We start from the raw sequence: 57,671 nt of genomic DNA on the forward strand, positions 1-57,671 counted from the left end.
CTTGGTGGTTAAAAATATCGCTTTTCCAGAGCAAACTAAGCACCCGCGTGGATGGAATACTGCTCGTTCTCACCAACGTAAAGTTCATTCTTATCAAGTTGAACTAGCTTGGTATCAGCAGTTTGCCCAAGATTGTGACCAGCACTGTTATGTGCCTCAGCTCATCGACTCAAGCCAGCTCAATGGACAGCAAAGCATTGTATTGGAAGACCTACAAACCCTGGGTTATAGCGAAGTAAAACATGAAATAGACATAGAGCAAGCTTTTGTTTGTATTCGTTGGTTAGCCTATTTTCATGCCCGTTTTTTACAACGCTCAGCCTCTTCACTGTGGGCACAAGGGGGCTACTGGCATCTAGCCACCCGCCCCGACGAGCTAGCCGCCATGGCCGAGTCACCATTAAAACAAGCCGCTTTAGCGATTGACCAAAGCTTGCAATCAAGTGACTACTCTTGCCTTATTCATGGAGATGCCAAGCTGGCTAACTTTTGCTTTAATCAAGCACTAAGCCGAGTAGCCGCGGTCGATTTTCAATACGTAGGTAAGGGTTGTGGCATCCAAGACTTGGCCTTGTTCATAGGCAGCTGCCTCAGTGAACAACAGTGTTTTGAGCAAGAAAAAAGCATTATTGACTACTACTTTAAAATGCTGCAACAAGCCCTTGAACACTATGCTATTCCTGATGTTAACGTCGCAAAACTAGAGCAACAATGGCGTGACTTATATCCGTTTTCTTGGGCTGACTTTGAACGCTTTTTGCAAGGCTGGAGCCCCGGCCACTGGAAACTAAACAGCTACAGCCACCAACAAACCCAGTTAGCACTCAAGGTTTTGGCAGGAAGTGACAATGACTAAGCACAAGATACACTGCCCTTTTAGCTCTGCTCAAATGCAACAGTTTGTTAGCGTAGCCATAAACGCCGCCAAGCAAGCTGGTGAATACATTGCAGCTTACCCAAGAGAGCAGCTAAAGGTAGAACACAAATCTCAAGACTTAAGTTTAAGTGCACAGGTGGTTACCGAGGTAGACAGACACTGTGAAAGGATGATTCTCAACACGCTTAAGCCAATCTCTCAGCTGCATCAACTAGCAACTCTCGCCGAAGAAAATACCGAGGGCTTCGATTTAGAACAACATCCGCGCTTTCATTGTGAAGCCTTTTGGGCAATCGACCCCTTAGATGGCACTCTGCCCTTTATCGAAGGCAGCGATGGTTATGCGATATCAATAGCTTTGGTCAACAAAGCCGGCCAAGCCCTTCTGGGCTTATGCTACCTCCCCTTTAGTGACACCCTTTACCATAGCTACTTTAATCCCGACTCTCAGCAATATACCAGTTTTAAACAGCAGCTTACTTTTAAGCAGAAAAAACCAAGCAAGCTAAAAGATATAGACTCCACCTTGCTAAACTTTTATTGCGATAGAAGCAGCCTTAAACTCCCTTATTTTGAACAACTTAAGCAGCAGTTAGAGCAACTTGCCAAACGCCTTGGCTATTCTAAATTGCAAGTTTTAAGTAGTGCTGGAGCCGTAGTAAACGCTTGCTCTGTAATCAGCGAGCCTGACGCCCTTTATTTAAAACTGGCGAAACGCACCCAAGGTGGCGGTAGTATTTGGGACTTTGCCGCCAGCGCGAGCATCGCCCAAGGATGCGACGTTTGGGTAAGTGACAGCAACGGCCACGCCTTAGAACTTAACAACCCAAGCAGCTTTATGAACCTAAAAGGCATACTCTTTGCCAGTAATTCAAGCTTAGCGAAACAAGTACTGGCCTTAGAGTTAAACCAACAGTTTAGTGATGTTTAGGTAAGTGACGAAAACAGCAGATTTAGCGGCATAGCGCAAAGCTTTCATACTCAAAGGAAGAGTCAGATTGATCGAATTTAAAGGAAACAACACCCTCGTTGTTAAAGGGAAAGATGAATATAAACTATCGCGAATACATTCTGTATCAGCCAAGCCCTTAAGTATTAAGGATCAGTGCTTACACTTTATGTCTTGTGCGCTGTCTTTTTCCACTATAGGCTGGATTGGTGCGTATTCAGCTCCCGTGCTAGCGTCTTATTTTGCATCTTTTCTGTTTGGCCTTGGGCTTTTATGGGCACTTTTTACTTTTAGACGATATGAGCTGCGAGCCGGATTTAAAGCAGTGGACGAAACCGGTGATTTTGAAGTGCCGATTTGTCGTTGTATTAAGCAACGAGACTTTAGCCGGTTAAAACAAGCTGCAGAAGACATATCGCAGCGCTTAAACTCACCATCCTCTAAACCATACAAGCCTCTATAAGACAAAATAAGATGCCAGATCCCAATTTGAGTAAAGTAGTCGCCTTTGCTACGTCACAAGAACTTAGTAAGTGGCTTGAAGACAATCACGCAAACCAAAGTGAATTGTGGATAAAGATATTCAAGAAGCACACTGCTACGCCAAGTGTTACTTGGGATGATGTTGTGATTGAAGCGCTGTGCTGGGGATGGATTGACGGCATCAAAAAGTCTGTTGATGAGCAAAGCTATCTGCAAAGGATCTCCCCTAGAAAACCTCGTAGCAACTGGTCGAAAAGAAACCGCCAACATGTAGAGCGTTTAATCCAAGATGGCCGAATGACCTCCTTTGGCTTATCACATGTAGATGCCGCTAAAGCTGATGGAAGATGGGAGAACGCCTACTCGGTGAGTGAAATGGAAGTCCCCGAAGACTTCTTAACAGCACTACAACTTGAGCCTAGTGCGCAACAGTTTTATGCAACACTCACTAAATCAAATCGCTATGTAATTGCCCACGGCTTGCTTAGCGCCAAAAAGCCCGAAACCAGACAAAAGCGCTTTGCCAAATACTTAGATTTACTCGCTCGTAACCAAAAGCCGACTTAGCTTTTAGTGTCTGGTTTAACCGAGCTGCATAATTGAGGAGCTTCTCTTGGAACTAGATAAAACCATATCGAAGTTATTCTTAGCTAACGATGACAGCTGGTTGAAACATGCCAACCCTTGGTCGGTGTGGAGCAGATTTGCAACCCTGCCATTTGTTGTATTAAGCATTTGGTCTCGAGTTTGGATAGGCTGGTACTGTTTGATTCCAATATCCATGCTTGTGGTTTGGCTGTGGCTCAATCCAACCTTGTTTGCCAAACCCAAGAATTACGACAACTGGACAGCCAAAGCAGTTTTAGGCGAGCGGATATTAATGAAACGCAAAGAGCAGCCTATTCCCCGCTCTCACGCCAAGGCCGTTATTATCCTAAATACCTTACAGTGTTTAAGTGGTTTAGTATTGATTTATGGATTGTGGAGCTTAAACCTAAACCTTACATTTCAAGGCGTCATCTACATCTATCTAACTAAAATGTGGTTTTTAGATCGGATGGTTTGGCTTTATGAATCAAGTAGTTCAACTCAGTAAGCTTTGGCAAATCGCCTTGCTCTAGGCTAAAGCCCAAATCCACTCACAAGAAAGCCAGGACTAGCCTGGCTTTTTATCAACGAGTTAAAGCAACTACACAGAGGTGTGTAAACAGCTTACCGAGTGCTCATCACTCCCCAATAAAGCAGGTTTAGTGCTAGCGCATTGCTCTGTGGCAATAGGGCAACGGGTGCGGAATACACAACCCGATGGCGGATTGATGGGAGAAGGTAAATCCCCTTCTAACAACTCGATGGTTTTATTGCGTTCCAAGTCTGGATCTGGAATGGGTACCGCCGACATCAAGGCTTTGGTATAAGGGTGAGTAGGTTTATCAAACAAGGCTTTAGCCGTGCCTAATTCAACCGAATTACCCAAGTACATTACCAATACTCTGTCTGAGATGTGTTTAACTACCGAAAGATCGTGAGCAATGAAAATAAGGCTTAAGCCCATTTCTGCCTGTAGCTCTTTAAGTAGGTTAACCACCTGCGCCTGAATCGATACATCCAGTGCAGATACTGGCTCATCACAGATAATCATCTTAGGCTTTAGAATCAAAGCGCGCGCAATACCGATACGCTGACACTGACCACCAGAGAACTCATGCGGATAACGGTTAATTACGTTAGGCAATAATCCTACTTTGGTCATCATCTCTTTTACTTGCTGCTTTACTTCTGCTTTGCTCAGCTTGGGGTAAAAGGTTTGTAAGGGCTCAGCGATAATATCGCCTACCGTCATGCGCGGGTTTAAAGACGCTAGCGGATCCTGGAAGATCATCTGAATTTCTTTACGTTTTTCACGCAGTTCTTTGTGTGGCAAACTAGTTAAGTCTTGACCTAACCACACTACTTTACCTGCCTCGGCTGGCACTAAGCCAATCACCGCGCGAGCGAAAGTAGATTTACCACAACCAGACTCACCAACAACGCCTAAGGTTTCACCTTGATAGAGTTTTAGTGATACGCCGTCTACTGCTTTTAAAGTAGCTGCTGGCGCCCAAGGTAAACCTTTGTTGTTCTTAATTTTGAAGTAGACTTTTAAATCCACCACATCAAGCAATAAGGCTTTATCACTCATCTTATTGGCCTCCGCTTAAGTGGAAATCATTGTGGCAAGCACGCTGACGCTGATTAGCAAAAGTACTTAATTCAGGTGTTTGCTGGCGACAGTGATCGCTTACTCTGTGGCAACGTTCTTGGAATGGACAGCCCTGCGGAAGCTTAAGCAAGTTTGGTGGATTACCCGGAATAGTAGGTAATATTTCGCCTTCGGTATCTAAACGCGGAATCGCTTTTAACAGACCTTCGGTATAAGGGTGACTCGGTTGGTAAAATACATCTTTAGCGCTGCCGTATTCCATGGTGCGGCCTGCGTACATCACCAATACTTTGTCACAAATACCTGCTACTACACCCAAATCGTGGGTAATCATAATAATAGCGGTATTAAACTCACTTTTAAGCTCGTTAAGCAAAGTCATGATTTGCGCTTGCACGGTTACGTCTAAAGCGGTGGTTGGCTCGTCAGCAATTAATAGCTGTGGCTTACACAACAAGGCCATGGCAATCATTACTCGCTGACGCATGCCACCAGAAAATTCGTGCGGATACATCGCCATTCGCTTTTCAGCTTCAGGCATTTTAACCGCATCTAGCATACGCACGGCTTCAACATGGGCTTCGCGATTGCTCATGCCTTTGTGTAAACGCAATACTTCTTTTAACTGCTCGCCGACTTTCATGTAGGGATTTAGCGAGGTCATGGGATCTTGGAAAATCATCGAGATTTTCTCGGCACGAATCGCATTTAGCTGTTGCTCTGGCAAGTTAAGTACCTGCTGGCCATTAAACAAGGCCTCGCCGGAAATAGTACCATTTTTCGCTAGCAGCCCCATTAAGGCAAAGGCTGTTTGACTTTTACCTGAGCCAGATTCACCCACAATGCCTAAGGTTTGGCCTGCTTCCAGTGAAAAGGTTAAATCGTTCACTGCGGTTACGCTGCCTTCTGGGGTAGAAAACTCTACGCGAAGGTCTTTCACATCTAATAAACTCATTACTCTGCCCCTACCTTAGCGATCTTTAGGATCTAAGGCATCACGTAAACCGTCGCCTACATAGTTAAAACTAAACAGCGTGACTACCATAAATGCGGCTGGATATAACAGCTGCCATATTGCGATTTCCATGGTTTGCGAACCGTCTTGCAACAAAGCTCCCCATGAAGTCATTGGCTCTTGCACACCTAAACCTAAGAAGCTTAGAAAGGATTCGGTAAGAATCATTTGTGGTACCAGCAAGGTGGCGTATACCGCAACAATACCTAGTACGTTAGGCACAATGTGGCGAGTAATAATTTTCCACTTTGAAACCCCACACACTTCTGCGGCTTCAATAAACTCTTTATTTTTAAGGCTAAGGGTTTGGCCACGAACAATACGTGCCATGTCTAACCAAGATACTGCGCCAATGGCAACAAACACTAAAAAGATGTTACGGCCAAAAAAGGTCACCAATAAAATCACAAAGAACATGAATGGAATGCCGTAAAGAATCTCTAGCAAGCGCATCATTACTCTGTCTACTGTGCCGCCTAAAAAGCCCGAGGTAGCGCCGTACAGCGTTCCAATTAGCACCGCAACAAAGGCACCCATCACACCTACCAGCAAAGAAATTTGCCCACCTAATAAGGTGCGTACAAACATATCCCGGCCTAAGGAATCGGTGCCAAAGTAGTGACCACTTTCAATAGATGGCCCATTGTGCATTGCGCCCCAGTCGGTGTCGTCAAAGGCAAACTCACTAAGGTGAGAGCCAAACATAACCAACAGAGTAATAAATACCAATATGCCTAAACTTACCATCGCGGCGCGGTTACGCATGAAACGCATTCGCGCATCTTGCCACAAGCTGCGACCTTCAATTTCTAACTTATCTGCGAATTCGCTAATAGCGTCGCTGTTCTGTTTATTGTCTAACATGGCAGCCTCCTAATAGCGTATTTTAGGGTCGATGAAGGCATACAAGATGTCTACAATCGCGTTGAAAACGATAGTAAAAGTACCAATCAAAATGGTCAGTCCTAATACTAGGGAATAGTCACGGTTCAGTGCGCCATTCACAAACAACTTACCAAAGCCTGGTAAGCCAAAAATGGTCTCAATCACCACCGAGCCGGTAATAATGCCTACAAAGGCCGGCCCCATGAAAGACACGACCGGCAGCAAGGCTGGGCGCAGTGCATGGCGAACAATAATGTGGCGATATGGCAAACCTTTGGCTTTGGCGGTGCGGATGAAATTGGAGCTTAATACTTCAATCATGCTACCGCGCATAATCCGCGCAAACGAAGCCACATAGAGCAAGGACATACCCAACATCGGTAGAATGATGTATTGCCACTGCCCTCCGTTCCAGCCACCTGCAGGCAACCATTGCAACTTGATCGCGAAGATGTAAACCAAGGTGGGCGCTAATACAAAGGAAGGCATCACCACCCCGGCCATGGCCGTGGACATAATGCTAAAGTCCATCCAAGTATTTTGCTTAAGCGCTGCTAGCGTGCCAACCGACACCCCCATCAACACGGTAAAAATGAAGGCGATAGAGCCAATTTTTGCTGACACCGGCAAGGCTTGCGCCACCAATTCGTTCACGGTGTAGTCTTTGTATTTAAATGATGGCCCAAGATCGCCCTGTGCCAAGTTGCCTAAGTAGGAGAAGTATTGCTCCAGTACCGGTTTGTCTAAACCGTATTTAGCCTCAATGTTGGCTAATACTTCAGGCGGGAGTGAGCGCTCACCAGAGAAGGGACTTCCCGGGGCAAAACGCATCATAAAGAAGGTGATAGTAATCAATACCAACAGTGTCGGTATTGCTTCTAGCATTCGTTTTAAGATGAACTTAATCATTCGATTTTCCAGCTTATGTTTATTGCTGTGATTTAACTAACTTAGCTAACAACAAAATAAGGCACCTTAAGCATAAGGTGCCTTATAAAAAACCATCAACTATTTGGCGATGATGTATAGATCTTTAGTGTAAATTTTATCTTCAGCGTTATTCATTGGGTAGCCACCAACAGTTGGCTTAACCAAACGCGCATTTACGTAGTGGTAGATAGGAGCAAGCGGCATATCTTGAGCAAGTTGTGCCTCTGCTTGGCGGTAGTTATCACCACGAACAGCATCATCAACCGCTGTCATAGCAGCATTCATAAAGCCATCATAAGCTGGGCTGTTGTAGAACTGGTCGTTGTTACCATTGTTGCTTTGCATTAACGATAGGAAAGTTGAGGCTTCGTTGTAATCGCCACACCAGCCGGCACGGGTTACATCGTAGTTACCGTTACGGCGGTTATCTAGGAAGGTTTTCCATTCTTGGTTTTCTAGGTTTACTTTAACACCCAGGGTTTTCTTCCACATAGAGGCTACCGCAATGGCAATTTTCTTGTGGTTTTCGCTGGTGTTGTATAACAAGGTAAATTCTAGAGGCTTGTCTTTACCGTAACCCACTTCGGCTAGCAGCTCAGCAGCTTTAGCATTACGTTCTTTTTGCGACCAAGTTGCGTAATCTGGCGTATCTACTTGTAGGCCGGCCACTTTTTGGTGTGCGAAGTTGTAAGCAGGTAGCTCACCCTTACCCACAATAAACTTAGCTACTGCGTCACGGTCAATGGCGTAAGACAAGGCTTTACGCACGCGAACATCATCAAATGGTGCTTTTTTGTTATTAAAGCCGTAGTAGTAAGAACATAAGTAAGGCGTTACTTTTAACGAATCTGGCTGCTCTTTTTGCATGCGCTTAAAGTGCTCATTGGCCATTTCGTAAGTCATGTCGATCTCACCCGCTAGGAAGCGGTTCATATCGGTAACTTGGTTTTCAATCGGTAAGTAAGTCACTTTGTTGATAACAGTGCTGTCGTTATCCCAGTAGTTCTCGTTACGCTCCATAACGATTTTTTCGTTCACTACCCATTCAGCTACTTTGTAAGCGCCGTTACCAACAAAGTTGGCTGGTAAAGTCCACTTATCGCCAAATTTTTCAACGGTAGCACGGTGTACTGGTTTTAAGGTGGTATGTGAGGTCATCGCTACAAAGTAAGGTAGCGCCTGCTCTAGTTTAATTTCTAGGGTGTAGTCATCAAGCGCTTTAACCGCTAATTCAGAAGCGTCTTTCTCGCCGTTAATAATGGCTGCCGCGTTCACCATGGTGGTCATTTCTAGGTACCATGAATAAGGCGCTGCAGTTTTAGGATCAACTGCACGTTTGAAACTATATTCAAAATCGTGGGCTGTTAAGGCATCGCCATTTGACCACTTAGCGTCTTTACGAAGGTGAAATACGAAGGTTAAATTGTCTTCAGTTTCCCAAGACTCAGCCACACCAGGGACCAAATTGCCGTCGCCATCTTGGTTTACTAAACCTTCTAGAAGCTCTCGAATCACGTTTGATTCTGGCACGCCTTCGGTTTTGTGAGGGTCTAAAGAAGCAGGCTCGGTGCCGTTACCACGTACTAATTCCTGTACCGGGGCAAGTTTAACGCCAGCTGGAACATCAGCAGCAAAAGAGGCAGTGGTGAAAGAACTTAGGATTGCGGCGCTAACTAGGCTAGCCGCGAGGGTTTTAGCAGTTTTCATTTTCATCTCCATATTGACACAGCGAACTGTAATTTTAGTCTTCTGTGATATTTCCATTCACTTTACATGAATATTAAATCAGTACAATATTCTAATAAAAAGCACATACACGCAAGATGCTACACTCGAATTACAAAAACGACAAATAATAAGTTACCTTTCACAGCGCGCTCAGCGCGATTATTCTCGAAAACAAATAGATTTTTATTGTTAAACCACTAGGTTAAGCTAACCTCTAATAAATTGTTAATAATGATCAGTATTCGTCAGTTTACCTTTAGCTTCAATCCTTTTGTATTACAAAAGAATATGGTAAAAATTACAATAACTGTTCAAAAATTACACTAATTACTAAATAAAGCTGTAATTATTTAGTGATTTTTTTACATTTGTAACTTAGCAACACATGATCTGGATCAAGTGGTACCACTAAAGGGCTATTATAATCGCTAGTGAAAGTTAATTACTAAACCACTAAAGCGGCTGTAACGGCCCTCGATTTACGGATAAATTAAACAGTATCGGTTTACTAATTAGTTTTAGTTTAAATGAGGAGAACAGGATGCCTGTAGGTAATATTGATGAGTTAAACGCAATGGTTGCTCGAGTAAAGGCAGCGCAAGCTGAATTTGCATCTTACGACCAAGAACAAGTGGACAAAATTTTCCGCGCTGCGTCACTCGCTGCTTCTACAGCACGTATTGAACTAGCTCGTATGGCGGCTGAAGAGTCTGGCATGGGCATAATGGAAGATAAAGTGATCAAAAACCACTTCGCTTCTGAGTTCATTTACAACAAATATAAAGACGAACTTACTTGTGGCGTTATCGAACGCAACGACGAAGGCGGTACTATTACTATCGCTGAGCCAGTCGGTATTGTTTGTGCAATCGTACCAACCACTAACCCAACTTCTACCGCTATCTTTAAAGCGCTAATCAGCCTTAAAACGCGTAACGGTTGTATTTTCTCTCCGCACCCACGTGCTAAAAACTCAACCAACTTTGCTGCACAACTAGTATTAGACGCTGCAATTAAAGCTGGTGCACCTAAAGACATCATTGGTTGGATTGATACTCCTTCTGTTGAATTGTCTAACGCATTAATGAAGCACGACGACATTTCTCTTATCCTTGCAACTGGTGGTCCAGGCATGGTTAAAGCTGCTTACTCTTCTGGTAAGCCTGCAATTGGTGTTGGTGCTGGTAACACGCCGGTAGTTATCGACGAAACAGCTGACGTTAAACGTGCTGTATCTTCTATCTTAATGTCTAAGACTTTTGATAACGGCGTAATTTGTGCTTCTGAGCAAGCAGCTATTATCGTTGAATCTAAGTACGACGAAGTAATGGCACGTTTCGCTAAATACGGCGCAGCAGTACTAAGCAAAGCAGACGCTGATAAGGTACGTAAAGTACTACTTATCAATGGCGCGCTTAACGCTAAAATTGTTGGCCAACCAGCATACAAAATTGCTGAGCTAGCTGGCGTAACTGTTCCAGTATCAACTAAAATTCTAATCGGTGAAGGCTTAGAAGCGTCTTACGATGATGAATTCGCTCACGAGAAACTATCTCCTACGCTAGGTGTGTTCAAAGCGAAAGACTTTGAAGATGCTGTTCGCCAAGCTGGTATCGTGTTAGACATCGGTGGTGTTGGTCACACGTCTGTACTTTACACAGACCAAGACGCTAACGCTGACCGTATAGCTTACTTTGGCGACAAAATGAAGACTGCACGTATTCTTGTGAATACCCCTTCTTCACACGGTGGTATTGGTGACCTTTACAACTTCGAACTAGCACCTTCATTAACGCTAGGTTGTGGTTCTTGGGGTGGTAACGCGATTTCTGAAAACGTGGGTCCAAAACACCTTATCAATAAGAAAATTGTTGCGAAGCGAGCTGAGAACATGTTGTGGCATAAACTACCTAAGTCAATCTACTTCCGTCGTGGTTCATTACCAATCGCAATGGACGACCTAGACGGCAAGAAACGTGCAATGGTTGTTACAGATAACTTCTTGTTCAACAACGGTTACATCGACGACCTACGTGCCATCCTTAAAGACAAAGGCATGGAAGTGGAAGTATTCCACGATGTAGAAGCTGATCCTACTCTGTCTATTGTTGAGAAAGGCGCACAAGCTTGTCACAACTACCAGCCAGACGTAATTCTTGCTGTTGGTGGTGGTTCACCAATGGATGCTGCGAAAATCATGTGGGTAATGTACGAGCACCCAGAAACTGATTTCGAAGACCTATCAATGCGCTTTATGGACATTCGTAAACGTATTTACAAGTTCCCTAAAATGGGTTCAAAAGCTGAGTTAGTATGTATTACTACTACTTCAGGTACTGGTTCAGAAGTAACGCCGTTTGCGGTTGTAACTGACGACAAAACTGGTCAAAAATACCCATTAGCTGATTACGAACTAACGCCTAACATGGCTGTTGTTGATGCTAACCTAGTAATGGATATGCCTAAGTCACTATGTGCCTTTGGTGGTTACGATGCGGTTACTCACGCTATGGAAGCTTACGTTTCTGTACTAGCGAACGAATACTCAGACGGTCAAGCTCTGCAAGCGCTTAAGATGCTTAAAGAATACTTACCAAGCTCTTACCAAAACGGTAAAGCTGACCCTGTAGCTCGTGAGAAAGTACACAATGCTGCTACTATCGCTGGTATCGCGTTTGCTAACTCTTTCTTAGGTGTGTGTCACTCAATGGCTCACAAACTAGGTGCAGAGTTCCACGTACCACACGGTTTAGCTAACGCATTGTTGCTAACTAACACAATTCGTTTCAACGCGACTAACACGCCAACTAAACAAACTGCGTTCTCACAGTACGACCGTCCTAAGGCACGTGCTCGTTACGCAGAAGTTGCTGAGCACTTAGGCTTCCGTGAAGGTAACACTGAAACTAAGCTTAATGCCCTACTAACTTGGTTAGACGAATTGAAAGTTGAATTGAACATTCCTCTATCTATTAAAGATGCAGGCGTGAACGAAGCTGACTTCCTAGCTAAAGTTGATGAGCTAGCAGTAGACGCGTTTGATGACCAATGTACTGGTGCAAACCCACGTTACCCACTAATTGCTGAATTGAAACAAGTTCTAATTGATTCTTACTACGGTCGTCCATACACCGAAGCAGCAGATAGTGCAGACGCTGAGTCTCAAAAAGCTAAAAAACCAGCTGCTAAAAAAGCGACTAAAGCAAAAGCTTAATCACTAAACAGCACTGAATACTAAGGCTCCGTTTACGGGGCCTTTTTTTTGTTTTCAATTTCGCCGCAAGCTTTGTCATACTAGGCGACTATACTGTAATAAAGAATTTCTAGGGTTATTGTCATGTCGTTATCAAAAGCTATAGCACTTTCGGCTTTGCTAGTCAGTACCGCTAGCCTTGCAGAGGTTCTGCCCTTTGAGGCGGAATACCGGGCTGATTTCAAAGGCATACCCATTGCTAAAGGTTACCGCCAGCTAATTGATTTGGGTAATGATACCTTTCAGATTAAAAGCATCGGCACGGCCTTAGCGGGCGGCTTAAAGTACGATGATACTTCCCGTTTCACCTATCACCAGCAAGATGTAAAAACCTTAGGCTTTGTGCTTAAACAAAGTAGCCTTTTCTCCACCACTAACGTGACAGGACATCCTGATCGCAAAGGTGGCCTAATTGTCGACGTAGATGGCGAGAGACACCATTTTGAAGCGCCAGACAACGTGCACCAGTTAATGGATGCGGCAGGCTTCTCGGTACAATTACAAAACGACTTGAAGAAAGGCCTAACGGATTTAGACTACCACTACAATGTGATTGATGAAGTGGACAATTACCGCTTCACCGTGGTCGCAGAAGAAACCGTAGAAACCATACTAGGTACCTTTGAAGCGTTAAAAGTGGAGCAGAAAAAACGCGAAGGCCGCAGCACTTGGCTGTGGTTAGCACCTGAACTAGATTATCACCTAGTAAAAGCAGAAATTATCCGCAATGGTAAAAGCTGGGCCACTTTAGAAGCGACTCGAATAGACATTGTTGAGCCAGAAAAGCCAATGCTTGTTAAACAAACAGCGACAAACGAGGCTGAACTAAGCAACTAAGTGACTCAGAACTCCAAAAGCCCTTGTTTCCCAACAGGGCTTTTTGCTTTCAGCACTTAAGTTCAAGCTTTGTTAGTGGCGCTTCAACGATTGTACTTGCGCTGCGCTGTGACTCACTTTCTTGCCAAAACTGCTGCGCTTGCTGGTTTATCCACTCACTAAACTGGGTTATTTTCTGCCGTTTAAAGTATGGCTTAGGCGCAACTAAGTAGTAGCGATAACGCGGCTTCACTTCCACATCGCCTAACTTAACCAACAAACCTTGCTGAATGTACTTCCAGGCTAAGCTGTGCCTCACCAATGCTATCCCCTGCACTGCTAAGGCTCCTTCAATCACTACATGAGCCCCTTGATACAATAAGTTAGCTTTAGGCACGCTAGAGTTAAAACCAGCCAACTCTAACCAATATTGCCAGTTCATGTCGGGCCTCGCGTCGTCAATGAGAGTGTGCTTACTTAAATCGTTTAAACATATCTCTGGGTGCTGCTTTAAGTACAAGGGATGACAAACCGGATATAAATGATCGTCCATCAGTTTATTGGCCTGCAAGTCTGAGTAATCACCTAATCCATAACGAACACACAAATCCACCCGGTCTTGGCGAAAATCTATTAAGCTATTTTTTGGCATAAGCATTACCGAGAGATTAGGGTGTAGCTGACTAAACTCGCCTAAGCGCGGAACTAACCAATGCTGGGCAAAAGACGGCAGTACTGATAAAGACATGCTGCTGGGATCAGGGTCTAGGCTTACTTGGCGCACCCCATCCTGCAGACTTCTAAATGCTTGTTTAGCATAGTGATGCAAAGTTTCTCCCTCTGGCGTTAGCACCACCCTGCGATGCTGGCGCTCAAACAGCTGCACATCAATCCGTTCTTCTAACTGGCGAATTTGCTGGCTCATTGCTGCTGCGCTTACAAATAGCTTTTCTGCGGCAGCTTTAAAGCTGCCCATTTCAGCAGCCAAGTAGAAGTAATAAAGCCCTTGCAAGGGCGGCATCCGCTCACTCACTTAAGTTTTCCTTAACTAAGAGTCAATTTAAGTCGTTTGTCAGTGAAACCCAATATAGCGTATTTTTTAATCATCAGCAGCAAAGGAGTTACGTGATGAACACAATCAGCCACACTAGATCAAAGCCACAACGCCAAGGTTTAACATCAATTAAACTAAACCTAAGGTTTATCATTCGCAAACTAGATTCACTGCTATTACGCCGTAAAAGCCGTCGCGAGTTAGCCAAGCTTCCTGACTACTTGTTAAAGGACATAGGCGTAACTAGAGCTGAAGCCTTACGTGAGTCGGATAAATCATTTTGGCAGTCTTAGAGGTGTTTAAAACCTATCAACAGGGGTCTATTGCAAAGGTTCACTCGTCGCCACTCAAAAGAGCTGACGCTAGTTGAAGCCAGTGATAGCCCCTTCTATTCCCCTTAGCACTTAGCTTTTAGTCGATAAAGTGGTTTTGTTTTTCAAGTGAGCTAAGAGGCCTTTCGAGCAACGCCCAATATAATGTGTTGATGTAACGACGCTTTATTTACCCCCCATCTACTATTGAGTTTTAAACCAATAAAACTTGTACCGTCGAATGTGTTTTCGAGATGTTTTTTTGATAGTTAATCCGCTAGAATCTGCCCAACTGACCACATTTTCAAGTGGTCGAACGGAATCACTGCATAAACGGATTTAAAGTTTTACCTTTATGGATCAAGTACAGTTTCACAAGGTACCGCCAAACTGCGGATTAAGCCTAAATATTACCACTCGCTTTAAAAAAGCTGCCGACTACAAAGGCTATTGGATTGGCGTAGACAAAAAGAGCTACATTATTTGCCGCCTTAATGGCGCAGATGCCAGCACCGGGATCAACTTAATTAGCGAAGGCTGCGAAGTAAATGCACGCTTTCATTGGGATGGAAAGCTTATCGCTTTTCGCTCTGAGATTGTGGCGCTAATTAACGAGCCTGCGCGCTGGATGATTTTGCAATACCCACAAAACGTTATGTCTATGCCGCTGCGCAAACATGATCGCTATGAATGCTATCAGCCAGCTACTTTGCACCTAGATTCCAAACATGTATTACGCGGTGTATTAAAAGACATCTCTGAACGTGGTTGTAAATTTGTGCCAAGCGCAGCTAACAAGTTCAACATCAACGTATTAAAAGACAAGAACTTACAGCTACAAACCCGCTTTCCTAAGCTGGAAGAGCCAGTGATTCTTACCTGCCAAGTTAAAAACACCCCCAACGAGCGAAATGAATTTGCACTGGGCTGTCAATTTGTTCAAGAATATGACCTTGTTAATCAACAAATTGAATACCAGCTTGTTGATAAGGCCTACGAAAAGAAAATACAGGGCATTGCTTGAGCAAACCAATCAACAGCATTTTAATCACAGGGTGTAGTAGCGGCATTGGCCTTTATTGCGCTCAAGAGTTACAACAGCGCGGCTACAATGTTATCGCCTCTTGCCGTAAAGCCGAGGATGTGAACACGCTACAAGAAAGTGGTTTGCAATGTGTAGTACTTGATCTAAATAGTGAAAGCTCTATCGAGCAAGGTTGGCAACAAGCGCTAGCCTTGGCCAATGGAAAAATTGATGCTTTGTTTAACAATGGTGCCTACGGCCAACCCGGCGCGCTAGAAGATTTACCTACTCAAGCGCTACGCCAACAGTTTGAAACCAATCTATTTGGCTGGCATCACTTAAGCCGTTTAGCTATCGCTCATATGTTACAGCAGCAACACGGGCGAATTATCCAAAACAGTTCGGTACTTGGCTTGGTCGCTATGAAATATCGCGGCGCCTACAACGCCAGTAAGTTCGCTTTAGAAGGCTACACCGATACCCTGCGTTTAGAATTAGCCGGCACACCAATTCAAGTCTCACTAATCGAGCCTGGCCCAATTACTAGCTTGTTTCGAAAAAATGCCAAAGCTGCATTTGAGCAACACATTGATGCCAACAACACACGCCATCAGCACGCTTACCAACAAACCCTGCAACGCCTGGAACAAGAAGGCCCAAGCAGTAAGTTCACTCTGCCGGCTAGCGCGGTGTATAAAGCGCTACTTCACGCCCTTGAGAAGCCTAAGCCAAAGGCTCGATATTACGTAACCTTCCCTACCCATTTGTTTGCTTGGCTTCGTCGAATACTGCCAGTATCGCAACTCGATAAGGTCCTTAAAAAAGGCTAAAACCACACGCTACTTAAGCGACTCATGTTAAGGTAGTTTTCTGTTCGTAAGCATGGATAAACTATGAAACCTTGGCTTAATCGCTTAAGCACTTTATTGCTGCTGTTTTCTAGCAGCCAAATAGCTGCAGAACCCTCTCTTTGGCTAGCCAGTAAAGACCAGCAACAAATCTACTTATTTGGCTCTATTCATTTAGGTAGCGACGAACTCTACCCGCTCCCCAAACCCTTCATTGATGCCTTTGAGCATAGTGAGCGTTTAGTGATAGAAATGGACGTATCGGCCATTTCAAGCAGCGACCAACAGCTGTTACAGCGCGCTAGTCAGCTGCCTAGTGGTGAAAACCTTGCAGATAAAATAAGCCCAGACTATTTAGAGCAACTTGAACTGCGTAGCCAACAGCTTGGGATCTCACCTGCTATTTTCGACAACATGCAGCCTTGGTATGTAGCGGTGGTACTGAGCCAATTACAAATGCAGGCGTTAGGTTTTGAGCCTGAGTTGGGACTTGATTTGCACTTTATTCAACGCGCCCAACAAAGCCAGCTAGCCATACATCAATTAGAGAGCTTTGCCGATCAAATCGAAGCCTTAAGTAGCTTAGCCAGCATTCAAGTTCCCTTATTAGAGCAAACCTTAGATGACTTTGAGCAAGTACCAAGTTTGTTCAACCAACTAGTGAGCCACTGGAATAACGGAGAAAATCAAAAACTACTGGCGCTACTTAACGATGACCCTATGTTCCAACACGATGCCGAATATGTACTAGATAAACTATTATTCGAACGCAATCGCAAATGGATGCAACAACTTGCCACCCTAAGTGATACCAGTTTTGTAGTAGTAGGTGCCATGCACCTGTATGGAGAACAAGGTTTGCTCGATGAACTAAAAAAACTGGGTTACTCAATCCGTGAAGTTGATCCGGCGACAAATTGACCAACATCAATTTGACTTTTACTTGAGCAAATTATGCTAATTACTCCTACTTAAAAGGAGGTTTAGCAATGGAACTTTGGTTAGATTTACTCTTTGGCAATAGCATTGGATTAATGTCGGTTACGGTGATTGCCACCACCATTGCTTTGATGGGCTTTTATACGTTTTATTTCTTGAAAAAAATCCGCCAAAGCGACCCACAGCAAAAATAAGCTTACGCAGCGGTTGCACCGCTGCCTGCTCTCATCTATAAAGAAGGAACTTCGTTGTTCAGGAGTTCTTTTATGTCTGATGAATTTGATCTATTCCAGCAGGAAGTGGCTGGAATAAAACCCTTAAAGCAAGATGCCGTGGTATCGGCTGGCGATAGCCTTAACGAAGCCGCAAAACAAGCAAGGCAACAAGCTGCTGCCGAGCACATGGCGACCTCTCAAGATTACCTTTCTTTAGAGAATGTGACCTTACTGCATCCCGACGATGTGGTGTCTTTTAAAAAGTCAGGCTTACAACAAGGTGTGTTTAAAAAACTACGTTTAGGTAAATATGAAATTCAAGCTAAATTGGATTTACATAAGTTTCGCTTGGAAAAAGCCCGTAGTGAGATCATTAGTTTTATTAAACAGTGCCAACAACTCAATATCCGCAGTGCCTTAATCATTCCGGGTAAGGGCCACAATAGTGATCCCCCAGCCTTACTGAAAAGCTACGTGAGCCAATGGTTGCCACAAATAGATGCGGTGTTGGCCATTCATAGCGCCCAAACAATGCACGGCGGCACTGGCGCCATTTACGTACTACTTAAAAAAAGTGAGTTACAAAAACTCGATAACCGTGAGCGTCACGCTCGCCGTTTAGCCTAAGCTAGGAATCTTTATGACTAAGCAAACTGCTTATCAACAGCTCTGTGAGCACTTTAAACATTTGTCTAAACTCTCTCACCTAAATTCGATTTGTGGCTGGGATCAGGCCACAATGATGCCCGATGGCGGAAACCAAGCTCGAGCCGAAGCCTTAGCCGAACTGGCGGTCATTATTCATGAAAAATCCACCCGCCCAGAAATGGAAGAGTGGCAGCAACAAGCTGCGCAACAAGACCTAAACCCCATTCAGCAAGCTTCGCTACGCGAAATGACCCGCAGCTGGCGCAACCAAACTGCCCTTCCCGCTGATTTAGTTAAGGCTAAATCACTGGCCACTGCACATTGTGAGCATGCCTGGCGTGACCAGCGCGGTGCAAACGATTGGAAAGCCTTCCAAGTTAACTTACAAGCGGTAATGCAACTAGCCATTGAGGAAGCGCAGATCCGCGCCGATAAAACCGGCTTAAACCCTTATGATGCGATGCTTGATTTATATGAGCCCGGCATGCAAATGCAGCGCTTAGATAAAGTTTTTGGTGAGCTGCAATCTTGGTTACCAGAGCTGATTACTCAAGTAGTCGCAAAACAAGCCAACTGGCCAGCGCTAAGTCTTAATGGCCCCTTCCCTAGCGAGCAGCAGAAAGAGCTAGGTTTAGCGGTGATGGAAAAACTTCAGTTTAACTTTAAGCACGGTAGATTAGATGTAAGCGCTCACCCCTTCTGCGGCGGAGTACCCAGTGATGTGCGCATCACCACACGCTATGAAGACGAAGACTTTACGCGCTCATTAATGGGTATTGTGCACGAAACAGGTCACGCAAGGTATGAGCAAAACCTGCCGTTAGATTATCTTGATTTACCGGTGGGGCAAGCGCGCTCTATGGGTATCCATGAGAGTCAAAGCCTGTTCTTCGAAATGCAATTGGGTCGCAGCCAAGCCTTTGTAGAGCAACTGTTGCCGCTAGTGAATCAGCACTTATGCCAGCAGCAACCAATGCAACTTGAAGAACTTAAGCAGCACTATTTAAGTGTTAAGCCCGGTTATATTCGAGTCGACGCCGACGAGCTGACTTATCCTGCCCATGTTATGTTGCGTTACGAGCTAGAACGCGACCTCATCAACCAAGATATTAAAGTGGCAGATATCCCTGAGTTGTGGGATCAGAAAATGCAGCAGTATTTAGGTTTGTCTACCAAAGGAAACTATCGCGATGGCTGCATGCAAGATGTGCATTGGCCAGCAGGCTTAATTGGATACTTCCCTTCTTACTCGCTAGGCGCAATGTACGCGGCACAATTTCACGCCGCATTAGTCAAAGCTAAACCCGATACACCGCAAGCGGTGGCAAAGGGTAACTACGATGAAGTATTTGCGTGGCTACAACAAAATATTTGGTCTCAAGCCAGCATTTACGAAACCGATGAGCTAGTAAGCCGGGCTACTGGAGAAACCTTAAACACACGCTACTTTGAGCAGCATTTGCGGAATCGCTACCTGTAAGCTTATATCTGGCTGCCTGTATTCAGGTAGCCTCGTTTATTTGCTCGCAGTAATCTTAACACCAGCCCCCTGAGCATAGCGCTACCCTCTAACAAAGTACTAGAAAATACTATTGCTCACGAGCATCCAGCAATAACCAGTCTTGAGGGTTAAGCTTAGCAGGTGCTTTTACTTCATTTACATCAGAAAATGTCCAAATAAACATAGACTTGAAAAAAGCATCTTCATTGTCTATTTGGCCATTTACTGCCACTAATTTTTTGGGAGGAAGATTACCAAGAACATCACCACCAAAGGCTAGAAGGCTTAAGGAATCAGCGTACAAATCCACGGTTAATTCGAAAAAACGTGTACTATCAGTAAAATTAGATATTTGAGTATTTACGCCACCAGGTGGAGACGATAAAGAATTGTGTTGTTGCGCAGTCATAACAGACCCCATTTACGTAATTCAGAGAGTAATTGAGCGTCCCTGTTACATAAATTGACCCATATAATATTAGGTCTAGTCCATCAATATGAGCCGATTATGGCATATTTAGCCCAATAAAACACCAGCTAAAACTAAAATGTGAGCTCTAACCACAAAAACTCACTGTTTGAGGCTAATTCTTGTTCACGTTTGGTAATTTGCCATGCATCAGGCATAATCCTTGGCAACTTCAATTAGCCAGAGTATTAAGCACGCTATGCACAATGCTGAAATTACCGGTTGGGGCAAATGCATGCCACCAGCACGACTCACTAACCACGATTTAAGTACTTTTCTCGACACATCGGACGAGTGGATTAGTAGCCGAACAGGGATTAAAGAGCGCTGTGTTTCTCATGTTGATATCGCGGAACTCGCTGCAACAGCCGGCCTACAAGCTTTGGCTGCTGCAGGGCTAAAAGCTGAACAGCTGGATGCCATTATTTTGTGTACCTGTACTCCTGGCACTTCGGTACCCAGCAGTGCCAGCCGCGTGCAACAAATACTTAAAGCAGAACAAGCCGCCGTATTTGATATGAATGCCGCCTGCTCGGGCTTTGTATATGGCATGCAAACAGCCTCGGCATTAATCCAAACCGGTGCAATGAAACGCATTCTGTTAATTGGTGCTGAGCGTTTAACTCAGCTACTCGATTGGACTAAACGCGATACAGCAGTGTTATTTGGCGATGGTGCTGGCGCTGTGATTTTGGAAGCCAATGACCAAGCAGAAAAAGTAGGCTTTTTAGCCGCGAAACTCGGCTGTGATAGCGAGAAGCGTGAAATTTTGTTTATTTCAGACTTTGGCACCAACCGTAAACGTTTCTCTGGCGTAGATACTCTTTACAACTTTCAGTTTGAAGGGCCGGAGATATTCAAGCGCGCGGTGAAAGGCATGGGTGAAGCAGCCAGCAATGTATTGGAACAAGCCAACATTGCCAACAATGAAGTCGACTTTATTGTGCCGCACCAGGCCAACTTGCGAATTATTGATGCCCTTGCCAAACGTATTGATGCTCCCTATGACAACATCATGGTAAACATTGAAAAGTACGGCAATACCTCTGCCGCTACCGTGCCCGTTGCCCTGTGTGAAGCCTTAGAACAAGGTCGAATAAAGCCTGGCGATAATGTATTGCTAGCGGCTTTTGGTGCTGGCCTAACTTGGGGTGCAGCAGCGATTCGTTGGGGACAGCGAGTCACGCCAATCGCTGAATCAGACGCTAGCTTAAGCCCTTGCGAGAAAACGGCTTTAGAAATTTTGACTCCAGCGATTAAAGGCTGCCAAGAAGCTCGCGCTGCTGAAGAATAAATACACAGTATTTATTCTCTAACAAACAGCCCGCTTAACGCGGGCTGTTTTGTTTTTAAACCTCAGCGTTTACCACTGGCGCAAACGGCTCAACCAATGTTGGGTTAGTTCTATCTCACAACTTAAATATTGACTACCCGAGCCACTGCCACTGGCCATCATTAAGCTTTCCCAACTGCATAAAGACTGACGAAACTCACTAAACTCCACCTTGGCTTTCTCCAAAGCTTGAACTGCGCCTTTTGCCCCATCACTGATGGACTCTAAATCTAATGCTTGTTTATGCAATACAACCAAGCGTTGTCTTACTTGATGGTCAAGTTGGGCGAGGCTGTTCTCCAAACATTTATTTACCTCTGGTTTAGTCGTGCGCTGCCAGCATTTACCAATTATGTTTACTTTAGGTTTATTCGCCGACGTGCTTTCTTCACTGGCTTGCGCTTGGCCCAGAACGAAAACTAAAGGCATAAATAACAAGAAAACTTTAGCGATTAAGGTATTCAATGACGGCTCCATTAGTAGTGAATGTTATACAAGTTAAGGATCCAAACGTTAAGGGTATTTGGCTCGACTCTACCACCGGCAAAGCCTGAATTTCACCAACAATGGTGCGAATAACCCCAGCATGAGTGAACCACACCTGAGTAGTATTCGTTTCTCCATACGTAGTTAAACGCGTTTGCCAAAAGCCAAGGACTCGTTGGCTAAACTCTGCCACAGTCTCACCCGTTTGACCAAGCCGATAACCCTCTAGATTATCTGCCCAAGCATCCAGCTGGTGACGGGGAATATCATCCCACTTAGAGCCTTCCCATTGGCCAAAATTTACTTCCTTCAATGAGCCTTGATATTCAATATCTTCTGAATCATAAAGGCCTTCCGCCAATTGGCGACAACGTAGCAAAGGGCTGGCACACACTTCTGATACAGAGTATTCAGCCAATAATTTTTGCAATCTTACTGTGGCTTGTTTCAATTGCTCTGGTTTTGCTGGCATGTCTAGCTGGCCGTAACAGCAATCGCTGGCAATATCTGGCTGGCTATGGCGCACCAATAACACTCGATTCACAGAGTCAGGCCTGTATTAATCGCTGCCAACAAACTGATATAAATAGCTACTTCACTTAACTGCTGCTGGGCTCCCAAAGTATCTCCGGTATAGCCGGCCAATTTTACCTTTAGGTAGCGAGCCCACAATAACGTGACGGCTAAGCAACTTAACAATGCAAAAGCTAACATACTTAGCTCCAACAGGGCTGCTGGCACAGCAACCCAGCACAAGGCTAAAACAAGCTCTTTGGAGCCAATCGATTGCGCGACAGCCTTAGCTTTACTCGGCTCCGAAGGCTCACGCACGTAGTCGAGTTTCCAAATAATAAGCACTGCGCTAAAGCGACTTAAGCTATGCGCTAGCCAAAGCACCAACAACAAATCACCAGGGTTTAGAGCCTCACTAAGACTCAATAGCGCACTAAATTTAATCGCCAACATGCTGCACAAACCAAGCACACCGTAGGTGCCCAAGCGTGAGTCTTTCATAATGCTGAGCATTTGCTCTGGCGTATAACCGCCTCCAAAGCCATCACAGCAGTCAGCAAAGCCGTCTTCATGAAATGCGCCAGTAAGCCAACAGCTTGCTGCCATAGAAAGCAATATGGCTAAGGGCGCACCCAACAACGGCATCAATAGCAGAATTAGCCCAGCACTCACTAATCCAACAATCCAGCCAACCAAAGGGAAATAGGCCACACATTGGCTAAGGCTTTGACTGCTGTAACTCACCTTATTAGGAACCGGAATGCGGCTAAAAAAACTTAATGCATTAAATAGCAGGTTCAGCTCATGTTTAGCGTGATTAATCACGCTCACGACTCACCCCAGCGGAGTCAAAAGAAGCCATCTCTTTTAGGAACGCCAATGCAGACTCCACCAGAGGATAAGCAAGCACAGCACCGCTCCCCTCACCCAAGCGCAGCGATAAATCTAATAACGGCTTTGCCTCTAGCGCTTCAAGTAAACGCTGGTGAGCATGCTCTGCGCCTTGGTGGCAAAAAATCATATATTGCTTTACCAAGGGATTTATTTGACTCGCGACTAAGGCCGCAGCCGAGCAGATAAAGCCATCAACCAATATAGCAATCCGCCGATGGGCGCCCTCCAGCATTGCTCCCACCATGGCAGCAACTTCAAAGCCACCCACTTTAGCCAGCCATTGCTGTGCGCTGTATTCGCCTTGATGATATTGCATGGCTTGTTGTAATACCGATGTTTTATGCTGTAAACCTTGGTCATCTAAACCCGTTCCTCGGCCAACGCAGTCGCTAACATCCAGACTCAAGCAACCCGCCATAATGGCTGCAGCGCTAGCGGTATTGGCAATGCCCATTTCGCCAAAAGCCAGCAAATTAGAACCATCACGCGCAGCCTGGGCGACTCGCTCGGCACCAACATCAATGGCTTGAGTGCATTGCTCTGCACTCATTGCGTCGGCATTTAAAAAACTCTTGGTGCCTGTTGCTACCTTACACAATTCTACGCCTTGTTCAGACAAGAGCTGACCCACGCCAACATCAACTATCTCAAAGGCCAAACCATGCTGGCGGCAAAACACGTTAACCGCGGCTCCACCATTGACAAAGTTTTGTACCATTTGAGCAGTAACCTCTTGCGGGAAGGCACTTACCCCCTCTAACGCAATACCGTGATCAGCGGCAAATACAATCATTTTAGGCTGGCGAATTTCTGGCTCTAGGGTCTGCTGAATTTGCCCTAACTGGCAAGCCAAACTCTCTAGTTGGCCCAACGAACCTGGTGGTTTGGTTTTTAAATCTATCTTATTAGTTAAGGCTTCAGCTAAGCCTTGGTCTAGCGCTTCAATGACGAATTTATTATGCAAAATCAATTTCCTAGCAACATAAGTGCAATTGCTTAAGCTTAGCGTGTTTAATATCCAGTTTTAAGAAAAATATCCTAAGAACTGCGAGTAATTTTCTATACTGATGATAGAGGCCTTATTAACATGAGAGGACAGTAGCAATGGATGATAGTGCTGAACTATTCCTGTTTGATGAAGAAGACGACACCGCTACCGAAACCCTAGAGCCAGCTCCCTGGAAGGTGTTAATTGTGGATGACGATAGCGAAATGCATACCGTCACCAAATTAGTCTTAAACAACTTTTCTTACCAAGATAGAAAGCTCAGCTTTATTGATGCTTACAACGCCGCCGAGGCCTACCAGTTACTGAGTGAACACGGCGATGTCGCGATTGCCTTGGTAGATGTTGTTATGGAGAGTGATGATGCAGGTTTACTGCTTATCGATGATATTCGCCAGCGCCTTAACAACCACAAAATAAGGCTAATTTTGCGCACAGGCCAACCAGGCTTAGCACCTATTAGAGAGGTGATTCGCCGCTATGATGTGAGTGACTATAAAAACAAAACCGAGTTAAGCGACGTAAACCTAGACACTTTAATGTGCGCTTCACTGCGTGCCTATCAAGAAATAACCGAACTTCACTCGCAGCGGAATAACCTGCGAGCGGTCATCAATTCCTCTAGCCATATTGAAAACTGCAAAAACGAACAAAACTTGGCCGCAGGGGTGTTTCGCGAACTTGTTGACTTGTTAGCTCAGCAAGATACAAAGCTTCCCCTTAGTGGCTTGGCCTTAAGTGTTTACCGCTCCAAACTCAAGGTTCTGCACAGCGAAGGAAAACTGGCCTATTTAGAAGACGTTCGCAGCCTACATGAGTTGCCGAGCCGATTGCAGTCATTGCTCAACCAAGCACAGCAAAACCAACAACATAGTTTTGGTGAGAACAACGCGGTGTTTTATTTGCAGAATACTGACAGCGAACCCTTGATGTTCTATCTAGAAGGATGGAGCGATACCCAGCAATTGCAGCTGGAGCCACTTAACTATTTGATTCAAAGTACAGCTGTGAGGCTAGAGAACCAACATCTACAAAAACAGCTGGCTCACGGCCAACTGCGCCTAGTGGAGTTAATTCATCAAGCCATTCAAACCAAACAATATAATACCGAGCAACTTAGCAATGTAGAGCGCTATTGCTCTAAACTAGCGGCCGCTTATTCACTAAGCGATCAGCAACGCGAAGTATTAAACAAAGCCGCTAGCTTCTACAGTCTCGCCAACCACGGCTTACCCGACGCATTGCTTAGCTGCAATATGCTAAGCCAAGGCAGTTGGCAGCGTATTGCTGAGCATTGCCAGCTACCCGATACACTAAAAGATCCCTCGGTGCAGCAGCAGATAGATGCAGCGCTTATCGTAGCCAATCAAAGCCAGGAAAACTGGGATGGCAGTGGCCGCCCTTTAGGCCTAAGTGGTGAAACCATTCATATCTACGCGCGTATTGTTGCCCTAGCCGTATATTTAAGTGAGCAAGGCGACCAACAACAAAGTTTGGCTAAGCTTGATTTAGCCAACAACCCACACTTTGATCCGCAATTAACCACATTTACGGTTAAACACATGTTAAATCCTGATTAATCAGGTCAATTTGGCCAAACTATCACCAAGTTTCAGCTGCCTTATCGGCAGCTTCTTGTTACACTTCGCCCTTAGTCAAATTTGAGGTTTTCCTGTGTTAGTTTGCCCCTGCGGTAGCGGCAACGATTTTCTTCAGTGCTGTCAGCCCATCATCAACGGTGATTGCTTACCGACAAGTTGTGAGCAGTTAATGCGTTCTCGCTACACCGCGTTTACGCTCGGAGATGCCAGTTATCTATGGCAGACACACCATCCAGACTATCGACAGGGCGAAGCCCCGCAATCTTCCGCTAAAGAAGATCTAGGGCAATGGGAAAAGCTACAAATTATCTTTAGCTGTGACTTTAAAGACGGCCAAGCAGGCATAGTGGAGTTTAAAGCCCATTATTGCGAACAAGGCCAACGACAAATTTTGCACGAACGCTCTAACTTTAAAAAAGTTAACGAGCGTTGGTTTTATACTGACGGAGAATTCGCCCCAAAAGCCTTGGCGCGCAATTCGGCTTGCCCCTGCGGGAGCGGCAAAAAGTTTAAACAGTGCTGTAATAAATCTTAACTTTAAAACTGAATAAATCGAAAACACAATGGAAAGAAAAATCCTATTAACCGAATGCCCAGATGCAAAAGGTTTAATCTCAAGCATTACCAATATATGTGCTAAGCACCAGCTTAACATTATCAAAAACAACGAGTTTGTAGATAACGATGCCAATCGCTTTTTTATGCGTACGGTATTAGAAGGCTACTTTAACGACCAAACCTTACTTGCCGATCTAGATGGCGCTCTGCCCACTGGCAGCACTCGCCGTTTAGAAAGTGCTGGGCGTAAGCGCATCGTCATTATGGTAACCAAAGAAGCCCATTGTTTGGGCGATCTACTGATGAAAGCTGTTTACGGTGATATGGACGTAGAAATTGCTGCAGTAGTGGGCAACTACGACAGCCTGCGCAACTTGACGGAAAAATTTGATATTCCTTTCCATCATATTAGCCACGTAGATTTAAGCCGCGAAGAGCATGAGCAGCAAGTTATTGAGGTAGTACAACAATACCAACCAGACTATGTTGTTCTCGCCAAGTACATGCGTATTCTTACGCCGGCCTTTGTGGAAGCCTTCAACAACAAAATCTTAAACATCCATCACTCGTTTTTGCCAGCCTTCATTGGTGCTAAGCCATATAAACAAGCTTACGACCGAGGCGTAAAAATTATTGGAGCTACAGCCCACTTTGTAAACAACGATTTGGACGAAGGACCAATTGTAGAGCAACACGTTATTCATGTTGACCATACTTACAGTGCCGAAGAAATGGCCAAAGCTGGCCGAGATGTAGAAAAAGCAGTATTGAGCAAAGCCCTGCAGCAAGTACTTGATGAAAAAGTATTTGTTTACGGAAACCGTACCGTGGTGTTTCGTTAATTAAAGTACTTAACGCTAAGTGGCTTTGAGTAATCGAAGTCACTTAGTAAGTTGTACATGTCACTCCCCTTCACTTCTTTATCTATTTCTTGTTGCAGATCTGGCTTCGCCACTTTGTGTTTGACTCGGCTTAACAAATCAACGTTGTTCATTACCTCATGAGGTAAACCGTCAACACTGTCCTCTGCACACGCCGCATAGCCGCCAAGAGCTTGTTCTAAACGAATTCGCGAAGTTTCTCCCGCTTGCAGGTGCTTACTCCAATTGGCTTGCACTGGAAACTCATCATCTAGAGCTTTAAGCGCGCGAGCCTGAGCTAATTGAAACTTATCGCGTAAATCTTGCTGAACTTGCTCATGATTTTGCTTCTGCATCGAAAACTGAGCTTGGTCGCACACGTTTTGACTAAGCATGCTGAGTAATAGATGAAAACGAGCTTGTTCACCATGCAAAGTACTTTGGTTAAGCGTATCGCCCAACTGCAGTTCATCACATAAGCTACTCTGTCTAATTTGTTCAACTAACATATCGCTCCTCCATTACCTTTATAGCTATCGGAAGAGCAGACTAAAACTTTAGCAAATATCGGCTAAATGCACAGATAATAGGCAAACAGTAATCTGCCGATAAAAATGTCGCTTTTTTTGCTTTACAGCCCACCAAGTTCTGGTAATATGCCGCTCCACAAGCAGGAGGGGTTCCCGAGTGGCCAAAGGGAACAGATTGTAAATCTGTCGCGAAAGCTTCGGTGGTTCGAATCCACCTCCCTCCACCATACTGATAAAAAAAGACATCCTAGGATGTCTTTTTTTATGCCTGAAATTTGTCGTCAGTATGCAATGGACACAGGGCCCGATGTTTAGCTGGGAATAGATGAATAAGTCTAGGGAATAACAGCATTTTGAAACAAATGCTTAACATGGTGAGGCGGCAGAAACAAATACGCCAAGCTAATTTTAGCTTGGCGTTCCAACCAAATACGGAAAGTAATAAACGGTAAATAGACTAACTTACTAAGTAGAAAGATGTACATTTGCAAATCTAACCACTCAACTAAGGCGGTCCAGCCATCTTAAGGTTGCCCTAAAGACCTGTAACTTTCCGACCTTGGATCACTCCAAGTTTGGCTTTGACTCAGCGCTAATGAGACCAAAAGACTCATTAACACCTCAATATTAAATCAAGCTTGGCTGTTTTTGCAAGGTTTAATAGCAGATACTACTACCGTGCTAACTGTCTATACTTACACTACTTTATCGCTCAGTAACTTATGCTAGGATAAGCCAAAAGGATTAGAACACTCAGTAATGGCAACGCAATATAATTACAGCGACAAGCAAATACTCATCGTTGATGATCAACGAGCCTTTCAGGTTATGCTTAAGGCGATGTTGCAAAACTTTGGTGCAACCGACGTTTATTTTGCAAATACTGGTGAAGCAGCTGTAAGGGCGTGCCGAAAACGAAAATTCGACATACTTTTAGTGGATTATAATCTAGGTACAGGTAAAAATGGCGGCCAGCTTTTAGAAGAACTGCGTGTTAGCGAATTGTTAGAAGTTGATGCCCTATTCTTTATCATTAGTGGTGACAATAACAAAAGCATGGTGCTTAGTGCTCTAGAAATGGAGCCAGATGAGTTTATTACTAAGCCCTTTTCTCAGTTTCAACTGCATAACCGCCTAGCGCGCGCCAATCTTAAGCGACAAAGCCTACGCGAAGTTTACGAGGCACTCGCTAAGAAACAATACCAGCAAGTTATTGAACTCTGCGATAAGCAAATTGAAGCAGAAAGCCGCTATAGCAATTATTGCCGAAACCTACGCGTAGAAGCGCAAATCGCCTTAGGTGAATACCAAGCCGCTAAAGAAGCACTAGAAGCCATACTAGAAGAACGAAAACAAACTTGGGCGAAAGCTACCCTTGGCCGAGTCCACCTTTTGCTAAAAGACAATAAGAGCGCCATAGAAACGCTTAATCGCTCTATCGCCGAGAGCCCTTTGCTACTCACCGGTTACGATTGGCTAGCCCGCGCTTATCGTGCCGAGGGCGAGTTAGACAAAGCTTTAGAAACCGTTCTAAAAGCCTCGAAGTTAGCCGTAAATAGTATCGAGCGACAACAATTGCTCGCAGAACTAGCCATGGAGGCTGGCGATTTAACTCTAGCTAAAGAAACCTTTTCGACCATTTTACAGCTCGCTAGGCGTTCTATACATCGCGGCCCCCATCATCTTTGCAACTATGTACGTAGCCTGATCGATGAAGCGCAAAATGAAGATGATTTATATCGAAAGAATCGCTTGCTGCAAGAGGTTAATTCGGTGCTATTTCATGCAAGACGTGAAGAAGGTAAAGACGAAGACTTTAATTTTGATGCCTTTGAAGGCATCAGCCAAGCTCGAGTGCACGCCACCAAAGGCGAATTAAACAAAGCCAAACGATTGCTGTTTGATAGCCACGACGGTTTGTTAGATGCCCCAGACAAAGTGAGTGGCGAGCTTTTGCCGGATACCTTCTTAACTCTAAACTCTGTAGGCGAATTTGAATACGCAATGCCCTTCGCTGAAGAGCTAGAAAAACGCGATAACATTGACCCTATGTCGCTGTCCTCTGCGCATAAGGTATTAAAAGCCGAAGATTTTGAGCTAAAACTAGGCCAGTTTCGTGAGTACAATAAAATGGGTATTGAAGCCTACGAAGAAGGCCGCTTCCATGAAGCCACTAGCTATTTCGACAAAGCCTTACAAGTTGCCCCAGGTAACACTGGCGCTATCTTAAACAAAATCCAAGCGATTCTAAAACAGCTTAATCAGTCAGAGAAAGGACTCAGCGGCCAACTTTTAACAGACTGTAAAATCACCATTAAACTGCTAGACGGTCTTAAGCTAAATGACAACCACGCCGAACGTTATTCAACCTTAAAAAGCGAGTTCCAGCAATTAGGTAGCAAAAATAAGTAAGCTCTAACCGCAGTTAACCATAACAGTAAAGGCAACTCGCAAAATCCTCTATTTGAAATACACTTAGCTTTAGGCCAGTAAAAAAACTGGCTAATAATCAAATTGTTGATTAATAGCTGGAGTGTTAGCGAAATATGGAGAAATGCGGTAAATGCCTCTATCAAGATAGCTCTGGTGCCAGCTGCAGTGAGCCAGCTTTAGAAAGTGGTTTGTGTTTTTGGCACGATCCTGACGAGGACAAGTGCGGCGAGGAGATCAAAGAGAAGCTAGAAAACTACGCCCAAAATGGCGGTATGCTTCGAGGAATCAGCCTAAAAAAAGCCAAGCTTGCGGGTATTGATTTAGTTCGCTACAACAGCAAGCAAGGTTACGACCTCTCTGGCGCTGACCTCTACCGAAGCGACTTAAAAGGTGCTCACCTTTTCAATATTAACCTACAAAACGGTAGCTTGATGAAAGCCGATTTGCGAGGTGCTAACCTAAATCATGCCGACCTAACTAAAACCAACCTACTCGGTGCCAAAATGGACCAATGTAAGTGCGATAGCCTTTGTGTGGGTGAAAAAGTCCTTCAAGAGCAACTCGGTAGTGCTGCCGAACAGCAACAAGATAAAGAAGCCATGGCCGACTACTACCAACAAGCCGAAGAGGTATATCGCGGTTTGCGCAAAACAGCTGAGTCGGAAGGCTTGTTTACCACAGCAGGCGTGTTTCTGCGTAAAGAACTCACTATGCGACGTTATCAAATGCCCAAATTCTCTTATCGACGAGGAATATCCAAGCTGGTTGATTTGGTATGCGGTTACGGAGAGTTACCGATTCGCGTGGTATACACCTCAATGTTAATCATTTTAAGCTGCGCAATTATCTACTCATTTACCGGTATTCACTTTAACGGCAATATTGTTTCGCTTAGTGTTAACCACAGCCTTGGGCAAAACGTTGTGGCGTTTTTTGAATGCTTATATTACAGCGTGGTCACATTTACTACGCTTGGTTATGGCGACTTCACTCCTGTTGGACTTTCCCGAATTTTCGCCGCCATAGAGGCCTTTAGCGGTAGCTTTATCATTGCGCTGTTTGTTGTAGTGTTTGTAAAGAAAATGACCCGCTAGCGCTGTTGAGGCCAGTTTTCTTAGATAAGCAGTGCTTTTTAACTAGCACTTTCGTAAAGTTAGATTAACCTTTATCTTTTACTCAACACCCTAGTAAGGAATCGACCTTGAAATTTGTGGTTATCGCTCTACTCGCTATTTTTGTGATTTTGTTTATTCTTCGCGCCAATAATAATGCCAAAGCGGTTAAGCAAAACCGTCAACTGGGCCACGACTTTCTTGCCGAAAACGCTCAAAAAGACGGTGTAATAACCACAGAATCAGGGTTGCAGTACGTGATTTTGGAAGATGTTGTAGAAGGCGCTGAGAAGCCTTCAGCAAACAGCACTGTGACCGTTCATTACCATGGAACACTGTTAAGCGGCTTAGTGTTTGATAGCTCGGTAGAACGCAAACGCCCTGCACAGTTCCCCTTAGGGCAAGTTATCGCCGGCTGGACCGAAGGTTTGCAATATATGAGCGTGGGCGAGAAATTCCGTTTCTTTATCCCAAGTCAATTAGCCTATGGCGACCGTAGTGTGGCATCAATTCCTGCCGGCTCTACCTTAATCTTCGAAGTAGAATTGCTGTCGGTTGATAGTAAGTAGGCTGATTGAACACTTCATGTAAATGTAAAAAGCCTTGGCATGACCAAGGCTTTTTTATGTCTACTGTCCCGTCCGGAAATAGGTTGACATAAAGAGGACTTCTTTATGACAACACCCATTAACTCAAGCCCTAAGCGCACACAACGAGATTACACCTTAGCCTTTAAATTAGGTGTCGTAGAGCGCGTCGAAAAAGGCGAAATGACTTACAAACAAGCTCAAGCCCGATTTGGCATTCAGGGGCGTTCAACAGTACTGGTTTGGCTCAGAAAACATGGTAGGCTTGATTGGTCAAAACCATTTCAGCATCCCCTTATGCCTAATTCAAAAGAAACGCCAGCCGAAACAATCAAGCGCCTTGAGCGTGAGTTAGCCGAAGAGAAGCTACGTAACCAAATCCTCAATGGTATGGTCGATATCATGGACAATGAATACGGAGCGGGCCTTAGAAAAAAGTACTTATCCGGTACATCTGGCAAGCGAAAACCGACAGCGAAATAAACCTAGCTGCTGCATGTCGCGCGGCGGGTATTTCACGGCAATCTATTTATCAGGCGGTCGCCCGAATGGAAAACCGTAGAGCGACGTTATCGGTCATCAAAGACTGGGTACAGTACTGGCGTAAATATATGCCGCGATTGGGTGTACGCAAGCTCTACGTGTTGATAAAGCCTAAACTCCTTGAGCACGACATTAAACTTGGACGAGATGGGCTCTTTGCCTATTTGAGACGTGAKGGTTTGCTGGTTAAACCAAAGAGAAGCTTCACCAAAACGACATTCAGCAAGCACTGGATGAAGAAACATCCTAACCTGCTGAAAGAGGAAGGGTTACATGATGCAGAGCATGTACTGGTTAGCGACATAACCTATCTTGAATCAGACCAAGGTGTACACTATCTGTCGCTGGTGACCGATGCTGCTTCTCGTAAAATAGTCGGTCATCACTTGAGTGAGGACATGAAAGCTGACAGCGTAGTGAAGGCCCTGAAAATGGCGGTTAAAGATAAGCGCTATATCGCTAACACGGTACACCACTCAGACCGAGGCTCACAATACTGCTCGGCAGTTTATCAGGATGARCTGTTGATAAACCAAATTCGACCCTCGATGACAGACGGTTATGATTGCTACCAAAATGCGTTGGCGGAAAGGATAAACGGAATACTGAAGCAGGAGTTTTTACTGTACCGATGTAAAACGCTTAAAGAAATGAAGATACTTGTAAAAGAATCGATAGCGATATACAACGCTATGAGGCCGCATCTGAGTTTAAATATGAAAACGCCCAATCAGGTGCACAATAGAAAAGGCCAGCTACTGGAGCTGGCCTAAAAATCGTCAACCTATCTTAGGACGGGTCATCTTGTAAAAATTAACGAAGGCTATCGATAACATCGTTAAACAAAGGGCTTGGGCGCATTGCTGCGGCCACTTTAACACTGTCTGGTTGGTAGTACCCAACTAAGTCAACTGCTGGTCCCTGAGCGGTGTTTAGCTGCTCTACAATTTGAGCTTCTTGGCTAGCAAGCTTTTGCGCTACTTCAGCGAAAACAGCTTTTAGCTCTTGGTCTTCGCTTTGCTCTGCTAAGCACTGTGCCCAGTACAAACATAGGTAGAAATGACTACCACGGTTGTCTAGCTCTTTCACTTTACGCGAAGGAGATTTGTTTTCGTCTAAGAAAGTACCGGTAGCTTTATCAAGCGTACTGGCTAGTACCGCAGCTTTAGCGTTGTTAGTTACTTGCCCTAGGTGCTCCAAAGAAGCAGATAGCGCTAAGAACTCACCTAAAGAATCCCAACGTAAGTGGTTTTCTTTTTCGAACTGCTGAACGTGCTTAGGCGCAGAACCGCCGGCACCAGTTTCGAATAAACCGCCGCCATTCATAAGCGGTACAATTGACAGCATTTTAGCCGAAGTACCTAGCTCAAGAATTGGGAATAAGTCGGTTAGGTAGTCACGTAATACGTTACCGGTAACAGAAATCGTATCTAAGCCTTGCTTAACACGTTCTAGAGAGAACTGAGTCGCATCGCTTGGCGCAAGTACTTTAATTTCTAAGCCGCTAGTATCATGTTCAGTTAAGTACTGTTCTACTTTGCTAATTAGCTGAGCATCGTGAGCACGATTTGCATCTAACCAGAATACTGCTGGAGTATTGGTTAAGCGAGCACGGTTAACTGCTAGTTTCACCCAATCACGAATTGGCGCGTCTTTAACTTGGCACATTCTGAAAATGTCGCCTTGCTTAACCGCTTGGCTAAGTACTACTTGGCCATTTTGGTCAACTACTTCTACCGTACCAGCTGCTGGTGCAGTAAAGGTTTTATCGTGTGAACCATATTCTTCGGCTTTTTGCGCCATTAAACCAACGTTAGCTACCGAACCCATAGTTGTTGGGTTAAACGCGCCGTTCTCTTTACAGAAATCGATGGTTTGCTGATAAATGCTTGCGTAGCTGCGATCTGGGATCACCGCTTTAGTATCTTGTTGCTTGCCTTCGCTATTCCACATTTGACCAGATGCACGGATCATTGCAGGCATAGACGCATCAATAATTACATCGCTTGGTACGTGCAAGTTAGTAATGCCTTTGTCTGAATCTACCATGGCTAAACCAGGGCGCTGCGCGTATACCGCGTCAATTGCAGCTTTAATTTCTTCTTGCTTGGCCGCGTCTAACTGTTGAATTTTAGCGTAAACGTCACCTAAGCCGTTGCTTACATCAACACCTAGCTCTTCAAATAGTTCGCCGTATTTAGCAAATACATCTTTAAAGAATACTTTTACTACGTGGCCAAAGATAATTGGGTCAGACACCTTCATCATGGTGGCTTTCATATGTAGCGAGAACAAAATGCCTTTAGCTTTTGCATCTTCAATTTCTGCTTCAATAAATGAAGACAGTTCAGCCACGTTTAGCGCTGCTGCGTCAATTACTTCGCCAGCTAGTACAGGGAATGCTTCTTTTAAAGTGATGGTTTCGCCAGCGTCAGTTTTTAACTGAATAGATACCGAACCAGCATCTTGGATAGTGGCTGATACTTCGCTGCCGTAAAAATCGCCTTGGCTCATGCTAGCTACGTGGCTTAAAGAATCTTTTGACCAAGCACCCATAGAGTGTGGATTATTGCGAGCATATTGCTTAACTGAACCAGGCGCACGACGGTCTGAGTTACCTTCACGCAATACTGGGTTTACCGCACTGCCTTTTACTTTGTCGTATTTGGCTTTAGCGTCACGCTCTTGGTCGTTACTTGGCTCTTCTGGGTAATCAGGTAAAGCGTAACCTTGGGCTTGCAACTCTTTAATCGCCGCTTTTAATTGCGGAACCGAGGCACTGATGTTTGGAAGCTTAATAATGTTAGCTTCTGGCTTTTTAGCCAATTCACCTAGCTCGGCTAAGGCATCAGAGATTTGTTGTTGCTCGGTTAAACATTCAGGAAAGCTAGCAATAATACGAGCAGCTAAAGAAATATCACGGGTTTCTACATCAACACCAGCAGCATTAGTAAACGCTTGTACAATAGGTAGTAGTGAGTACGTGGCTAAGGCTGGCGCTTCGTCCGTTAAGGTATAAATAATCTTTGACGTCATGTCGGTCCCTAAAAGTTGTGGTTGCTCTCGCAATGGCTGCCATTTTTATACAAATGATCGAGTCTGCGAGGTGGTTAGCGAGCAATAAAAAACTACAAAGCTTGTTTACTTATTAACTCACCGTCCAATAATTCGGCCAAAATAATAAACCATTTACAAACGCTTTAACATTGTTTTACTAGTGGTACATCCATTAGATGTTACAATTGGCGCTATGAATAAGTTTGCAAAATCGCCAGCGCAGCGTCGTTTTAAACGAAAGCCTCAGGCCAAATCAGTTAAACCACTTAATGGCCCACGCCGTTTAGTTCTGTTCAATAAACCCTTTGACGTACTTAGCCAATTTACCGATGGCCAAGGCCGAGCAACCCTAAAAGACTATATCGATATTGAAGAGGTTTACGCCGCCGGTCGGCTAGATAGAGACAGCGAAGGATTGTTGCTGTTAACAAACGACGGGAAACTGCAACATCAGCTTGCTAATCCCAAAGCCAAAACCAGCAAAACCTATTGGGTACAAGTGGAAGGCGCGCCCAGCGATGCCGAACTAGAACCTTTACGTAAAGGCGTAACCCTAAAAGACGGTCCCTGTTTGCCGGCCAAAGTAAGGCTGATGCAAGAGCCCGATTTATGGCCACGTAATCCACCGGTTCGTGAGCGTAAATCTATTCCCACCACTTGGTTAAGCATTAGCATTAAAGAAGGGCGAAATCGGCAGGTACGCCGCATGACAGCAGCCATTGGCTTCCCTACTCTGCGCTTGGTTCGCTATCAAATTGGCCACTACACCTTAGACGGAATAGCCAACGGCAGTTACCAGCAATTAGTGGGCGAAGACATCACATAGACACCCATGCTGAAATGCTGTTTTCGTCACAGTTTTTCTGGTAGAATTCGCCGCAAATTTTTCCCAACAAGTTAGCATGAACTCAAACAACACTAAAAAAGTGATTGTCGGTATGTCCGGCGGCGTCGACTCTTCCGTTTCAGCCTACTTGCTTATTCAGCAAGGCTATCAGGTTGAAGGTCTTTTTATGAAGAACTGGGAAGAAGACGACAACAGCGAATACTGTGCAGCGGCAGAAGACTTAGCCGACGCTCAAGCTGTGTGTGACAAACTAGGTATTAAGCTACATACCATTAACTTCTCAGCAGAATACTGGGATAACGTATTTGAACACTTCCTTGAAGAGTACAAAGCGGGTCGCACGCCAAATCCAGACATTATGTGTAACAAGGAAATTAAGTTTAAGGCATTTTTGGAATTTGCCGCAGAAGAATTGTCTGCCGACTACATCGCCACTGGGCACTACGTACAGCGCCGCTTTCAAGACGGTCACTGGCAAATGCTACGCGGCTTAGATAGCAATAAAGATCAAAGCTACTTCTTATACACCCTAGAAGAAAAGCATATTGCGCAAACGCTATTCCCTGTAGGCGAAATTGAAAAGCCAGAAGTACGCCGCATTGCCGAAGAACAAGGTTTGATTACCGCTAATAAAAAAGACTCAACCGGGATCTGTTTTATTGGTGAGCGCAAATTTACCGACTTCTTAGCTCAGTACCTCCCCGCTCAACCAGGTGATATTGAAACCTGCGAAGGCAAGGTAATTGGCAAGCACCAAGGTTTGATGTACCACACCCTAGGCCAACGTAAAGGTTTAGGCATCGGCGGCACCAAAGACGGTGACGAGACCCCTTGGTACACCGTAGACAAAGACATTGAGCGCAACGTGCTTATTGTTGGCCAAGGTCACGACCACCCTCGCCTAAAATCTCGGGCACTTATTGCAGGCCAACTGCATTGGGTAGACCGTAAAACCATTACTGAAGAATTGCGCTGTAGCGTTAAAATTCGTTACCGCCAACAAGACGTAGCTTGTACCATTATTCCGCGTGACAACGATGAAATAGAAGTGGTATTCGACGAAGCCCAAATTGCGGTTACGCCTGGTCAGTCTGCGGTATTTTATCTAAACGAAGTATGTTTAGGTGGCGGTATCATTGAACAAAAAATTGGCCTATAGCCTATGAGCAATGCAATCCACGATCGTGTTATCGCGTTTGCTGGCATCTGCCAAGTGGCTAAGCTGGTGCAAGATGTTGCGCGCACTAGCAACTGCGACGAAGCGGGTTTAAAGACCAGCTTAAACAGCATTCTTATTACCAACCCTAACGAAACCGTTGAGGTATTTGGCTCATTAGAACAGCTAAAACTTGGTTTGGGCGTAATGAGCGGCCAACTAAGTAGCCAACAAGAAAAGCGTAACGCCGAGATAACACGCTACCTAGTGAGCTTGTTAGCCCTAGAGCGACGCTTAAACAAACGCCCCGACCTAATGAACATGATGGGCGAGCGCATTGGCCAACTAGATAGACAATTACAACATTTCGATTTGCTCGACCAACAAGTGCTGGGCGGTATCGCCGACATTTATAGCGACATTATTAGCCCGCTTGGTCCGCGCATTCAAGTAGCTGGAAACGTGAGCTACTTACAGCAACCGGTGGTTCAACACAAAGTTCGCGCGCTGCTGCTAGCCGGCATTCGCGCCAGTGTTCTGTGGCGCCAATTGGGCGGCCAACGACGCCAGTTACTGTTTTCACGTAAAAACTACTTACAGCAAACAACACAACTTTTACACACCATTGATTAGTTAATTTAGGAGATCACCATGGAACTGTCGGCCTTGACAGCCATTTCCCCGATAGACGGACGCTACGGGGATAAAACTTCTGAACTACGTAGTATTTTTAGCGAGTTTGGCTTAATTAAATACCGCGTACGAGTAGAAATTCGTTGGTTACAAAAACTTGCTCAACAGCAAAATATTGCTGAAGTGCCAAGCTTCTCTCCTGAGGCTATCGCGTTTCTAGATAGCATTAACGACAACTTTAACGAAGCCGATGCTGCTCGCGTTAAAGAAATTGAACGTACCACTAACCACGACGTAAAAGCGGTTGAGTACTTTCTAAAAGAAAAAGTAGCAGGCAACGCCGAACTTGATGCCGTATCAGAGTTCATCCACTTTGCTTGTACTTCAGAAGACATTAACAACTTGTCTCACGCGTTAATGCTAAGCGAAGCACGCAGCGAAGTATTAGTGCCTTACCTGCAAAAGCTAATCGATGCGATTACCGATCTTGCTAAAGAACTTCGTGAAACACCGTTGTTGTCACGCACCCACGGTCAGCCGGCATCGCCAAGCACCATGGGTAAAGAAATGGCCAACGTAGTTGCCCGTTTACGTCGCCAGCTTAAGCAAATTGAAGCAGTAGAAGTACTAGGTAAAATTAACGGTGCAGTAGGTAACTACAACGCTCACATCTCTGCTTACCCAGAAGTTGACTGGCACCAGTTCTCTGAAGAGTTTGTTACCAGCCTAGGTGTGCAATGGAACCCGTACACTACCCAGATTGAGCCGCACGATTACATCGCAGAACTATACGATGCCATCGCCCGCTTCAACACCATCTTGCTAGACTTTGACCGCGACATTTGGGGTTACATTTGCCTTGGTCACTTTAAGCAAAAAACCATTGCTGGTGAAATTGGCTCATCAACCATGCCGCACAAAGTTAACCCAATCGACTTTGAAAACTCAGAAGGTAACCTAGGAATTGCCAACGCATTGTTTGGCCACCTAGCCGCTAAACTGCCTGTTTCTCGTTGGCAGCGCGACCTTACCGACTCAACGGTACTGCGTAACCTTGGTGTAGCCATGGGCTACTCGTTAATTGCTTACCAAGCCACGCTAAAAGGCGTGAGTAAGTTACAAGTTAACGAAGAAAACTTGCTTAAAGATTTAGACGGCAATTGGGAAGTATTGGCCGAGCCAGTACAAACCGTTATGCGCCGTTACGGCATCGAAAAGCCTTACGAGAAGTTAAAAGAGCTTACTCGTGGTAAGCGCGTAGACGCACAAGCTATGCGTGAGTTTATCGACGGTTTAGACATGCCAGAATCAGCCAAAGACGAGCTGAAGAAGATGACGCCAGCCAACTACATTGGTGATGCGATTAAGCTTGTAGACCAGCTGTAATAACTACTGCCTAAAGCCTCACGCTTAAGGCCTAGTTAATAGCAAAAGCCACAACAATTGTTGTGGCTTTTTTATTTGCCTCAGATAACCAAATCTCTCTAACCGCCCCAACTACAGGCAAAACTACGAGCGACGTAACACCGCCCCATTTCTGGTCATGCATACAGTATTATTTGTTTTTGGCTTTCTAGTGTGAATAAACAAGACAAATTGTGCGCGTTTTGCCTTGAGCTGAAAAAATTACAAGCGTAGTATCAATCACTTAGCTTAGTGTTGAATTAGATAATAGGTTTATTAACTGTGCATGCGCGTTTTGCCAGAAAACGTATTGAGCCTTATTCTTGTTTCTTCATTAAATTCAGATATTTAGCCATGCGCGTTTTCACTGGTCTAATCTGGTAAACGCGCATGCGCACTATACGAATGTTAGCATGACGAGATAATATGAAGCCTAAATCACACACTTTGTTTCATTTCACAAAAAACATCGAGTTTGTTAAAAATATTTTACTTGATGGTTTTTGGCCTAGGTACTACCTAGAAGATTTGAGTTGGTATATTTTTGAATATGATTATGTGGCTTTTCCAATGGTTTGCTTTTGCGATATTCCGCTGTCTAGAATTGGTGAACATGTCGATTTTTATGGCGAATTTGGGATAGGGGTAACTAAAGAATGGGCATTGGCTAATAATTTGAATCCATTGTCATATGTAGCAAAAAACAGTACATATTGTTCTTCGGTCAATAACCTATTTAAAAATGCACATGGTCAAAATGGATACTATGAAGGCGCAGGAAATGATTTAAATCAACTACTCTCCTTTTTAAAACCATTAGAAGGGAAAATGCTACTTTCCGGATCTCCTGTGGATAAAGAGTTTTACCAAGAAAGTGAATGGCGTTTTGTTCCCAAAAAAACTGATGTTCAAGCTTGGTTGGATAAACAGTCTTATGATAATGCCGAAACTCTTGAGCAACACAATAAAGAGACAAAGGAATTCTCCTCTCTAAAAATATCGCCAGCAGATATTAAATATGTATTTGTAAAGAGTGATAGTGATATTCCTGAAATGATTAACTTTATTCAAACCAAGCTTGATAACTACTCAGGAGTTGAACTAAAAATATTGATGTCTCGGGTAGTGTCACTAGAAAGTATATCCAGCGATTTGTAGTAAGTCATGCTAACAAGTCACTAAAGATGGACTCGTAACAGTTGGCTCGGTTCCGCTTCGCTACACATTTTAGCCAACAATTACTCGCCTCTTAGTGAGGCGTTATACGGAATTCAAATTGGCATATAGTAAAACTTTATCATCGGACGCCGACATTGCTTTTATAGAGGTATCTGGTTGGGACGAGCCTGGAATAGCTTTTAGCACTTCTAAAATAGAAAGCCTGCTGAGCCAACTTAAGGTTGTTGGAGACGATATGATTTCTAGTAAAGATGGAAAAGCGGGTGAAGCTCTTTATTTTATTGAGTCAGAATTACACTCACTTCTTCGTTCAAGTAAAAACATGAAGTCAGGTAACTAGTCCCGTATTACAAGGAGCTTAGCAGGACAAATAACCGTTGGCTTTTGCTCCTGCGTCGCCTATTTTCGCCAACAACTATTCGTCCATTAGCGGGGCGTTAGCAGTAAAGGATAGAAATGTTCAGTATCTTCAAGAAAAAGGAAGCTCCAATATTAACGGTGCTGGTGAATGGGAAGGAAGTTTGTTCGATTGTAAAAGACGAGCTGCCTGTCGAAAAAAAACCAACGGTGAAGTGCGATGCGCGTAGCACCATTGAATTTATTGATTCAGAGGGTAATAAGACCACTCATGATCTTGGAAATAATTCTGGTTGGTTTCACTTTTCCGTAAGAGTCCACCCCAATCTTGCATGCCAAGCAGATTGCGTGATTACTGACTCAAAAGAATTTAATGAAAGTGCATTCAAAGAAGGCAAGGCAACTGGTATTCGGTTGCAGCCATTTTTTCTGAGTGGATCAAGCACTGATGCAAGCATTTTCATAGGTCGAGGCCTATTTAAAAGAGGGCTTCACTTCAATGGCACTGTTACTCCAGGAAATACAGTTCTATCTTGTGTATGCGATAGCTGCCAAAAGTCATTCTTAATACAGTCTTATCATGCAGGTTTTAGTAATTCCGGCTATTTTTACTCTGGCTCGGGGAAATACACGATTACGGTAAGTGACCACATTGAAGGTAGCCCTGCCGCATTATCAGCCCCAAATAAAGATCCACTGTCAAAACTGGAAGGCATGCTACCTGAAGCACCAGATGGCAGTGCTTTTAGCTATCTAAATCCGTTTAGGTGCCCTCACTGTAGTGCACCTTATATTGACTTCGAGAAATATCCCGAAGATCGAGCGGGTGAGTACTACGGCAACTATTTTGTAGGTTCGGAGCTCCTAAGTTATGAGCCAGTTCACGGCTAACAAGTGCATGTTGTTGGACTGGTTTTCCGCTGCGCTCCAAACCAGCCGCAAATGCAGGCGTTAGCTCAAAAAAAAAGCAGCCGATGGCTGCTTTTTACTAACTGCAATTTAAGCTCTTAAGCATTTAAGCCTTGGCTTTTGAGGTACTCTTCGTAGGTGCCGTGGAAGTCTACTATACCTTCTGGTGTCATTTCGATAATACGCGTAGCAAGGCTTGATACAAACTCTCGGTCGTGGCTTACAAATACCAAAGTGCCTGGGTAGTTTTCTAAGGCTAAGTTGAGTGACTCAATAGATTCCATATCCAAGTGGTTGGTTGGCTCGTCCATCACCATAATGTTTGGTTTTTGCAAAATCATTTTACCAAACAGCATACGACCTTGTTCACCACCAGAGATAACCTTAACGGATTTGTTAATGTCTTGCTGTGAGAATAGTAAACGGCCTAAGGTGCCACGAATCACTTGTTCGTCGTCGCCCTCTTTACCCCATTGCCACATCCAGTCAATTAGGTTTTTATCTTCTTCAAAATCGGCAGCATGGTCCTGCGCGTAGTAACCTAGCTGAGCATTCTCAGACCATTTAATGCTACCGCCAAAATCGGTATCGCCCACCAAACATTTAAGGAAGGTTGTTTTACCAATACCGTTAGGGCCAATAACCGCTATGCGCTCGCCCACTTCCACCATTAAATTAAGATCTTTAAATAAGGTTTCTTCGTAGCTCTTTTCTAAGCCTTCAATTTGTAAGGCTAAGCGGTGCAGCTTTTTCTCTTCTTCGAAGCGAATGTAAGGGTTTTGACGGCTAGAAGGTTTAACTTCGGCCAACTGAATTTTATCAATTTGTTTAGCGCGAGAAGTAGCTTGCTTAGATTTAGAAGCGTTGGCCGAGAAGCGGCTAACAAAGGTTTTAAGCTCAGCAATTTGCGCTTTTTTCTTGGCGTTGTCCGACAACATTTGCTCTCGCGCTTGGGTTGCCGCTGTCATGTACTCGTCGTAAGAACCAGGGAATGTGCGTAGCTCACCGTAATCTAAATCGGCCATATGAGTACATACACTGTTTAAAAAGTGTCTGTCGTGCGAGATGATAATCATGGTGCAGTTACGCTCGTTAAGCACCCCTTCCAACCAACGAATAGTATTAATATCCAAGTTGTTGGTTGGTTCGTCGAGCAACATAATGTCTGGGTCACCAAACAATACTTGGGCTAGCAATACACGTAGTTTCCAACCGGGAGCCACTTCGCTCATTGGGCCGTAATGTTGTTCAATTGGAATGCCTACGCCTAACAGTAATTCGCCGGCACGCGCTTCTGCAGTGTAACCGTCCATTTCTGCAAATTCGGCTTCTAGCTCTGCAGCACGAATACCGTCTTCTTCTGTCATTTCTGGGTTGTCGTAAATCGCATCGCGCTCAGACTTAACTGCCCACAACTCTTCGTAACCCATAATCACGGTGTCGATTACCGCTTTATCTTCGTAAGCAAATTGGTCTTGCTTTAGCTTACCAATGCGCTCGTTAGGATCTTTAGATACATTGCCCGCACTTGGTTCTAAATCACCACCTAATATCTTCATAAAGGTAGATTTACCACAACCATTAGCACCGATAAGACCGTAACGGTTACCTTCGCCAAATTTAACTGAGACATTTTCGAACAAGGGCTTGGCGCCAAATTGCATGGTGATATTAGAAGAAGTAAGCAATGTAAATATTCCGATTGGTTACGTTACACCAGCTTATTGCTGGGTAATCTGGTGACTAAATTGTTTGGTCGCGCATTATGCCACAACTTGCTTAAACAACGCACATATTAGGACAAAGATCACATAAGTTTAGCTGCGTTGAGTCTATCCGCCGGAAAACTAAGCATTCAACAGCCAGCCTAGCGCTTTTATATGACGGCTTGGTTTATTTGGATTATTCTAATCACAGATCATCGTAAGGAGGACAAACCATGTCTGACGCTAGTAACATTGCCAAAGCCGATAGCCATTCGCGCATGCAATACCTAATAAAAGAAAGTAAAGCTCAAAACCAATTGTGGATTTTAATCGACGATGATGGTTGCGTAATGCTTAATTCGGAAGATGAAGACTGCGTACCAGTGTGGCCCAGTAAAGATACCGCTGACGCTTGGGCCACTGGCGATTGGGAACACTGTAAAGCCGAAGCTATTTCGCTAAATAAATGGCGTAGCCGTTGGACCGAGGGGCTAACCGGCGATGAGTTATATGTTGCGGTATTTCCCAACGAGCAAGAAGAAGGCGTAATTTTATCGCCCTACGAATTTGAAGATGCCCTTAGCAAGGGCCGCTAAATAAAAAAGCCTCGCTAGACTAATAATCTAGCGAGGCTTTGAAGGTTCAATCTAAAACTACCAGCCTTGGGTATGTTTTTCGATTAACTGGCAGTAAAGCTCTACCTGTTCTGGGTTATCGTTTAATGCCGAGATGTAATGGTATTGCTCCCCACCCGCCTCTAAAAACTCATCGCGTAGCTCACAAGACACTTCTTCAATGGTTTCTAAGCAATCTGCCGAGAACGCCGGTGAAATAACATCTACAGACTTAATGCCCTGCTCCGCCAATTGATGCAGTAATCGGTCGGTATAAGGTTTTACCCAAGGATCTTTACCAAAACGCGACTGGTAACATAAACGCCATTGGTTTTGTTTAAGGCCAAGCACTGCGGCAACTTTAGCGGCTGTATCTTCACACTGTTGTGGATATGGGTCGCCATTGCGCGCATAACGCTCTGGAATGCCGTGAAAAGAAAACAACAGCACTTCGCCGCGGGCAGTTAGCTCCCAGTGTTGTTTAATCGAATTAGCTAGCGCTTGTATATAAGCTGGCTCGGCGTAGTAGTCTTTTACCATGCGCAGCTCTGGCAGGTTATAGGTGTTTTTAAGCGCTTTAGCGTAAGCATCAAACACTGGTGCGGTGGTTGATACCGAATACTGGGGATACATTGGCAATAACAGCACTTTTTGATGGCCTGCATCTAGCACTTGATTAACCACTTGCTGAATATCTGGTTCGCTGTAGGTCATGGCTAAATGCACTTCATACTTATCACTAAGCTTAGCCGCAACTTTGCTACAAATTTGCTCACTAATCACCTTAAGTGGCGAGCCATCTTTCAACCAAATTTGCTGATACAACTTAGCTACACGGCGCGAGCGCAGTGGCAAAATAACGCAATACAGTAATGGGAGCCATAACAACTTAGGAAGGTTCACCACCCGCTTATCGGACAAAAACCGACCCAGAAATTTAGCTACTGCACCTGGTGTCGCTTCGTCTGGTGTTCCTAAGTTCACCAATATTACGGCACATTTTAACTCACTGTCATTTTGTGACATTCAACTATTCCCTAAAAGTAGACAACACAGTGTACGGCATTTTTAGGCATAAAAAAAAGCGGCAATAGCCGCTTTTTTTGCAAATACTAATTAGTAATTAATCAAGTAATTCAACTAATTGATTGCTGATAGCTTCAACTGACTGAGTACCGTCTAGTTTGAAGTATTTGCTGTTACCTGCTTCAGCTTCTTTACCGTAGTAGCTAACTAATGGTTTAGTTTGCTTGTGGTAAATAGCTAAACGGTCACGAACAATGCTTTCTTCGTCATCTGGGCGGATTACTAAGTCTTCGCCGCTTACGTCGTCTTTACCTTCAACCTTAGGTGGGTTGTAAACGATATGGTAAACACGGCCGCTGCCTGGGTGAACACGACGTCCACTCATGCGCTTAACGATTTCTTCGTCGGCTACGTCAAATTCTAACACCGCATCAATCTTGATACCGGCGTCTTTCATTGCGTCAGCTTGTGGGATGGTGCGAGGGAAACCATCTAACAAAAAGCCTTTTTCGCAATCGTCTTCAAGAATACGTTCTTTTACTAGGCCAATAATCAACTCATCGGAAACTAATTGTCCTGCATCCATTACTTCTTTTGCTTTGATGCCTAAAGCTGTGCCAGCTTTTACAGCGGCGCGAAGCATATCGCCAGTAGAGATTTGAGGGATGCCGTAACGCTCCATAATAAATTGTGCTTGGGTACCTTTACCCGCACCTGGAGCGCCTAAAAGAATAATGCGCATAATTTGCTGTTCCTTGGTCTAGTTTTTAGTGCTTTTACAAGAGACGTGAATTTACACTGATGAGGCCAGAACTACAAGGGAAGCTCGACTAAAGTTCAGTTTGACGAAGCTCTGCATAATAACGCTGTTTGTTACTGTACATGTTCTGGTCGGCTAGCTTATACAAGCCGCTAAAATCTACGTCGGTGGTTGAGGCATACCCTACGGAGAAGCTCACCAAAGGCTCTCCGCCAAAGCTGTTTAGATCGATACCCACTTGATTATTTTGTCTTGCTGCTAAACGCTCGTTTAGCTGACTTGCCGATTCCAATTGTTCACCAGACAATACCGCCGCAAACTCGTCACCGCCAATACGGTAGAAATCTTGGGTTAGGCCGTCACAACAATCAGCTAATACTCTGGCCACCGAAATAATCAGTTGGTCACCTTTCTCATGGCCTTTCTCATCGTTCATTTGTTTTAGGCCGTTCACGTCAATAATAAATAAACCCACTTCGGCATCTAGTTGAGTTTCTAATGAGAACTGCAGTTCATCAAAGGCTTGGCGGTTTTTAATGCCCGTTAAAGAATCGGTTCTGGCAACATGGTCCAGCTCTTCGTTCAGGGTTCGGTTTTCTAAAAATGCGCTGAGTTCGGTGATAAACAATAGAATTCGATTACTGTTTTCTTCAGTTAACTTCGGCTCGTTGATAAGCAACCAACCCATTTTCCCGCCACCGCAGCGAATACCAAACACATTTACCAATTGTTGTTTAAACTCGATACTGAATCGATCCCAACGTTGTCGAGATTTTTCTGATACCCGATTAGCTAACTGTTCGAAGCTTTCTACCTCTACCGATAAACTATCGTTCACCATGCGATGGCCTCGAGATTGCGGCAGGTGAATAACCAAACCGGTATTGGGAAAACACATCGATAAAATTCGTAGCGCATCGTTAGCAATTTGTCGGTTGCCTATGCTAGCTTCTAATACCCGCCTAAATTGCACTAGCTGCTGAAAAAAGAAGTTACTCTGCGCCAAGTTATCCATCGACTGCTCTAAATCACGGGTGCGCTCTTCCACTTTATACTCAAGTTGACTATTTAGGTTCTGAACTTCTTCTAAGTAGCCTGCCCGTAACTTGTCAATGCGCGCTAACTCAACGTTTTTCTCGTTTACGGTGCGTAACTGTTCGCCAATGGTGCCTTTCATTTCTGTAAGCAAATTAGCTACATCGGCAAATTCTCGAATCACCAGCTTACCGTTGTTTAGGGCATCGGCATTTCGGCCTTTTTCAAAGTCTCGAATTAAGCCGTACAAACGGCCAAATGCTTTTGCCACTAAATGCGCAAACAACATCACAACCACAATTATGATGCCAATAACAATAATGCTACTAGCCATGCCCGGCGCCATGGCTTCTTTAACTTGGTTAGCTAGGCTCTCTAGGCGCTGACCAACTTTAATCTTAATCCATACGGAGTTTTGATAGTTTCGACCGGATATAATCAACCGGCTACCATGAGTAACATCGTAAGCGTCATCACCGATAAGGTTCCCAACCAATTGTTCTTCGCGATAGAACACAGCCAGACTTTCTTGGTCGTCTAAGCGATTAGCGGCAACTTCCGCTAACTTATAAATAGGCACTACTGCTATTAAGTAGCCTTTTACAACGATACGATCGATGGCGCGATCAGAGTAAATTGGCACTACATGCACCAAGCTATGGTGTTGACCGCTTTTGCCAACCAAAGAGTAATTATCAACTAAATAGACCTTACTTTTTGATTCAAGATCTTTTATTACGAAGGGGCTAGTAAAACGCTCTTGGAGTATATTTGACTGCTCAAGCGCAAGAATATTTCCACCATAAGATTCCACGACAAAGCCGTCGGCTTCTAGCAAATACAAAGACTCAATTAACGGCGCATCGAGCACAAAATTCCCAAGTATGTCGGGAAGGTGAATCGAATAAAGTAAGTCATCAATGCCATTCACTACACTCTCTTGCTCTGACAGCAAACGCAATCCATTGGTAAGAATCTCGTTGCTATGCTTAAGCTCTGCAGTTATTTGGCTAGCTGAGGCAGCTAAGCGACTATCCACCGATTGATAAACAAAGTTGTACATTTGTTTATAAAGGGTGAACGAGAGCACCGAAACCGGAATAATGGCTACGAAGATCAGTAACAAAAATGTGATAGACCGAAGTCTTATTGTCATTTTTTGCTTCCGCGTTTGCGAATTTCTTTATCAGCAATCGTTTGCATGAGTTGGGTGGCTTGCTCCACTGAATAGTTATGGTCCATATATCGGTTAAAGCCACGCTCTAGGGCTAACCACACTACGGTCATTTCGGCGTCACCGGGCATCGCTCTGGTTTCTTCCATTTGCTTCAACATGTTTTGTTCGTTGGGGCTGTTATCACTGATAATTTGCGAAACCAATTCAACATTAGCAGGAATTAAACCACCTTGATGATAAATGATACTCTGTGCCTCTTGCTGCTGCATAAAAGCACTAAATTGCTTAATTTGCTGATAATTTTCATCTGACCTTGAGAGACGTGGAAAGGCCAATACATAACCAGAAAACATTGGCAGCATTGGCTCACCTTGAATATTTGGCAAGGTGCTTACACCCAGTTTCTCGGCCATATTTTGTTTTAGATCGTTATAAATCCAATCGCCGTTAATCATGTAAGCGGACTGACCATTTTTAAATCGCTCTACGCTACAGTCGTGATTACACCTAGGATCAACTAAGCCAATATCTTTAAGCTGTTTATAAAACTTTAAAGCCTGCTGCATTTCTGGGGTGTCTAAGGTGATTTTATCGCCATTTAACGGCCAGCCTTGAAATGCCGTGAGGAATGGAATGAACCAATACATCTCCGAGTAATTCCAAACAATAGCTTGTTGTTCACCTTGGCTAAGATCTGATTGTTGATCTAGTAACTCGGCCCAAGAGCTGACAGGCTGTTTAACTAGATCTTTGTTATAGTAAAGCACCAAATGGTTGCCTTGAAATAGTGGCACACCGTATTGCTCGTTATCGGTAAAGCCGGCTTTTAGCACTCGCGACTCTGTTTGCGGAATAATCCAGTCTTTGGGCACTGGCGCTAAAGAAATCAAATCATGCATCCCGACAAAGTCACTAGGAACATAAAGGATATCCGGCAAGGTATTGGTGCGTGCTTGGTTAAGTACTTCTTCGCGTAATCGCTCCGATAAGAAGTTATTTTTTTCTACGGTAACACCGGATTGTTTTTCAAACTCTGCAATGGCGTTATCAAGATATTGAGATGGGTTATGGGCATTCCACAATGTGACTTTTGCGTTAGCCTGAGAAAGCGTACACATTAAGCCTATAATCAGCACCATTTTGCGCATGTTAGCTACCTTTCCGTTATTATTTTTTTGTTTAGTGTAGCAACGATTTAGCGCTTTAACTGTGAACTCATCCTCTGCATTCACTTCAAAGTCATCTGACCTGTATAGCTGCAATCAAGTCCATGAATATTCGTTTGTTTTGAACGCTGCTCATAAAACAAACAATAAAAAAGGCAGCACCTAGTGCTGCCTTTTATTATTTAGACTTTGATTAAGCTAAAAGTTGGTTAACTCGCTTAATGAAATCTGAAGGGTTTTCTAAACTACCACGCTCGGCTAATGTTGCTTGATCGAGCAGTAAGCTTGCCCATTCTGCAAATTTAGCTTCGTCTTGCTCGTCTGCTACACGCTTAACTAAGGCATGCTGAGGGTTTAATTCAAAAATGTACTTTTGATCTGGCACATCTTGACCAACTGCTTGCATCAACTTCTGCATTTGCGTGCTCATGTCGTTGTCATCAACAACGATACAAGAAGGTGTATCGGTTAAACGGTAAGTTAAACGAACATCTTTAACTTTATCGCCCAAGCTTTCTTTCATGCGCTCTACAAAGCTAGCGTATTCGCTTTCGTCTTGCTCTTTTTGCTTTTTAGTTTCTTCGTCATCTAAGTCGCCAAGGTCTAAATCACCTTTTGTAACAGAAACTAGCGTTTTGCCTTCAGCTTCTGGCAAGTGACTAATTAACCACTCATCTACACGGTCGTGCATTAGTAGTACTTCAATGCCTTTACGCTTAAAGATTTCTAGGTGCGGGCTATTCGCTGCTGCGGCGTAACCGTCTGCAGTTACGTAGTAAATCTTGTCTTGGCCTTCTTTCATGCGCTCGATGTAATCGGCGAACGAAACATTTTGCTCAGCGCTATCGCTATTAGTTGAAGCAAAACGCAGTAACTTAGCGATTTGGTCTTTGTTAGCGATATCTTCCGCAGGGCCTTCTTTTAGCACTTGGCCAAACTCTGCCCAGAACGTTTGGTATTTCTCGGCATCGTTTTTCGCCATGCGCTCAAGCATAGTAAGAACACGCTTAGTACAAGCGCTACGTAAGTTAGCGGTTGTTTTAGTATCTTGAAGAATCTCACGCGATACGTTTAGCGGTAAGTCGTTTGAATCTAACACACCCTTCACAAAGCGTAGGAAACCCGGCATAAACTCGTCGGCGTCGTCCATAATAAATACGCGTTGTACGTAAAGTTTTAAGCCGTGTTGGCGCTCGCGGTTCCACATATCAAATGGGGCTTTGCTTGGGATGTAAAGCAAGCTGGTGTAATCCTGCTTACCTTCAACCTTGTTATGCGCCCAAGTAAGTGGATCTGCAAAGTCATGAGAAATGTGCTTGTAAAATTCGTTGTACTCATCTTTAGAGATGTCGCTTTTACCACGAGTCCACAATGCAGTTGCTTTGTTGATGGCTTCCCACTCACCTGGTACTGCTTCAACTTTTTCACCATCTGGGCCTTCAGACTCAGGGGTTTCGTCTTTCCACATTTGTACTGGGATCGAAATATGATCTGAGTACTTAGTGATGATAGAACGCACTTTCCAGCTATCTAAGAACTCATGCTCGTCTTCACGCAAGTGAAGAATGATGTCGGTACCACGGCCTTCTTTAGTAATGTCGGCTACAGTGTAATCACCTTCTCCGGCACTTTCCCAACGCACGCCTTGGCTAGCTTCTGCGCCAGCAGCACGGGTTTCAACGGTTACCTTGTCGGCTACGATAAATGCTGAGTAGAAACCTACACCAAATTGACCAATTAATTGTGAGTCTTTTGCGCTGTCGCCACTTAACTGACCAAAGAATTCTTTAGTACCAGACTTAGCAATAGTACCAAGGTGCTCAACTACTTCATCACGAGTCATACCAATGCCGTTATCAGACAAGGTAATAGTTTTAGCATCTTGGTCGAAGCTTACTCGTACACGTAAGTCACCATCATTTTCAAATAAAGCGCTGTCTTCTAGCGCTTTAAAGCGCAACTTGTCGGCGGCGTCTGCCGCGTTAGAGACAAGTTCACGTAAGAAGATTTCTTTGTTTGAATATAGAGAATGGATCATCAACTGGAGTAACTGTTTTACTTCAGTTTGAAAGCCATGAGTTTCTGCATGAGCTGCATCAGTCATCGTATTGTTTCCTTGCTTTTACACATACTTCGTTAGTTGATAAACGATATGGGGGTAGCCAATTTTGATTTCAAGCTGACAGCCAAAAAAATTATCTCTGAGATACAAAAAAGCTCACCGTAGTGAGCTTATATTAAAATACTGAGAGCTACTTAATCGAGCTGCTGCCGACCAATCAAAGAATGCGAAAGTGTCGTGCCATCCACGCTATCAAGTTCGCCTCCCAGCGGAACGCCGTGAGCAATGCGAGATACTTTTACCTGATAACGTTTGGCCATGTCTGCGATGTAATAAGCGGTAGCCTCGCCCTCAACGGTTGGATTAGTCGCGAGGATCAATTCAGCGACTTCCTCTTGGGCTAAACGCTGCTCTAGCTTATCGAGATGAAGCTCTGCTGGGCCAATGCCATCTAGTGGAGAAAGGTGACCCATGAGCACAAAGTAACTGCCAAAAAATTGAGCTGTTTGTTCTATCGCTGCCACGTCGGCGGGGGTTTCAACCACACAAATCACCCCTTTGTTCATACGTTTTGGAGACTGACAGATGGGACAAAGTTCTTCCTCAGCAAAATTGCGGCACACCTTACAATGCCCTATCACGTCCATCGCATTGCTAATGCTAGCCGCGAGTTGTAGACCATCTTTACGCTTGCGCTCTAACAAATGAAAGGCCATGCGCTGGGCACTACGAGGACCCACGCCCGGTAATACCTGTAGTGACTTAATCAATTGTTCTATGCTGGGGCTGTATTTCATTAAACTTCCACTAATCTCAATTTACGCGACGATAATGTAACAGCGTGATAAGCAAAATTCATCACCAGTCGCAGAATTATTCACTTAGAATTGTTCGCAAAATAAATTACATCACTAGACCTAATAGCATTCCAGTGGGTATGATAATAAACGAAGAAGTATTAGCGGTAAGGGATTTATCGCTAAATCGAACAAGGAACAAGTTATGAAGCTAAAAACCAGCTTAATCTCGGCTGCCATTCTATCTGTGTTTAGCGCTAACGCAGCAGCCGACGAAACCTATGTACAAATAGGTGACTATACTCAAATTCTTTTGCCTCTTGGTGGCCTAGGCGTAAGTTTAGCTAAAGGGGATACTGTAGGTAGCTGGCAATTAACCAAATCTTTCGCCACTACCATGATCTTTACTCATGGTATTAAGTTTGCTGTAGACAAGCGCCGGCCTAACTTTACCACTAATAATTCTTTTCCTTCTGGCCATACGGCTGCAGCGTTTAGTGGCGCATCTTTCTTCCAAACTCGCTATGGTTCAGCCTGGGGGGTTCCCGCTTATGCGCTTGCCGCTTACACCGGTTGGAGCCGAGTACATGGCGATAAACACTACTGGGATGACGTGATAGCTGGCGCCAGTATAGCCACTTTAAGTAACTTGTTTTTTGTTAACCCTATCGACGAAGACATTAAAGTGAGCCCAATGGTTGATGGTGATGCTAAAGGTTTACAAATATCACTATCAAATGGCTTTTTTGAAGGCGGAACACGTTCTAAAAAACCACCAACAGCATTTGACCCTAAGTTTAAATTCGACTTTTTGCTTGGGCCTACTCGCTTAAAATCTAATGACATTGGTAGCTTTGCATCCAACCAAAACATAGAGTTTGGTCAAGAAGATACGCTCACAACTGCTGCCGCAAGATGGACTTGGTTAGCCAGTGATCAACACAGCTTTAGTTACTCAACCCAACCTTATGAAGCGCGAGACCAAGGCAAGGTAGAAGGCGGAGGTGATGTATATGCACAATACCAAGTTTGGGATAACTTAGTTAACTGGCAGTACGATTTACAGTTAGGTAAACAATGGATTGGTAAAGCAGGTTTAGGTTTATTGATTCAATATGCGCAAGCTTCACTTTACCCCGACTCAAGCTTTAGCAAAGAGCTAGAAGGTGATGAAGAATGGCTATTTTACCCCTTAGCAAACGCAACCCTTGGTTACCACTTTACGCCTAAGGTGAACCTCGCATTTACTGGCGAATACGGTAATAATGGCGACGGTGAAGTGCTTATGACAGATTTAGGCCTTAACTATGCGTTTAATAAGCGCTGGGATATTGGTGGTGGTTATAGCTACTACAAACGTGACCAAGACAATGCTAAAACCTTTAGAAAAATTGAGTTCGACAGCATTTATCTGCGCTTAGGTTATGCATTTTAAAACTGAAGGCGCAGATTGCGCCTTTTTATTACCTTTTACTTGCAAGGATGCCCGTGAGTACTCGTTTAAAGTCTGCCTTACTAATTAACCTAATTTGCTTATTGGTGGTAGCGAGTGTCACTGCCTTAGCCTTGCCTTTTCTGTATCAGCAGCAAAAAAACAATACCGAGAAGGAAGTAACAACCGCACTAAGTTTGTTTGAGATTAGTGCACGGCGCGCAGTAAATATTCAAAATAAACCAGTGTTAAAAGAGCTGGCCGAAGAGCTGTTAAAGTCACCCAGTGTTAACTATGTAAAAGTCACCGACCAAAGTAGTCGTAAAGTCATGGTGGAAGCCGGCACACCGCGCAAGAAGCAGCAAAATGATGGCAAACAAACCAACAAACTTGCTGCTCAAGTCGACAACCAACAACGACCATCTAGCCAAATTAATCCTATTGCTTGGGTTGAGATTGAATTCTCTAGCCCGAGTAGCGTTTACCAGTGGTTACTGCCACATCGTTTAGTGGCATTTAGATTGTTAGCAGGGATCTTGTTACTACAAATCGTACTTAGCGTATTTGTTAGTCGAATGTTTACCACTGCCTCAGCAAATCCAACACCAATCAAGCCGACGGTCAACAAACCAACTCCGCCAAAACAAGAACCTGTTATCTCTAGCTCGAAAACAGCGATTGAAATTACTAATGCCAAACTAAGCAAAGAGTTACAAACAGCCAAAGCCCAACACAAAAAAGACAAACATAAAGTAAAGCAGCTGGTTGAGTTATCAAACCGAGCCAATAGCTTGAAAAAAGCTTTGCTTGAGCATGCCAATAACGCTGCCTTTATCGTTGATGAACACAACCACGTTATTGGAGCCAGCACCATTGGGCGTAACTATTTAAACGTGAGCAAAGACAAACTCATCAACATCAACTTGAACAAACACTACTCAGTGCCTAAGCAAAACGAAACTCAAGACGGTGAGTTTATGGAGTTATTGGTCTCTTACCCTGAGGAGTTTTGCTTATTAGTAAGAGCAAACAAAACCGGCAAAACTTACGCAGCTACTCACCTTGCCCTGCCCTTTAGTGAAGACAGCTTATATTTGGTAAGTATTAACCCTATACGCCAGCAAGAACAGCTTACACAGCACAAACAAAGCCCTAAACACCTTTTACAGCAACTAATGCCAAGTGATTTATACACACCACTAAAAGCCGGTTGCTTAGATGCCTTAAACCAACTAAACAAAGCATCACTACTGGCACCTACAGAATATTCCATTAGAGAGCGCTTAGACGCACAGGTCCGTTTAAACACACTGCTACGCAGTTTGCCTTGGCAGCAACAACAAGACACCTGCATAAAGTGTAAATCAGAATCAGTACTTGAAATACTCGAGCAGCGACTTGCTCAGTTTTCTGCCCTTTTCCATGCTAAAAACTTACATTGGGCATTGGTGGTTAGCCCAGAGATTAGCCAACAATACATGCTAAACCGTGCTCATTTGGTTGCGATATTAGATTTACAGCTTTATTTAATCTCTTTGTATCCAAACAACAGCCAAGTGCTTATTCAGCTACAAGTTGAAAACCAACAATTAGTCTTTTCTGTGGATAGCGAAAACGCCGGCCAACTAAGCACTTTGCAACAATCAATCATCGCCCTCAGCGCGGCCTTAGTGAAACAGGTCAATGGGCGCCAACAGCAAAATCAAGATTCTTTAAGTCTTTGCCTAAATTATCAAGCGGTAGCATCCGATCAATTAGTAGAAAGCACTAGCGAAGATATGCAATATTTTGCGCTAGATTTTGCCGATGAGTTTTTCCAGCGTTGCCTCAGCATTCAGCTGCAACTTTTATCTGCCGAGGTCATAGACCTCACGCAACTAGACGAAGTAGCCGCTAAACACAGCGTAACGGTAATAAGCGATAAACCTGAGTTAACCCTCGAGTTAGAAGATCAAGGCATTAAGCTAAACGTGTTGCTGGTAGCGGAACAACTGCCTTCATCGGCACAGTATGACTCCTCTCTTAAACCACTGTTTTGCTTAAAGCCTCAACTATGTAGCTTTTTAATGGCTAGCTTCTTCCAGCAACATTCCAACACACAAGAGCAGCAAACTATTGAAGACCTTGCACAGGTTGCTATTGCCGCAGCAAGTGAAGATGAAGCAACCACGCCGAGCAGCTTTTCTATCGCTTCATTTAGCCAATCTAAACACCGCTTTGAACACTTAAATACGCAGTTAGGCGACATCGCTTTAAAATGGCAGCATCGTGCTTGGCAAGAAGCATATAATCAGATTAAGAACCTCGGCACAGTGGATTACCTGTTGCTGGAAAGTAGCGAACTCACAACAGTACGAATTCAACAAATACAACAGTACAAACCCGAACTTCGCTTACTGCTATTGGTAAACAACGTTGAGGACTTAGATGTTACTCGCTTAGCCGGTTTACATTACTATTTGCTAAGCGAGTCTAATATTGAAAATGATATACGTGATGTATTGGTATTGAATCAGCACTTTGGACAGGCATTAGACGGCTTATGTGCAGATGAGCAGCTATTGTCATCCCATGCTATATCGGAATATAGCTTCCTTCGCTTAATTGAAAATCTCAGCGGCTTGAGTCCGAGCGAGCCTAAGCCCAAATCGGATAAACAAACTAATGTATCGCCGGCAGAAAGTGGCAATGAACCTTATTTGCGAGCACTAGAAAGTGTATTCAGCATCGAAAACAAAAATCGCTGTTCTTTAATCGTGGAATTTGCCAAGCAGCAAAAATGGAAAGAGGCGCAGGAGCAAGTACAACACCTCGCGTTTGGAGCCGAGAAATTTGCTTCGGATAAGCTAAACCAACAGGTAAGTGAACTTTCTGAAGCAGTATTTAAGCAGGATGAAACGGCCCTAACTAGCGCCCTAGCGCAGCTTAACTAAGCACTTTAACAAAGCTCAGACAATAAAAAAGAGCAAGGCACTGCCTTGCTCTTTTGTTATGCCCTGTAGATTTAATCTACGATTAAATCGTAGTCTTTACGAAGAATATCAATCACTTCTTGCTTAGGGTTATCACCAATGGTGATAGGTGCGCCAGTAATTTTCTCTGCAATGCCGGTGTAAGTCTCAGAGATTTTCATTAAGACCTCAACGGGCAAGTTGTTGTCTCGCGCTAAGGCTTCGCGTTCAGGCATACGGTTTTTGTTTAACAGAATATCAGGATCTGGGAAGTAGCTAAGTAAAGTTTGGCGGAAATCTTCTTTAGAGTTTTCAACCACTTTACCTTCTCGGTAACTTGGACCGTCCCATATACGCGATGAGTCTGGCGTACCAACTTCGTCCATGTATATTAATTTGTCCTGCCCTTGAGCGTCGGTAACGTAGCCAAACTCAAATTTGGTATCAACAAATACTTGGTCAATGTCATTTAAGGCCTGGCTAATTACACCAAAACCTTGCTTAAGTAGGTTTTCGTACACATCGATATCGCTGGCGGATTTAAAGTTGAAAGCGGCGTAGTTGTCTTCAATGTTGTTGCGAGTGACATTTACGTCGTCTGCTTCTGGAACCCCAGGGATCCCTTTAAGAATGCCCTTAGTAGAGGGAGTAATCAGAATCTCTGGTAATTTTTGGTCGCGCTGCAAACCTTCTGGTAAATCAATACCACAGAAATTACGTTCGCCTTTCTCATAAGCGCGCCACATTGAACCCGTAATGTATTGGCGACAAATAGCTTCAATCATTACTGGGCGCGCTTTTT

General features: G+C 44.2%; 53 protein-coding genes, 1 tRNA gene and 1 riboswitch (2 of these 55 only partly in view). Of the genes, 33 read left to right on the forward strand and 21 right to left on the reverse strand.

The window, feature by feature from the left end:
* The 5 genes from G6R11_RS08410 to G6R11_RS08430 form a co-directional block, all read left to right on the forward strand.
* On the forward strand, positions 1-856 hold the 3' portion of the coding sequence (locus G6R11_RS08410; RefSeq protein ID WP_163132633.1) for a phosphotransferase. Its footprint begins 143 nt before the window's first position; 856 of the gene's 999 nt are visible here — the last part of the coding sequence; its start codon lies off the left edge, out of view; the stop codon is at positions 854-856.
* Entirely contained in the window at positions 849-1,808 is a 960-nt protein-coding gene (locus G6R11_RS08415) for a 3'(2'),5'-bisphosphate nucleotidase CysQ (protein WP_163132634.1), read from the forward strand. Before G6R11_RS08410 ends, G6R11_RS08415 begins: the two co-directional genes overlap by 8 nt.
* Before the next feature lie 67 nt (positions 1,809-1,875).
* Positions 1,876-2,289, forward strand: coding sequence for a hypothetical protein (locus tag G6R11_RS08420; RefSeq protein WP_163132635.1), 414 nt, complete (start codon positions 1,876-1,878; stop codon positions 2,287-2,289).
* A gap of 11 nt (positions 2,290-2,300) precedes the next feature.
* Complete coding sequence (locus G6R11_RS08425) at positions 2,301-2,876, forward strand: YdeI family protein (RefSeq protein ID WP_163132636.1); 576 nt, start codon at positions 2,301-2,303, stop codon at positions 2,874-2,876.
* A 46-nt stretch (positions 2,877-2,922) separates the two neighbouring features.
* A complete protein-coding gene (locus tag G6R11_RS08430; protein ID WP_163132637.1) occupies positions 2,923-3,405 on the forward strand; it encodes a DUF6653 family protein in 483 nt (160 codons plus the stop codon).
* Positions 3,406-3,498: 93 nt separating this feature from the next.
* Here G6R11_RS08430 and oppF read toward each other — a convergent pair whose 3' ends face one another.
* From oppF to G6R11_RS08455, 5 genes are all read right to left on the reverse strand, one after another.
* On the reverse strand, positions 3,499-4,488 hold the full coding sequence (gene oppF / locus G6R11_RS08435; RefSeq protein WP_163132638.1) for a murein tripeptide/oligopeptide ABC transporter ATP binding protein OppF: 990 nt from the start codon (positions 4,486-4,488) through the stop codon (positions 3,499-3,501).
* A 1-nt stretch (position 4,489) separates the two neighbouring features.
* A complete protein-coding gene (locus tag G6R11_RS08440; protein WP_163132639.1) occupies positions 4,490-5,464 on the reverse strand; it encodes an ABC transporter ATP-binding protein in 975 nt (324 codons plus the stop codon).
* A gap of 15 nt (positions 5,465-5,479) precedes the next feature.
* The gene (gene oppC / locus G6R11_RS08445) at positions 5,480-6,388 is read right to left on the reverse strand and encodes an oligopeptide ABC transporter permease OppC (RefSeq protein ID WP_163132640.1); all 909 of its coding nucleotides are present in this window, start codon (positions 6,386-6,388) and stop codon (positions 5,480-5,482) included.
* A gap of 9 nt (positions 6,389-6,397) precedes the next feature.
* Positions 6,398-7,318 (reverse strand): oligopeptide ABC transporter permease OppB, encoded by a 921-nt coding sequence (gene oppB, locus G6R11_RS08450; RefSeq protein ID WP_163132641.1) that lies wholly within the window; start codon positions 7,316-7,318, stop codon positions 6,398-6,400.
* A 99-nt stretch (positions 7,319-7,417) separates the two neighbouring features.
* Entirely contained in the window at positions 7,418-9,046 is a 1,629-nt protein-coding gene (locus tag G6R11_RS08455) for an ABC transporter substrate-binding protein (protein WP_163132642.1), read from the reverse strand.
* A gap of 562 nt (positions 9,047-9,608) precedes the next feature.
* Here G6R11_RS08455 and adhE point away from each other — a divergent pair.
* Together adhE and G6R11_RS08465 are read left to right on the forward strand one after the other, a co-directional pair.
* Positions 9,609-12,281 (forward strand): bifunctional acetaldehyde-CoA/alcohol dehydrogenase, encoded by a 2,673-nt coding sequence (adhE, locus tag G6R11_RS08460; RefSeq protein ID WP_163132643.1) that lies wholly within the window; start codon positions 9,609-9,611, stop codon positions 12,279-12,281.
* 123 nt (positions 12,282-12,404) lie between these two features.
* Positions 12,405-13,157, forward strand: a complete 753-nt coding sequence (locus G6R11_RS08465) for a DUF3108 domain-containing protein (protein WP_163132644.1) — start codon at positions 12,405-12,407, stop codon at positions 13,155-13,157.
* A 49-nt stretch (positions 13,158-13,206) separates the two neighbouring features.
* Here the strand turns inward: G6R11_RS08465 and G6R11_RS08470 are convergent, their stop codons facing one another.
* Positions 13,207-14,169 (reverse strand): LysR substrate-binding domain-containing protein, encoded by a 963-nt coding sequence (locus G6R11_RS08470; RefSeq protein ID WP_163132645.1) that lies wholly within the window; start codon positions 14,167-14,169, stop codon positions 13,207-13,209.
* Positions 14,170-14,264: 95 nt separating this feature from the next.
* On the opposite strand from G6R11_RS08470, the gene G6R11_RS08475 reads away from it, so the two are divergent.
* The 7 genes from G6R11_RS08475 (at position 14,265) to G6R11_RS08505 (ending at position 19,655) form a co-directional block, all read left to right on the forward strand.
* Positions 14,265-14,483 carry a DUF1127 domain-containing protein gene (locus G6R11_RS08475; protein ID WP_163132646.1) on the forward strand — a complete coding sequence of 73 codons (219 nt, stop codon included), beginning with the start codon at positions 14,265-14,267 and terminating at the stop codon, positions 14,481-14,483.
* Positions 14,484-14,856: 373 nt separating this feature from the next.
* Positions 14,857-15,525, forward strand: coding sequence for a PilZ domain-containing protein (locus tag G6R11_RS08480; protein ID WP_163132647.1), 669 nt, complete (start codon positions 14,857-14,859; stop codon positions 15,523-15,525).
* Positions 15,522-16,355 carry an SDR family oxidoreductase gene (locus G6R11_RS08485; protein ID WP_163132648.1) on the forward strand — a complete coding sequence of 278 codons (834 nt, stop codon included), beginning with the start codon at positions 15,522-15,524 and terminating at the stop codon, positions 16,353-16,355. The genes G6R11_RS08480 and G6R11_RS08485 overlap by 4 nt, the downstream gene beginning before the upstream one ends.
* A gap of 63 nt (positions 16,356-16,418) precedes the next feature.
* Entirely contained in the window at positions 16,419-17,294 is an 876-nt protein-coding gene (locus G6R11_RS08490; protein ID WP_163132649.1) for a TraB/GumN family protein, read from the forward strand.
* A 68-nt stretch (positions 17,295-17,362) separates the two neighbouring features.
* The gene (locus G6R11_RS08495) at positions 17,363-17,506 is read left to right on the forward strand and encodes a DUF3149 domain-containing protein (RefSeq protein WP_152779542.1); all 144 of its coding nucleotides are present in this window, start codon (positions 17,363-17,365) and stop codon (positions 17,504-17,506) included.
* A 72-nt stretch (positions 17,507-17,578) separates the two neighbouring features.
* On the forward strand, positions 17,579-18,154 hold the full coding sequence (gene smrA / locus G6R11_RS08500) for a DNA endonuclease SmrA (RefSeq protein ID WP_163132650.1): 576 nt from the start codon (positions 17,579-17,581) through the stop codon (positions 18,152-18,154).
* A 13-nt stretch (positions 18,155-18,167) separates the two neighbouring features.
* Positions 18,168-19,655 carry a carboxypeptidase M32 gene (locus G6R11_RS08505; protein WP_163132651.1) on the forward strand — a complete coding sequence of 496 codons (1,488 nt, stop codon included), beginning with the start codon at positions 18,168-18,170 and terminating at the stop codon, positions 19,653-19,655.
* A gap of 109 nt (positions 19,656-19,764) precedes the next feature.
* Here G6R11_RS08505 and G6R11_RS08510 read toward each other — a convergent pair whose 3' ends face one another.
* Positions 19,765-20,085: a hypothetical protein gene (locus tag G6R11_RS08510; RefSeq protein ID WP_163132652.1), complete on the reverse strand. Its 321-nt coding sequence runs from the start codon at positions 20,083-20,085 to the stop codon at positions 19,765-19,767.
* 259 nt (positions 20,086-20,344) lie between these two features.
* Here G6R11_RS08510 and G6R11_RS08515 point away from each other — a divergent pair, with 259 nt between their 5' ends.
* Positions 20,345-21,439, forward strand: coding sequence for a ketoacyl-ACP synthase III (locus G6R11_RS08515; RefSeq protein WP_163132924.1), 1,095 nt, complete (start codon positions 20,345-20,347; stop codon positions 21,437-21,439).
* Between the two features lie 69 nt (positions 21,440-21,508).
* On the opposite strand, the gene G6R11_RS08520 is transcribed toward G6R11_RS08515, so the two are convergent.
* From G6R11_RS08520 to cobT, 4 genes are read right to left on the reverse strand one after another with little or no spacing between them, the layout of a single operon-like run.
* Positions 21,509-21,943, reverse strand: a complete 435-nt coding sequence (locus G6R11_RS08520) for a lysozyme inhibitor LprI family protein (RefSeq protein WP_163132653.1) — start codon at positions 21,941-21,943, stop codon at positions 21,509-21,511.
* Positions 21,924-22,508: a histidine phosphatase family protein gene (locus tag G6R11_RS08525; protein ID WP_163132654.1), complete on the reverse strand. Its 585-nt coding sequence runs from the start codon at positions 22,506-22,508 to the stop codon at positions 21,924-21,926. The genes G6R11_RS08520 and G6R11_RS08525 overlap by 20 nt, the downstream gene beginning before the upstream one ends.
* Positions 22,505-23,308 carry an adenosylcobinamide-GDP ribazoletransferase gene (locus tag G6R11_RS08530; protein ID WP_205472710.1) on the reverse strand — a complete coding sequence of 268 codons (804 nt, stop codon included), beginning with the start codon at positions 23,306-23,308 and terminating at the stop codon, positions 22,505-22,507. The genes G6R11_RS08525 and G6R11_RS08530 overlap by 4 nt, the downstream gene beginning before the upstream one ends.
* Entirely contained in the window at positions 23,295-24,335 is a 1,041-nt protein-coding gene (cobT, locus tag G6R11_RS08535; protein ID WP_205472721.1) for a nicotinate-nucleotide--dimethylbenzimidazole phosphoribosyltransferase, read from the reverse strand. The genes G6R11_RS08530 and cobT overlap by 14 nt, the downstream gene beginning before the upstream one ends.
* Before the next feature lie 140 nt (positions 24,336-24,475).
* Between cobT and G6R11_RS08540 the strand changes: the two genes are divergently transcribed.
* From G6R11_RS08540 to purU, 3 genes are all read left to right on the forward strand, one after another.
* On the forward strand, positions 24,476-25,957 hold the full coding sequence (locus G6R11_RS08540) for a DUF3369 domain-containing protein (protein WP_163132655.1): 1,482 nt from the start codon (positions 24,476-24,478) through the stop codon (positions 25,955-25,957).
* 94 nt (positions 25,958-26,051) lie between these two features.
* On the forward strand, positions 26,052-26,513 hold the full coding sequence (locus tag G6R11_RS08545) for a YchJ family protein (RefSeq protein WP_163132656.1): 462 nt from the start codon (positions 26,052-26,054) through the stop codon (positions 26,511-26,513).
* A gap of 28 nt (positions 26,514-26,541) precedes the next feature.
* Positions 26,542-27,378, forward strand: coding sequence for a formyltetrahydrofolate deformylase (gene purU, locus G6R11_RS08550; protein ID WP_163132657.1), 837 nt, complete (start codon positions 26,542-26,544; stop codon positions 27,376-27,378).
* Here purU and G6R11_RS08555 read toward each other — a convergent pair.
* Positions 27,375-27,905, reverse strand: a complete 531-nt coding sequence (locus tag G6R11_RS08555; protein ID WP_163132658.1) for a VC2046/SO_2500 family protein — start codon at positions 27,903-27,905, stop codon at positions 27,375-27,377. The genes purU and G6R11_RS08555 overlap by 4 nt on opposite strands.
* Before the next feature lie 164 nt (positions 27,906-28,069).
* Here G6R11_RS08555 and G6R11_RS08560 point away from each other — a divergent pair.
* The 5 genes from G6R11_RS08560 (at position 28,070) to G6R11_RS08580 (ending at position 33,374) form a co-directional block, all read left to right on the forward strand.
* Positions 28,070-28,153: transfer RNA gene (locus G6R11_RS08560), tRNA-Tyr, on the forward strand.
* 279 nt (positions 28,154-28,432) lie between these two features.
* Positions 28,433-28,516, reverse strand: a riboswitch (cyclic di-GMP riboswitch).
* Positions 28,517-28,685: 169 nt separating this feature from the next.
* Positions 28,686-30,338, forward strand: coding sequence for a response regulator (locus G6R11_RS08565; protein ID WP_163132659.1), 1,653 nt, complete (start codon positions 28,686-28,688; stop codon positions 30,336-30,338).
* Between the two features lie 134 nt (positions 30,339-30,472).
* A complete protein-coding gene (locus tag G6R11_RS08570) occupies positions 30,473-31,453 on the forward strand; it encodes a pentapeptide repeat-containing protein (RefSeq protein WP_163132660.1) in 981 nt (326 codons plus the stop codon).
* Between the two features lie 107 nt (positions 31,454-31,560).
* Positions 31,561-32,040: an FKBP-type peptidyl-prolyl cis-trans isomerase gene (locus tag G6R11_RS08575; protein WP_163132661.1), complete on the forward strand. Its 480-nt coding sequence runs from the start codon at positions 31,561-31,563 to the stop codon at positions 32,038-32,040.
* Positions 32,041-32,145: 105 nt separating this feature from the next.
* Positions 32,146-33,374 (forward strand): IS3 family transposase gene (locus G6R11_RS08580; protein WP_163130376.1). Its coding sequence is split into 2 segments (ribosomal slippage): positions 32,146-32,497 and positions 32,497-33,374, totalling 1,230 coding nucleotides; the frame shifts between segments, so codons are not numbered across the junction.
* A 40-nt stretch (positions 33,375-33,414) separates the two neighbouring features.
* On the opposite strand, the gene G6R11_RS08585 is transcribed toward G6R11_RS08580, so the two are convergent.
* Positions 33,415-35,637, reverse strand: a complete 2,223-nt coding sequence (locus tag G6R11_RS08585) for an NADP-dependent isocitrate dehydrogenase (RefSeq protein WP_163132662.1) — start codon at positions 35,635-35,637, stop codon at positions 33,415-33,417.
* Positions 35,638-35,851: 214 nt separating this feature from the next.
* Between G6R11_RS08585 and G6R11_RS08590 the strand changes: the two genes are divergently transcribed.
* From G6R11_RS08590 to G6R11_RS08620, 7 genes are all read left to right on the forward strand, one after another.
* Entirely contained in the window at positions 35,852-36,484 is a 633-nt protein-coding gene (locus G6R11_RS08590) for a pseudouridine synthase (protein WP_163132663.1), read from the forward strand.
* 76 nt (positions 36,485-36,560) lie between these two features.
* On the forward strand, positions 36,561-37,664 hold the full coding sequence (gene mnmA / locus G6R11_RS08595; RefSeq protein WP_163132664.1) for a tRNA 2-thiouridine(34) synthase MnmA: 1,104 nt from the start codon (positions 36,561-36,563) through the stop codon (positions 37,662-37,664).
* A 3-nt stretch (positions 37,665-37,667) separates the two neighbouring features.
* Complete coding sequence (hflD, locus tag G6R11_RS08600) at positions 37,668-38,294, forward strand: high frequency lysogenization protein HflD (protein ID WP_163132665.1); 627 nt, start codon at positions 37,668-37,670, stop codon at positions 38,292-38,294.
* Positions 38,295-38,312: 18 nt separating this feature from the next.
* Positions 38,313-39,680, forward strand: coding sequence for an adenylosuccinate lyase (gene purB / locus G6R11_RS08605; protein WP_163132666.1), 1,368 nt, complete (start codon positions 38,313-38,315; stop codon positions 39,678-39,680).
* 444 nt (positions 39,681-40,124) lie between these two features.
* The gene (locus tag G6R11_RS08610) at positions 40,125-40,856 is read left to right on the forward strand and encodes an abortive infection system antitoxin AbiGi family protein (protein WP_163132667.1); all 732 of its coding nucleotides are present in this window, start codon (positions 40,125-40,127) and stop codon (positions 40,854-40,856) included.
* Positions 40,857-40,974: 118 nt separating this feature from the next.
* Positions 40,975-41,217: a hypothetical protein gene (locus G6R11_RS08615; RefSeq protein ID WP_163132668.1), complete on the forward strand. Its 243-nt coding sequence runs from the start codon at positions 40,975-40,977 to the stop codon at positions 41,215-41,217.
* Positions 41,218-41,333: 116 nt separating this feature from the next.
* A complete protein-coding gene (locus G6R11_RS08620) occupies positions 41,334-42,125 on the forward strand; it encodes a hypothetical protein (protein WP_163132669.1) in 792 nt (263 codons plus the stop codon).
* A 116-nt stretch (positions 42,126-42,241) separates the two neighbouring features.
* On the opposite strand, the gene G6R11_RS08625 is transcribed toward G6R11_RS08620, so the two are convergent.
* Positions 42,242-43,831 (reverse strand): ABC-F family ATPase, encoded by a 1,590-nt coding sequence (locus G6R11_RS08625; RefSeq protein WP_163132670.1) that lies wholly within the window; start codon positions 43,829-43,831, stop codon positions 42,242-42,244.
* 251 nt (positions 43,832-44,082) lie between these two features.
* Here G6R11_RS08625 and G6R11_RS08630 point away from each other — a divergent pair, with 251 nt between their 5' ends.
* Entirely contained in the window at positions 44,083-44,445 is a 363-nt protein-coding gene (locus G6R11_RS08630; protein ID WP_163132671.1) for a DUF2750 domain-containing protein, read from the forward strand.
* 57 nt (positions 44,446-44,502) lie between these two features.
* Here G6R11_RS08630 and hemH read toward each other — a convergent pair whose 3' ends face one another.
* From hemH to recR, 6 genes are all read right to left on the reverse strand, one after another.
* Complete coding sequence (gene hemH / locus G6R11_RS08635; protein ID WP_163132672.1) at positions 44,503-45,489, reverse strand: ferrochelatase; 987 nt, start codon at positions 45,487-45,489, stop codon at positions 44,503-44,505.
* Between the two features lie 97 nt (positions 45,490-45,586).
* Complete coding sequence (gene adk, locus G6R11_RS08640) at positions 45,587-46,231, reverse strand: adenylate kinase (RefSeq protein ID WP_163132673.1); 645 nt, start codon at positions 46,229-46,231, stop codon at positions 45,587-45,589.
* 88 nt (positions 46,232-46,319) lie between these two features.
* Positions 46,320-48,440 carry a GGDEF domain-containing protein gene (locus G6R11_RS08645; RefSeq protein ID WP_163132674.1) on the reverse strand — a complete coding sequence of 707 codons (2,121 nt, stop codon included), beginning with the start codon at positions 48,438-48,440 and terminating at the stop codon, positions 46,320-46,322.
* Positions 48,437-49,609: an extracellular solute-binding protein gene (locus G6R11_RS08650; RefSeq protein ID WP_163132675.1), complete on the reverse strand. Its 1,173-nt coding sequence runs from the start codon at positions 49,607-49,609 to the stop codon at positions 48,437-48,439. The genes G6R11_RS08645 and G6R11_RS08650 overlap by 4 nt, the downstream gene beginning before the upstream one ends.
* 211 nt (positions 49,610-49,820) lie before the next feature.
* Entirely contained in the window at positions 49,821-51,731 is a 1,911-nt protein-coding gene (htpG, locus tag G6R11_RS08655; protein ID WP_163132676.1) for a molecular chaperone HtpG, read from the reverse strand.
* 152 nt (positions 51,732-51,883) lie between these two features.
* Positions 51,884-52,486: a recombination mediator RecR gene (gene recR, locus G6R11_RS08660; protein WP_163132677.1), complete on the reverse strand. Its 603-nt coding sequence runs from the start codon at positions 52,484-52,486 to the stop codon at positions 51,884-51,886.
* 205 nt (positions 52,487-52,691) lie between these two features.
* Between recR and G6R11_RS08665 the strand changes: the two genes are divergently transcribed.
* Together G6R11_RS08665 and G6R11_RS08670 are read left to right on the forward strand one after the other, a co-directional pair.
* Positions 52,692-53,921 carry a phosphatase PAP2 family protein gene (locus G6R11_RS08665; RefSeq protein ID WP_163132678.1) on the forward strand — a complete coding sequence of 410 codons (1,230 nt, stop codon included), beginning with the start codon at positions 52,692-52,694 and terminating at the stop codon, positions 53,919-53,921.
* A gap of 53 nt (positions 53,922-53,974) precedes the next feature.
* Complete coding sequence (locus G6R11_RS08670) at positions 53,975-56,851, forward strand: hypothetical protein (protein ID WP_163132679.1); 2,877 nt, start codon at positions 53,975-53,977, stop codon at positions 56,849-56,851.
* A gap of 71 nt (positions 56,852-56,922) precedes the next feature.
* Here G6R11_RS08670 and G6R11_RS08675 read toward each other — a convergent pair whose 3' ends face one another.
* Positions 56,923-57,671 carry the 3' portion of a phosphoribosylaminoimidazolesuccinocarboxamide synthase gene (locus tag G6R11_RS08675; protein ID WP_163132680.1) on the reverse strand. Its footprint extends 358 nt past the window's final position, so only the last 749 of its 1,107 coding nucleotides appear in the window; its start codon lies beyond the right edge, outside the window; the stop codon is at positions 56,923-56,925.

The organism is Agarivorans sp. Alg241-V36, from assembly GCF_900537085.1.
Lineage (GTDB): Bacteria > Pseudomonadota > Gammaproteobacteria > Enterobacterales > Celerinatantimonadaceae > Agarivorans.

What these genes read in the sequence shown, in the direction of transcription:
- G6R11_RS08415 (WP_163132634.1), top strand. Translation starts at nt 849, where the DNA reads ATGACTAAGCACAAGATACACTGCCCTTTTAGCTCTGCTCAAATGCAA.
- G6R11_RS08425 (WP_163132636.1), top strand. Translation starts at nt 2,301, where the DNA reads ATGCCAGATCCCAATTTGAGTAAAGTAGTCGCCTTTGCTACGTCACAA.
- oppF (WP_163132638.1), bottom strand. Translation starts at nt 4,488, where the DNA reads ATGAGTGATAAAGCCTTATTGCTTGATGTGGTGGATTTAAAAGTCTAC.
- G6R11_RS08440 (WP_163132639.1), bottom strand. Translation starts at nt 5,464, where the DNA reads ATGAGTTTATTAGATGTGAAAGACCTTCGCGTAGAGTTTTCTACCCCA.
- oppC (WP_163132640.1), bottom strand. Translation starts at nt 6,388, where the DNA reads ATGTTAGACAATAAACAGAACAGCGACGCTATTAGCGAATTCGCAGAT.
- oppB (WP_163132641.1), bottom strand. Translation starts at nt 7,318, where the DNA reads ATGATTAAGTTCATCTTAAAACGAATGCTAGAAGCAATACCGACACTG.
- G6R11_RS08455 (WP_163132642.1), bottom strand. Translation starts at nt 9,046, where the DNA reads ATGAAAACTGCTAAAACCCTCGCGGCTAGCCTAGTTAGCGCCGCAATC.
- adhE (WP_163132643.1), top strand. Translation starts at nt 9,609, where the DNA reads ATGCCTGTAGGTAATATTGATGAGTTAAACGCAATGGTTGCTCGAGTA.
- G6R11_RS08465 (WP_163132644.1), top strand. Translation starts at nt 12,405, where the DNA reads ATGTCGTTATCAAAAGCTATAGCACTTTCGGCTTTGCTAGTCAGTACC.
- G6R11_RS08475 (WP_163132646.1), top strand. Translation starts at nt 14,265, where the DNA reads ATGAACACAATCAGCCACACTAGATCAAAGCCACAACGCCAAGGTTTA.
- G6R11_RS08480 (WP_163132647.1), top strand. Translation starts at nt 14,857, where the DNA reads ATGGATCAAGTACAGTTTCACAAGGTACCGCCAAACTGCGGATTAAGC.
- G6R11_RS08490 (WP_163132649.1), top strand. Translation starts at nt 16,419, where the DNA reads ATGAAACCTTGGCTTAATCGCTTAAGCACTTTATTGCTGCTGTTTTCT.
- G6R11_RS08495 (WP_152779542.1), top strand. Translation starts at nt 17,363, where the DNA reads ATGGAACTTTGGTTAGATTTACTCTTTGGCAATAGCATTGGATTAATG.
- smrA (WP_163132650.1), top strand. Translation starts at nt 17,579, where the DNA reads ATGTCTGATGAATTTGATCTATTCCAGCAGGAAGTGGCTGGAATAAAA.
- G6R11_RS08505 (WP_163132651.1), top strand. Translation starts at nt 18,168, where the DNA reads ATGACTAAGCAAACTGCTTATCAACAGCTCTGTGAGCACTTTAAACAT.
- G6R11_RS08510 (WP_163132652.1), bottom strand. Translation starts at nt 20,085, where the DNA reads ATGACTGCGCAACAACACAATTCTTTATCGTCTCCACCTGGTGGCGTA.
- G6R11_RS08515 (WP_163132924.1), top strand. Translation starts at nt 20,345, where the DNA reads ATGCACAATGCTGAAATTACCGGTTGGGGCAAATGCATGCCACCAGCA.
- G6R11_RS08540 (WP_163132655.1), top strand. Translation starts at nt 24,476, where the DNA reads ATGGATGATAGTGCTGAACTATTCCTGTTTGATGAAGAAGACGACACC.
- purU (WP_163132657.1), top strand. Translation starts at nt 26,542, where the DNA reads ATGGAAAGAAAAATCCTATTAACCGAATGCCCAGATGCAAAAGGTTTA.
- G6R11_RS08555 (WP_163132658.1), bottom strand. Translation starts at nt 27,905, where the DNA reads ATGTTAGTTGAACAAATTAGACAGAGTAGCTTATGTGATGAACTGCAG.
- G6R11_RS08565 (WP_163132659.1), top strand. Translation starts at nt 28,686, where the DNA reads ATGGCAACGCAATATAATTACAGCGACAAGCAAATACTCATCGTTGAT.
- G6R11_RS08570 (WP_163132660.1), top strand. Translation starts at nt 30,473, where the DNA reads ATGGAGAAATGCGGTAAATGCCTCTATCAAGATAGCTCTGGTGCCAGC.
- G6R11_RS08585 (WP_163132662.1), bottom strand. Translation starts at nt 35,637, where the DNA reads ATGACGTCAAAGATTATTTATACCTTAACGGACGAAGCGCCAGCCTTA.
- G6R11_RS08590 (WP_163132663.1), top strand. Translation starts at nt 35,852, where the DNA reads ATGAATAAGTTTGCAAAATCGCCAGCGCAGCGTCGTTTTAAACGAAAG.
- mnmA (WP_163132664.1), top strand. Translation starts at nt 36,561, where the DNA reads ATGAACTCAAACAACACTAAAAAAGTGATTGTCGGTATGTCCGGCGGC.
- hflD (WP_163132665.1), top strand. Translation starts at nt 37,668, where the DNA reads ATGAGCAATGCAATCCACGATCGTGTTATCGCGTTTGCTGGCATCTGC.
- purB (WP_163132666.1), top strand. Translation starts at nt 38,313, where the DNA reads ATGGAACTGTCGGCCTTGACAGCCATTTCCCCGATAGACGGACGCTAC.
- G6R11_RS08610 (WP_163132667.1), top strand. Translation starts at nt 40,125, where the DNA reads ATGAAGCCTAAATCACACACTTTGTTTCATTTCACAAAAAACATCGAG.
- G6R11_RS08620 (WP_163132669.1), top strand. Translation starts at nt 41,334, where the DNA reads ATGTTCAGTATCTTCAAGAAAAAGGAAGCTCCAATATTAACGGTGCTG.
- G6R11_RS08630 (WP_163132671.1), top strand. Translation starts at nt 44,083, where the DNA reads ATGTCTGACGCTAGTAACATTGCCAAAGCCGATAGCCATTCGCGCATG.
- hemH (WP_163132672.1), bottom strand. Translation starts at nt 45,489, where the DNA reads ATGTCACAAAATGACAGTGAGTTAAAATGTGCCGTAATATTGGTGAAC.
- adk (WP_163132673.1), bottom strand. Translation starts at nt 46,231, where the DNA reads ATGCGCATTATTCTTTTAGGCGCTCCAGGTGCGGGTAAAGGTACCCAA.
- G6R11_RS08645 (WP_163132674.1), bottom strand. Translation starts at nt 48,440, where the DNA reads ATGACAATAAGACTTCGGTCTATCACATTTTTGTTACTGATCTTCGTA.
- G6R11_RS08650 (WP_163132675.1), bottom strand. Translation starts at nt 49,609, where the DNA reads ATGCGCAAAATGGTGCTGATTATAGGCTTAATGTGTACGCTTTCTCAG.
- htpG (WP_163132676.1), bottom strand. Translation starts at nt 51,731, where the DNA reads ATGACTGATGCAGCTCATGCAGAAACTCATGGCTTTCAAACTGAAGTA.
- recR (WP_163132677.1), bottom strand. Translation starts at nt 52,486, where the DNA reads ATGAAATACAGCCCCAGCATAGAACAATTGATTAAGTCACTACAGGTA.
- G6R11_RS08665 (WP_163132678.1), top strand. Translation starts at nt 52,692, where the DNA reads ATGAAGCTAAAAACCAGCTTAATCTCGGCTGCCATTCTATCTGTGTTT.